Annotated in this window: 56 protein-coding genes and 2 pseudogenes (2 of these 58 only partly in view); 16 read left to right on the top strand and 42 right to left on the bottom strand. The window is 63.6% G+C overall.

Annotated elements, in window-relative coordinates; translation table 11 throughout:
* The 3 genes from ACX4ZE_RS03670 to ACX4ZE_RS03660 all read left to right on the top strand — a co-directional run.
* Positions 1-110 carry the end of a hypothetical protein gene (locus tag ACX4ZE_RS03670; protein WP_480271834.1) on the top strand. Its footprint begins 388 nt before the window's first position, so 110 of the gene's 498 nt are visible here — the last part of the coding sequence; the start codon falls outside the window, past its left edge; the stop codon is at positions 108-110.
* 211 nt (positions 111-321) lie between these two features.
* Positions 322-819 carry a peroxynitrite isomerase gene (locus tag ACX4ZE_RS03665; protein ID WP_480271833.1) on the top strand — a complete coding sequence of 166 codons (498 nt, stop codon included), beginning with the start codon at positions 322-324 and terminating at the stop codon, positions 817-819.
* A gap of 827 nt (positions 820-1,646) precedes the next feature.
* Positions 1,647-2,636, top strand: coding sequence for an ETX/MTX2 family pore-forming toxin (locus tag ACX4ZE_RS03660; protein WP_480271832.1), 990 nt, complete (start codon positions 1,647-1,649; stop codon positions 2,634-2,636).
* Positions 2,637-2,706: 70 nt separating this feature from the next.
* Here ACX4ZE_RS03660 and rpsN read toward each other — a convergent pair.
* The 10 genes and pseudogenes from rpsN to dxr all read right to left on the bottom strand — a co-directional run.
* Positions 2,707-2,778, bottom strand: a pseudogene (rpsN, locus tag ACX4ZE_RS03655) (type Z 30S ribosomal protein S14); the annotation flags it as partial.
* A 276-nt stretch (positions 2,779-3,054) separates the two neighbouring features.
* A complete protein-coding gene (locus tag ACX4ZE_RS03650; protein ID WP_480271831.1) occupies positions 3,055-3,750 on the bottom strand; it encodes an MFS transporter in 696 nt (231 codons plus the stop codon).
* Between the two features lie 49 nt (positions 3,751-3,799).
* Positions 3,800-4,126, bottom strand: a complete 327-nt coding sequence (locus ACX4ZE_RS03645) for a TetR family transcriptional regulator C-terminal domain-containing protein (RefSeq protein ID WP_480271830.1) — start codon at positions 4,124-4,126, stop codon at positions 3,800-3,802.
* A gap of 3 nt (positions 4,127-4,129) precedes the next feature.
* Entirely contained in the window at positions 4,130-4,408 is a 279-nt protein-coding gene (locus ACX4ZE_RS03640; RefSeq protein WP_480271829.1) for a TetR/AcrR family transcriptional regulator, read from the bottom strand.
* 52 nt (positions 4,409-4,460) lie between these two features.
* Positions 4,461-6,140: an ABC-F family ATP-binding cassette domain-containing protein gene (locus ACX4ZE_RS03635; RefSeq protein WP_480271828.1), complete on the bottom strand. Its 1,680-nt coding sequence runs from the start codon at positions 6,138-6,140 to the stop codon at positions 4,461-4,463.
* Between the two features lie 140 nt (positions 6,141-6,280).
* The gene (locus tag ACX4ZE_RS03630; protein ID WP_480271827.1) at positions 6,281-7,144 is read right to left on the bottom strand and encodes a GNAT family N-acetyltransferase; all 864 of its coding nucleotides are present in this window, start codon (positions 7,142-7,144) and stop codon (positions 6,281-6,283) included.
* 83 nt (positions 7,145-7,227) lie between these two features.
* Positions 7,228-8,379, bottom strand: coding sequence for a flavodoxin-dependent (E)-4-hydroxy-3-methylbut-2-enyl-diphosphate synthase (gene ispG / locus ACX4ZE_RS03625; protein ID WP_480271826.1), 1,152 nt, complete (start codon positions 8,377-8,379; stop codon positions 7,228-7,230).
* Positions 8,380-8,614: 235 nt separating this feature from the next.
* The gene (gene asnB, locus ACX4ZE_RS03620) at positions 8,615-10,450 is read right to left on the bottom strand and encodes an asparagine synthase (glutamine-hydrolyzing) (RefSeq protein WP_480271825.1); all 1,836 of its coding nucleotides are present in this window, start codon (positions 10,448-10,450) and stop codon (positions 8,615-8,617) included.
* Positions 10,451-11,032: 582 nt separating this feature from the next.
* Entirely contained in the window at positions 11,033-12,232 is a 1,200-nt protein-coding gene (locus ACX4ZE_RS03615) for a M50 family metallopeptidase (protein WP_480271824.1), read from the bottom strand.
* A gap of 167 nt (positions 12,233-12,399) precedes the next feature.
* Positions 12,400-13,539 (bottom strand): 1-deoxy-D-xylulose-5-phosphate reductoisomerase, encoded by a 1,140-nt coding sequence (gene dxr / locus ACX4ZE_RS03610; RefSeq protein ID WP_480271823.1) that lies wholly within the window; start codon positions 13,537-13,539, stop codon positions 12,400-12,402.
* Between the two features lie 145 nt (positions 13,540-13,684).
* Here dxr and ACX4ZE_RS03605 point away from each other — a divergent pair, with 145 nt between their 5' ends.
* Positions 13,685-13,954 (top strand): DUF2631 domain-containing protein, encoded by a 270-nt coding sequence (locus tag ACX4ZE_RS03605; protein ID WP_480271822.1) that lies wholly within the window; start codon positions 13,685-13,687, stop codon positions 13,952-13,954.
* A 69-nt stretch (positions 13,955-14,023) separates the two neighbouring features.
* On the opposite strand, the gene ACX4ZE_RS03600 is transcribed toward ACX4ZE_RS03605, so the two are convergent.
* On the bottom strand, positions 14,024-14,941 hold the full coding sequence (locus ACX4ZE_RS03600) for a LysR substrate-binding domain-containing protein (RefSeq protein ID WP_480271821.1): 918 nt from the start codon (positions 14,939-14,941) through the stop codon (positions 14,024-14,026).
* Between the two features lie 60 nt (positions 14,942-15,001).
* Between ACX4ZE_RS03600 and ACX4ZE_RS03595 the strand changes: the two genes are divergently transcribed.
* Entirely contained in the window at positions 15,002-15,415 is a 414-nt protein-coding gene (locus tag ACX4ZE_RS03595; protein ID WP_480271820.1) for a DUF5997 family protein, read from the top strand.
* Between the two features lie 63 nt (positions 15,416-15,478).
* Here ACX4ZE_RS03595 and rlmN read toward each other — a convergent pair whose 3' ends face one another.
* From rlmN to rpsB, 6 genes are all read right to left on the bottom strand, one after another.
* Positions 15,479-16,588, bottom strand: a complete 1,110-nt coding sequence (gene rlmN / locus ACX4ZE_RS03590; protein WP_480271819.1) for a dual-specificity RNA methyltransferase RlmN — start codon at positions 16,586-16,588, stop codon at positions 15,479-15,481.
* A gap of 86 nt (positions 16,589-16,674) precedes the next feature.
* Positions 16,675-17,598 carry a phosphatidate cytidylyltransferase gene (locus ACX4ZE_RS03585; RefSeq protein WP_480271954.1) on the bottom strand — a complete coding sequence of 308 codons (924 nt, stop codon included), beginning with the start codon at positions 17,596-17,598 and terminating at the stop codon, positions 16,675-16,677.
* A 206-nt stretch (positions 17,599-17,804) separates the two neighbouring features.
* Positions 17,805-18,362, bottom strand: coding sequence for a ribosome recycling factor (gene frr / locus ACX4ZE_RS03580; protein WP_480271818.1), 558 nt, complete (start codon positions 18,360-18,362; stop codon positions 17,805-17,807).
* Positions 18,363-18,412: 50 nt separating this feature from the next.
* Positions 18,413-19,141, bottom strand: a complete 729-nt coding sequence (gene pyrH, locus ACX4ZE_RS03575) for a UMP kinase (RefSeq protein ID WP_480271817.1) — start codon at positions 19,139-19,141, stop codon at positions 18,413-18,415.
* Positions 19,142-19,332: 191 nt separating this feature from the next.
* On the bottom strand, positions 19,333-20,157 hold the full coding sequence (gene tsf, locus ACX4ZE_RS03570) for a translation elongation factor Ts (RefSeq protein ID WP_480271816.1): 825 nt from the start codon (positions 20,155-20,157) through the stop codon (positions 19,333-19,335).
* Between the two features lie 82 nt (positions 20,158-20,239).
* Positions 20,240-21,073: a 30S ribosomal protein S2 gene (rpsB, locus tag ACX4ZE_RS03565; protein ID WP_480271815.1), complete on the bottom strand. Its 834-nt coding sequence runs from the start codon at positions 21,071-21,073 to the stop codon at positions 20,240-20,242.
* A 610-nt stretch (positions 21,074-21,683) separates the two neighbouring features.
* Here rpsB and ACX4ZE_RS03560 point away from each other — a divergent pair.
* Positions 21,684-22,211: pseudogene (locus ACX4ZE_RS03560) on the top strand (M23 family metallopeptidase); the annotation flags it as partial.
* Positions 22,212-22,249: 38 nt separating this feature from the next.
* Here ACX4ZE_RS03560 and ACX4ZE_RS03555 read toward each other — a convergent pair.
* The 15 genes from ACX4ZE_RS03555 to ACX4ZE_RS03485 form a co-directional block, all read right to left on the bottom strand.
* On the bottom strand, positions 22,250-24,151 hold the full coding sequence (locus ACX4ZE_RS03555; RefSeq protein WP_480271814.1) for an alkyl/aryl-sulfatase: 1,902 nt from the start codon (positions 24,149-24,151) through the stop codon (positions 22,250-22,252).
* Between the two features lie 44 nt (positions 24,152-24,195).
* Entirely contained in the window at positions 24,196-24,513 is a 318-nt protein-coding gene (locus ACX4ZE_RS03550; RefSeq protein ID WP_480271813.1) for a DUF202 domain-containing protein, read from the bottom strand.
* A complete protein-coding gene (locus tag ACX4ZE_RS03545; protein WP_480271812.1) occupies positions 24,510-24,875 on the bottom strand; it encodes a YidH family protein in 366 nt (121 codons plus the stop codon). The genes ACX4ZE_RS03550 and ACX4ZE_RS03545 overlap by 4 nt, the downstream gene beginning before the upstream one ends.
* Positions 24,876-25,283: 408 nt before the next feature.
* The gene (locus ACX4ZE_RS03540; RefSeq protein WP_480271811.1) at positions 25,284-26,207 is read right to left on the bottom strand and encodes a tyrosine recombinase XerC; all 924 of its coding nucleotides are present in this window, start codon (positions 26,205-26,207) and stop codon (positions 25,284-25,286) included.
* 54 nt (positions 26,208-26,261) lie between these two features.
* A complete protein-coding gene (gene dprA / locus ACX4ZE_RS03535; RefSeq protein WP_480271810.1) occupies positions 26,262-27,458 on the bottom strand; it encodes a DNA-processing protein DprA in 1,197 nt (398 codons plus the stop codon).
* On the bottom strand, positions 27,455-28,963 hold the full coding sequence (locus ACX4ZE_RS03530) for a YifB family Mg chelatase-like AAA ATPase (protein ID WP_480271809.1): 1,509 nt from the start codon (positions 28,961-28,963) through the stop codon (positions 27,455-27,457). The genes dprA and ACX4ZE_RS03530 overlap by 4 nt, the downstream gene beginning before the upstream one ends.
* Positions 28,964-29,320 (bottom strand): YraN family protein, encoded by a 357-nt coding sequence (locus tag ACX4ZE_RS03525; RefSeq protein WP_480271808.1) that lies wholly within the window; start codon positions 29,318-29,320, stop codon positions 28,964-28,966.
* Between the two features lie 101 nt (positions 29,321-29,421).
* A complete protein-coding gene (locus ACX4ZE_RS03520; protein ID WP_011210678.1) occupies positions 29,422-29,727 on the bottom strand; it encodes a DUF2469 domain-containing protein in 306 nt (101 codons plus the stop codon).
* 46 nt (positions 29,728-29,773) lie between these two features.
* Positions 29,774-30,559, bottom strand: coding sequence for a ribonuclease HII (locus ACX4ZE_RS03515; RefSeq protein ID WP_480271953.1), 786 nt, complete (start codon positions 30,557-30,559; stop codon positions 29,774-29,776).
* 48 nt (positions 30,560-30,607) lie between these two features.
* The gene (gene lepB / locus ACX4ZE_RS03510) at positions 30,608-31,387 is read right to left on the bottom strand and encodes a signal peptidase I (RefSeq protein WP_480271807.1); all 780 of its coding nucleotides are present in this window, start codon (positions 31,385-31,387) and stop codon (positions 30,608-30,610) included.
* 78 nt (positions 31,388-31,465) lie between these two features.
* Entirely contained in the window at positions 31,466-31,807 is a 342-nt protein-coding gene (gene rplS / locus ACX4ZE_RS03505; protein ID WP_040780792.1) for a 50S ribosomal protein L19, read from the bottom strand.
* A gap of 349 nt (positions 31,808-32,156) precedes the next feature.
* Positions 32,157-33,065, bottom strand: coding sequence for a hypothetical protein (locus ACX4ZE_RS03500; RefSeq protein WP_480271806.1), 909 nt, complete (start codon positions 33,063-33,065; stop codon positions 32,157-32,159).
* A gap of 27 nt (positions 33,066-33,092) precedes the next feature.
* Entirely contained in the window at positions 33,093-35,483 is a 2,391-nt protein-coding gene (locus ACX4ZE_RS03495; RefSeq protein ID WP_480271952.1) for a Tex family protein, read from the bottom strand.
* Positions 35,484-35,586: 103 nt separating this feature from the next.
* Complete coding sequence (locus ACX4ZE_RS03490; RefSeq protein ID WP_480271951.1) at positions 35,587-37,215, bottom strand: AMP-binding protein; 1,629 nt, start codon at positions 37,213-37,215, stop codon at positions 35,587-35,589.
* Between the two features lie 8 nt (positions 37,216-37,223).
* Positions 37,224-38,858, bottom strand: a complete 1,635-nt coding sequence (locus ACX4ZE_RS03485; RefSeq protein ID WP_480271805.1) for an AMP-binding protein — start codon at positions 38,856-38,858, stop codon at positions 37,224-37,226.
* 101 nt (positions 38,859-38,959) lie between these two features.
* Here ACX4ZE_RS03485 and ACX4ZE_RS03480 point away from each other — a divergent pair, with 101 nt between their 5' ends.
* Positions 38,960-39,811, top strand: coding sequence for a LuxR C-terminal-related transcriptional regulator (locus ACX4ZE_RS03480; RefSeq protein ID WP_480271804.1), 852 nt, complete (start codon positions 38,960-38,962; stop codon positions 39,809-39,811).
* A 7-nt stretch (positions 39,812-39,818) separates the two neighbouring features.
* Here ACX4ZE_RS03480 and trmD read toward each other — a convergent pair whose 3' ends face one another.
* From trmD to ACX4ZE_RS03430, 10 genes are all read right to left on the bottom strand, one after another.
* Positions 39,819-40,532, bottom strand: coding sequence for a tRNA (guanosine(37)-N1)-methyltransferase TrmD (trmD, locus tag ACX4ZE_RS03475; RefSeq protein WP_480271803.1), 714 nt, complete (start codon positions 40,530-40,532; stop codon positions 39,819-39,821).
* 79 nt (positions 40,533-40,611) lie between these two features.
* The gene (rimM, locus tag ACX4ZE_RS03470; RefSeq protein WP_480271802.1) at positions 40,612-41,136 is read right to left on the bottom strand and encodes a ribosome maturation factor RimM; all 525 of its coding nucleotides are present in this window, start codon (positions 41,134-41,136) and stop codon (positions 40,612-40,614) included.
* The gene (locus ACX4ZE_RS03465; RefSeq protein WP_480271801.1) at positions 41,137-41,379 is read right to left on the bottom strand and encodes an RNA-binding protein; all 243 of its coding nucleotides are present in this window, start codon (positions 41,377-41,379) and stop codon (positions 41,137-41,139) included.
* Positions 41,379-41,804: a 30S ribosomal protein S16 gene (gene rpsP, locus ACX4ZE_RS03460; protein ID WP_480271800.1), complete on the bottom strand. Its 426-nt coding sequence runs from the start codon at positions 41,802-41,804 to the stop codon at positions 41,379-41,381. The genes ACX4ZE_RS03465 and rpsP overlap by 1 nt, the downstream gene beginning before the upstream one ends.
* Positions 41,805-42,018: 214 nt before the next feature.
* On the bottom strand, positions 42,019-43,002 hold the full coding sequence (locus tag ACX4ZE_RS03455) for an LLM class F420-dependent oxidoreductase (protein ID WP_480271799.1): 984 nt from the start codon (positions 43,000-43,002) through the stop codon (positions 42,019-42,021).
* A gap of 61 nt (positions 43,003-43,063) precedes the next feature.
* Positions 43,064-44,218, bottom strand: a complete 1,155-nt coding sequence (locus ACX4ZE_RS03450; RefSeq protein ID WP_480271950.1) for an amidohydrolase family protein — start codon at positions 44,216-44,218, stop codon at positions 43,064-43,066.
* Between the two features lie 125 nt (positions 44,219-44,343).
* Complete coding sequence (locus ACX4ZE_RS03445) at positions 44,344-44,877, bottom strand: hypothetical protein (RefSeq protein ID WP_480271798.1); 534 nt, start codon at positions 44,875-44,877, stop codon at positions 44,344-44,346.
* A gap of 29 nt (positions 44,878-44,906) precedes the next feature.
* Entirely contained in the window at positions 44,907-45,731 is an 825-nt protein-coding gene (locus ACX4ZE_RS03440; protein WP_480271797.1) for a hypothetical protein, read from the bottom strand.
* Entirely contained in the window at positions 45,722-48,328 is a 2,607-nt protein-coding gene (locus ACX4ZE_RS03435) for a TPR repeat domain-containing protein (protein WP_480271796.1), read from the bottom strand. Before ACX4ZE_RS03435 ends, ACX4ZE_RS03440 begins: the two co-directional genes overlap by 10 nt.
* Positions 48,325-48,636 carry a hypothetical protein gene (locus ACX4ZE_RS03430; RefSeq protein ID WP_480271795.1) on the bottom strand — a complete coding sequence of 104 codons (312 nt, stop codon included), beginning with the start codon at positions 48,634-48,636 and terminating at the stop codon, positions 48,325-48,327. Before ACX4ZE_RS03430 ends, ACX4ZE_RS03435 begins: the two co-directional genes overlap by 4 nt.
* A gap of 352 nt (positions 48,637-48,988) precedes the next feature.
* Between ACX4ZE_RS03430 and ACX4ZE_RS03425 the strand changes: the two genes are divergently transcribed.
* From ACX4ZE_RS03425 to ACX4ZE_RS03385, 9 genes are all read left to right on the top strand, one after another.
* Entirely contained in the window at positions 48,989-49,276 is a 288-nt protein-coding gene (locus ACX4ZE_RS03425; protein ID WP_480271794.1) for a DUF6191 domain-containing protein, read from the top strand.
* A 446-nt stretch (positions 49,277-49,722) separates the two neighbouring features.
* Positions 49,723-50,685 carry an ACP S-malonyltransferase gene (gene fabD / locus ACX4ZE_RS03420; RefSeq protein WP_480271793.1) on the top strand — a complete coding sequence of 321 codons (963 nt, stop codon included), beginning with the start codon at positions 49,723-49,725 and terminating at the stop codon, positions 50,683-50,685.
* 428 nt (positions 50,686-51,113) lie between these two features.
* Positions 51,114-52,640: an FAD-dependent monooxygenase gene (locus tag ACX4ZE_RS03415; protein WP_480271792.1), complete on the top strand. Its 1,527-nt coding sequence runs from the start codon at positions 51,114-51,116 to the stop codon at positions 52,638-52,640.
* 10 nt (positions 52,641-52,650) lie between these two features.
* Positions 52,651-52,983 (top strand): TcmI family type II polyketide cyclase, encoded by a 333-nt coding sequence (locus ACX4ZE_RS03410; RefSeq protein ID WP_480271791.1) that lies wholly within the window; start codon positions 52,651-52,653, stop codon positions 52,981-52,983.
* Positions 52,980-54,251, top strand: coding sequence for a beta-ketoacyl-[acyl-carrier-protein] synthase family protein (locus ACX4ZE_RS03405; RefSeq protein WP_480271790.1), 1,272 nt, complete (start codon positions 52,980-52,982; stop codon positions 54,249-54,251). The genes ACX4ZE_RS03410 and ACX4ZE_RS03405 overlap by 4 nt, the downstream gene beginning before the upstream one ends.
* Positions 54,248-55,459, top strand: a complete 1,212-nt coding sequence (locus ACX4ZE_RS03400; protein WP_480271789.1) for a ketosynthase chain-length factor — start codon at positions 54,248-54,250, stop codon at positions 55,457-55,459. The genes ACX4ZE_RS03405 and ACX4ZE_RS03400 overlap by 4 nt, the downstream gene beginning before the upstream one ends.
* A 51-nt stretch (positions 55,460-55,510) precedes the next feature.
* Positions 55,511-56,599 carry an SDR family NAD(P)-dependent oxidoreductase gene (locus ACX4ZE_RS03395; RefSeq protein WP_480271788.1) on the top strand — a complete coding sequence of 363 codons (1,089 nt, stop codon included), beginning with the start codon at positions 55,511-55,513 and terminating at the stop codon, positions 56,597-56,599.
* A gap of 24 nt (positions 56,600-56,623) precedes the next feature.
* Entirely contained in the window at positions 56,624-57,568 is a 945-nt protein-coding gene (locus ACX4ZE_RS03390) for an aromatase/cyclase (protein WP_480271787.1), read from the top strand.
* Positions 57,569-57,570: 2 nt separating this feature from the next.
* A protein-coding gene (locus tag ACX4ZE_RS03385; protein WP_480271786.1) for an SDR family oxidoreductase crosses the window boundary here: on the top strand, positions 57,571-57,671 show its 5' portion. 2,209 nt of this gene lie beyond the right edge of the window; 101 of the gene's 2,310 nt are visible here — the first part of the coding sequence; the start codon lies at positions 57,571-57,573; the stop codon falls past the right edge of the window.

Genomic DNA, 57,671 nt, shown 5'->3' with positions numbered 1-57,671 from the left:
GCGCCGATCGTGAGCGGGAAGCGGAGATGTTCGCCGATATGACCATAGCGCACGCGACATTGCCGCGACGGCGCCATCGGTCGTTCCGGCTCTTCGGGCGAGGCGGATAGCTACCAGAGACCGCCATGGTCGCCATCTCCAACGCCATCATGCTCGGCCGCCAAGGCCGTCCGGACGAAGCCGTAGAAGCGCTCGCCTGAGACATCCGAGCCCTGGACGCCGCCGACAGTCTTACAACTGAATAAGATGAAGCTATCCTTATTTCGGATATGCGCAGGGAGCGCCGGAACGGTATGCCGCCTACGAGTTAGGCTGGCTGCTGTGGTCGAACCAGAGTCCCCTATTGCTCCACATCCGGATATCGCTCCGCTCGCGCCATTGCTCGGCACCTGGCGCGGTAGCGGGCACGGCGAGTACCCGACTATTCGACCATTCAGCTATATCGAGGAAATCCGATTCGGTCATCTCGGTCGACCATTCCTCACCTACCAGCAAAAAACCCGTGCCATCGACGACGGCCGACTACTGCACGGCGAAACCGGCTATCTGCGCTGCCCGCGCCCCGGTCACATCGAATTGATCGTCGCTCACCCCACCGGGCTTACCGAAATCTGTGAGGGATCCTTCGCCATCGAAGACGGCACACTACGTATGGAGGTGGACTCCACCAGCATCGGGCGCAGCGGCACCGCGAAACTCGTAACCGCCCTGAGTCGCTCGATCCGCCTGTCCGGCGACACCATCCACTACACACTGCGCATGGCGGCGGTCGGCGAACCACTACGACATCATCTCGCAGCCACCCTGCATCGGGATTGACCCAGGAGAGCTGTCCAGCATCGGCAGGCACCAGGCAATGAGCGCTATCCGTTTAAGTTACGTGGAAGCTGCGCGGCAGCTGTGCCCAGGCAATTCCATCCCGGGCCAGGTAGAACACCGCGTCCAGGATCAGCCGGCGTGGCCATTTCTCCGGTCACCCATCTTAGCCTGCGGTATTGCCGGGTGGCTGCAACAGAGGCTCCAGTGGTACCCACTCGGAGTAGGTCAGCGACGAGGACGGGTAGAACGAGCACTACAGCGGCTCACCGCGGGCCGGGCACGACGAACCTGAACAGATAAGCGTCCCTTGGCATAGGGACTCTCAGTGAACGGACGGCAGGTGTAGTAGCCCCATTCGTACCGGTGCCGCGACGCGCTCTTATGTCGGTCGGCGAACGCTCGGACCCGCGGTAGTCGATCGGACGAACGGAAGCCGTCACGCGGCGGCGGATAATTCGGCATTGCCTGCTGGGCAATGTCATCGGAAAGGTGCTCCTCACTCGCGATTAATTTCCCTCAGCGAAAAGGGTTATCACAGTTCGGAGCGACCTTCTTCATCTAACGATCGGAGAGAGGGGCCGCAGGTAGGAGTGCGAGTTCACCAGAAATTCTTGTACACACCGGGCAGCTCACCTCAGTGCACCATTTCGCGCAGAAAGACGCGACAGAAACCGAAAACGCGGGCAGCACAAGGGAATCCGCTCCACCGCTATGAAATAGGATACGCAGAGCACCAAACCGATCACCACGCATGATCAGATCTCAGTCAGGACCATTATGAAGAAAAAGAACAAAAACGAACTTCGTTGACAATATCTCACGGGGACGTGTCTACTGAGCTTCGCCAGAAGTCCATCGACACAGTCGTGGTGGATTTGGTGCGCATCATCGAGCACCTGCAGTATTCAAGAATTGAGCAAGCGGAGAAGGATCTGACCATGAAACGTAGCATCAGTGTTGCTGCTGGTATGATATCTGCGATATCCACCGTTTTCCTCGCGACGATTCCCGCACATGCGGCCACCCCCAAGATCACCAAGCTCGATGATGTACTCAGAGATCAGCTCTGGAACTTCACCTATGCGGATTACGCTAAGGCGACGTTCACCCATTCCGCCGTGGCGCTCGCGGGAAGTCCCCGGATCACTCTGGGTAAACAGTGGTTCGCGGGCACGTCGACCTTGCGGAACAGCAGTGACAAGGAACAGAACCTGACCAGCCAGAGCTTCTCCAAGACCATAGCCAACTCGACGACATCGTCGGTCACGCAAGGGCTCAGCATCTGGACCAAGGTATCGGCCTCGCTGGATATCGGGAAGGCACTGAAGGTAGGCGCCGAACTGAATACGACCTGGAGCTTCAGCCAGACCCACAGCACTACAAACTCCCAGTCGATGACCTACACGGCTCCCGGACAGACCATCAAGGTTCCCCCGCACTCCACAGCCACCGTCACTGTCAACTTGCAGCAGTCAGTGGCCAGCGGAAACGTCGACCTGACCACCGATATCGGCGGCTCCATCTTCCCATGGGCTTGCTCGAGCAAGCCACGGATCTGCGCACCCGGCGGTGTATACCCGATCTATCAGTCGATCAAACATTCGCAAGACACCGGAAAGACCCCGAAATCAGTGAAGACTCCCCCACTGCCCGAAGGATTCTCGCTGAACAACGCTGACCAGACGCTGCACTTCAAGGGGGTCGGAACCTACACTGCCACCTACGGAGCGAATTTCACAGTCCATGTTTCGATTAAACCGGATGCTCCCAACGCACCTGCACCCAAAACCTTGACACGAACTTTCAAGGCGTTCTGAGCTACACATACTCACTGCGGACCCTCTCCCTTCACGATCGGGAGAAGGCCCGCGGCTCAGAAACGCAAACTCACCAGAAGCTCCTGCGCACACCGGGCAACTCGCCTTGGTGTGCTCTCTCGCACAGACAAACGCGGCAGAACCCGAACTACGGGGCGCGCAAGAGAACCCGCTCCACTGTCGGGAAGAGGCAGCAGGCGCTTGTCCCCGATACCGAGTTTCGGCTGGACATGTTCCTGGGAGCTGAGAGGGCTGCCAACGGTACAACTCTGATGTATCCGACGTTCGTCGTCCGCAGATGCGTCGCAAGCGACGAGGATTATTGCTCCGGAACGTGTCAGTTTCTGGTGCAGGCCACTCTAGCCTGCACCGTTGCCCGAGAACGGCCACAACCGAAGAGTTCGAGGTCGATATCCGGTCATTCGCGCAACGGCACTTGCTTCGAGGCTCCGATGGCGAGGACCAACAGCGCCGAGGCTCGAGCGACGAGCGGTCCGGCGAGCAGGTAGAAGCGGGCTTGGATCGCCGGAGAGTTCCAGAACGCGATATCACCCCAGACCGTGCCCACCACAACAAGGATGGAGAACGGTACCGGACGCAGCAGCCAGAACACTTCCATTATGCCGATGAAGATGCCGATTCCGGTGACCAATGTGCGGGCAGGGCCCCAGCGATCGGTTGCCATGCCTCCGGCCCAGATACCGACGATGCCTGCGAATCCCGACAGACTGAACGCAAGGGCACGCTTACCACGCTGAGGATGAGACCGTATAAGTGAGATTCTAGTCATGAGCAGGGTGTTCGCCAGGAGCCCGAGGGATACAGGTGCGATGGCGAGCGCACGCAGCTGGTCGCAGATGCCAAATACCTCGCCGGTCTCCTCGTGCTCGCGAGGCAAGGTGGCGAGCAAGAAGACCAAAGTAGCGATGCCTGCCACCGCCACCGCGACAAATGTTGCGCGCCAACCGTAGCGACCGCCGATCCAGGTGCCGATCGGCACACCGGCAGCGATCGAACCGGTGACACCGAGCGCCACTACCGCCACATACTTTTCTGTATGGGTGCGCAGAGCTCGTTCGGCCGCGACGAGTAGCGCGAACAGCCATACGGGCACAACTTCCCGTTCTATGCGGTATCGGTTCGGTGATAGTGCGGGTATCAGGTCAGTGAGTAGTCGGCGCGGGAAGCAACACCGTGCACAGGTGCGCCCGCAATGTCTTACGGAGACGTTCGACACCGATCGATCCGTGTGGTGTCACCGCACCGAGGGTCAAACAGCCCATCATCGCGGTGAGTCGTTCGGCCTGCTCGGCCGGTTCGGGTACATCGAGAACACGAAGCGCGTCCGTGATCACCTCACGCATATCGGTGGCCATCTGTTCGGTCACCGACCGGAGAATCGGATTCACTCGTGCGGTAAAGATGAACTCCAGCAGCACAATCGACTCGATGCGGCGATCGTCATCGACCGGTAGCAGCTCCTCGACCAAGGCTTACATGGCGTCGACAGCTTGTGTGCCGGTGAGCCCGAACAGTGCTTCGACCGGATGCCTGGCGAACCTTTCCCCCATGCGATCACCGATTTCCGTCATGACCACGACGAGCAAGTCGTGGTGATCGTCGAGGTAATGGCGTACAGATCCGATATTCAACCCCGATTCGGCGGCGACCTTACGCAGCGATACGCCGACGAGACCTTCGGAAACCACGAGCCGAAACGCCGCCTCCACGACTTCCCTGCGACGCATTTCCGGGTCGACCCGAGCCGGCACCCGCAAACTGTATCGCGCATGTGATAAATCGTGAAGGCGATACATCTCGCGGTCATGAGCGCTGACGTACTACGCGTTTTTCGTCCCACACCGGTTCGGGCGACTCGTACACGGCGCCGTCGGCGCCGAAGACCAGAAATCGGTCGAAGTCCCGCGCGAACCACCGATCGTGGGTGACCGCGAGTACGGTCCCCTCGAATCTGTCGAGCGCGTGCTGAAGTGCCTCGGCGGAGACGAGATCGAGATTGTCGGTGGGTTCGTCCAGCAATAGCAGGGTCACACCGCTGAGCTCGAGCAGCAGGATCTGCAGCCGTGCCTGTTGTCCGCCGGACAGTGAGTCGAAATTCTGCTCCGCCACACCCGCCAGCTCATACCGAGCCAGCACCCGCGATGCCTCCTCGCGCGGCAAGCCCGACCGATATTCATCACCCCGATGCAAGATCGATACCAGCGTGCGCCCGACCAGATCGGGACGTCCGTGTATCTGCGCGAACCATCCGGGGCGGACTCGGGCACCCAGCCGCGCGACTCCCGAATGCGCCACCGGGTCTATCGGCACATCCCCCACCGGCTCATGTTCCGGCTCCGGAACGCTGCCGCCGGCAGCGAGCAGGCGCAGGAAATGCGACTTGCCCGAACCATTGGAGCCCAACACCGCGACCCGGTCGCCGAACCACACCTCGGTGTCGAACGGCTTCATCAGCCCGGTGAGTTCCAGACTTTCGCAGACCACGGCTCGTTTGCCGGTTCGCCCGCCGCGCAACCGCATCGATACATGCTGCTGCCGCGGCTGAGCGGGGGGCGGGCCGACTATTTCGAAGCGCTCGAGACGCGACTGGGCGGCGCGGTACCGCGAGGCCATATCCGAGTTGTAAGAGGCCTTCTGCTTGTACATCCGCATCAGAGTTTTCAGCTTGGCGTGCTCGTCATCCCATCGGCGGCGCAACTCGTCGAAGCGCTCGAACCGCTCCGTGCGAGCCTGCTGATAGGTCTCGAAACCGCCCGGATGCACCCAGGCGGTGTTTCCGGCCGCGCCGAGCTCGATCGTGACGATGGTCGGCGCGGTACGAGCCAGCAGTTCGCGGTCGTGGCTCACATACAGAACGCTCTTCTCTGTTTCGAGCAGCCGGTCCTCGAGCCACCGTTTGCCAGGAACGTCGAGAAAGTTGTCCGGCTCGTCGAGCAAAAGCAGCTCGTCGGGGCCACGCAGCAGGGCTTCCAGGGCAAGACGCTTCTGTTCGCCGCCCGAGAGCGTCTGAACACGACGCCATCGACACCGTTCCAGAGGCATGCCGAGCGCTTCGGTTGTGCAGACATTCCACAGCACTTCGGCGTCGTACCCGCCGGCGTCTCCCCACTCGGACAGCGCCGTCGCATAACGTAATTGCGTCACAGTGTCGTCGTGGTCGATCATGGCCGCTTCCGCCGCGTCCACGGCCGCTGCCGCCTGGCGCAGCTGCGGAGTCGCCACCGACAACAGCAGATCGCGCACGTCGGCACCCTCGCGCGCGATGAACTGGCGCATGACCCCCAGGCTGCCGCTTCGAGTCACGGCGCCGCTGTGCGGAGCCAGCTCGCCCGAGACTATCCGCAGCAAGGTGGTCTTGCCGGAACCATTGGCGCCGATCAGCGCGGTCTTCGTCCCCTCGGCCACCCGGAACGAGATTTCGTCCAGCAGCACCCGACCATCGGGAAGGTTGTACGAGATCGCGTTGATATCGATATACCCCACGAGGCAAATCTATCGAAGATGTGATAAATAGCTACTCAATTACGAGACGTCACGGACATGCCGTCATCCGCGTATCCAACGCTTTCTTCGTCAGCTCGTTCAGCGGATTCCCGCGACGGCTCGAGATTCGCCGTGGACGATCAGTCGACCAGGATGGTGGCGAAGGTCGCGATCTGGCGGAATCCAATTCGGCTGTAGGCACGGCGAGCGATCTGATTGTAGTCGTTCACGTACAAGCTCGCGGTACGACCCGAGGCGACCACCGCGTTCGTGATCGCCGCGGTACCCGCTGTGCCACGCCCTTTCCCCCGATGCTCCGGATGCACCCAGACTCCCTGGATCTGACCGGTGCGCTGGGACAACGCACCGACCTCTGCCTTGAAAACAACCTCCCCGTCTTCGAATCGGGCCCAGGCGCGGCCGGATTCGATCAGGCTCTGGATACGGCGGCGGTACCCACGGCCGTCATCACAGGTGCGGGGATCGACACCGATCTCCGCGATGAACATGGCGATCGCCGCCGTGAGGTAACGATCGAGTTCATCGAGACGCACCCGGCGGACCTCCGGATCCGGCGTGACCAGTGGCGGCCGAGCGAGGGCAAGCAGCGGTTGGTCCGGACGCAACTCTCGTTCAGGTCCCCACTGTTCGACCAGCATCTCCCACAATGGCAGGGCCAGTTCCTTACGACCGACTACTGAGGAACAGGCGCGAGGCCAACGGAGCGCCCGATCCGCGAACGCGCGCAGTGCGCACCGGTCGCCCAGTAATGGCACCAGATTCGCACCAGAGAAGCACAGCGACACCCCGGGATCGTCCCTGGTCCAAAGTTCCCCCTGCCCGCACCGAGTATCCAGACCGAACTCCTGCAACCGAGCGGCGACCATGCACGAAGCCACCGGATCGGCATCCAGCACTCGCAGAACCCACGCCAGGTCCTGATTGGTGAGCTGCCGTATGGGGGCATATCCGGCCCGACGTGTCGGCACCAACAGACTCCGCACGATGATAGCCTGCCACGAACCGGCGCCACACGGAATCCACATTCTGAAAACGCAGGCGGACAGTCGGGATCACCGAGGTCTGTTCAGCCGACGGTAACCACCGGCTCGCCTGCGACCTCACCCATCTCCTCAGCGAGACGCATGGCCTCTTCGATGAGGGTTTCCACGATCTTCGCCTCCGGAACCGTCTTGATGACCTCGCCTTTGACGAAGATCTGCCCCTTGCCGTTACCGGAAGCCACACCCAAATCGGCCTCGCGCGCCTCACCCGGACCATTCACCACGCACCCCATGACGGCCACCCGCAACGGCACTGCCATGCCCTCCAGGCCCGCGGTCACCTCATGAGCCAGCGTGTACACGTCTACCTGGGCCCGTCCACACGACGGGCACGACACGATTTCCAGCTTACGCGGGCGCAAGTTCAACGATTGCAGGATCTGCGCACCGACCTTGACCTCCTCGACAGGTGGCGCCGACAGCGACACCCGGATAGTGTCGCCGATCCCCTCCGACAGCAGCGCACCGAACGCCACCGCCGATTTGATCGTGCCCTGAAAAGCCGGGCCCGCCTCGGTGACACCGAGATGCAGCGGATAGTCGCACTGCGCTGCCAACTGACGGTAGGCCTCTACCATGATCACCGGATCGTTGTGCTTGACCGAGATCTTGATATCGCCGAACCCGTGTTCCTCGAACAGACTCGCCTCCCACAACGCCGACTCCACCAGCGCCTCCGGGGTGGCCTTGCCATGCTTCGCCAGCATGCGCTTGTCCAGCGAACCGGCATTCACGCCGATACGAATCGGTATCCCCGCGGCACCCGCGGCCTTGGCGACCTCCCCGACCCGACCGTCGAACTCCTTGATGTTGCCGGGATTGACGCGCACCGCGGCGCAACCGGCATCAATCGCCGCGAAGATGTAGCGCGGTTGGAAATGGATATCGGCGATCACCGGAATCTGGGATTTCCGCGCGATCGCGGCCAGCGCGTCGGCATCCTCCTGACGCGGACAAGCCACCCGCACGATGTCGCACCCGGACGCAGTGAGCTCCGCGATCTGCTGCAGCGTGGCGTTCACGTCGTGCGTCTTGGTGGTGGTCATGGACTGCACCGAGATCGGATGCTCACTGCCCACCCCGACATTGCCCACCAGGAACTGGCGGGTCTTGCGCCGCGGAGCGAGCACTGCCACGGGAGTGGTCGGCATCCCCAATCCGATTGCGCTGGTCACCTTCGGCTGCCTACTTTCGTCGTGTTCGGCCTATATGGTGTCGAGTCTAGCCCCGGCGCATTACATCCACCCCATGGCAGCGACAACAATCCGTCTCGCGCGGCTGTTCGCCACTGTGATATAGCCCGAACAGGCGCTGGTGACCTCGCCCCGAACTACGCATTCCTCCGCAACGGCCATTGTAGGCACCCCACACTGCTACCGATTCCGACGAATAGGCCATGGCAGAAGCGACTCAATTTTTCGACTCGTCGTGCACAGTGAGCCCGTATTGTTTTTCGAGAGCGTCGATAGCGATGATTTGTAATGCGAATGCCTGCAGATAACAAATGCCCACCATACGCAGGACATAGCGGAAAATAATTCCACTACCCAGCAGAATTATCAATGGCGTCCGGTAGATCTTCGAAACAATTCCACCTCGCTTGCGACTCTCGGCGCATATCCGCAATAACTCACGACGCAGGCTCTCGATCTGAGCAGGGTCTTCCGAATAAGGAAACATACTCTTCTTGCGATACACGATGTCATCATTGAACCGACCAGAAAAACTATCACGAAGAAGCTTCTTCTCCTCCTCGACGTACTTCAATTCAGAAGGAAGACCGAATACATACTCGGCGAGTCGATGGTCACAATACGGAACACGAAGCTCGAGGGAATGCGATGCGCTGAGGTGATCGGCGCGGTCGAGTTGATATGGCAGTACGAAACGGAGTTGTAGATAGTGCATAATCTTTCCGTTGTCTTCCCTGATCCGCTGCGGCAGAGCGGAAATCTCTTTGTCGAAGTACTTGCGTACTTCGACATCGGCACGTCGCATCTTGATGAATTTTGGATTCAGCACCGCGAATGCCAGTCGCGCATTGCGCGAGGCGAAGTACGGAGATAACTTCTTTGTATCGGTCTGCCAGTAGTAACCAAGGAATACTTCATCCGCCCCCTCGCCTGACAGGACCACCGTATCGGATTCTGTGATCTTCTCGTAGAGCTTCAACATCGAAATCTCACTGGGAATTGTTACCACATTGTCCCGAACCAGCGCGCAGCGTCGCCCGTATTCGATGGCACCACCTGCCAGATCGAACTCTTTCAGAGTATGTCCGGCTTCCGCGGCTACTGTTCGCGCATAGACGAGATCCGATCCGGTCATGTAGCTCTTATCGGAATGCTCCTGCGCCTTATGTTCACCGATAGCATACGCGCGGGTGCCTCCACCGATCTCACTGGAAAGGTACGCCACCAGAGAAGAGTCCAGACCACCACTCAACATCACCGAATAATCGACATCCGACCGCATCCGCAACGCGACAGAGTTTCGCAGAAGTCTACTGACCGTCTCTAGCGCTTCTTCACGACTATCGGTATTGTCCCCCTCGGGAAGGTCCCAGTATCGAGTACGACGCAGATGTCCCGACCGGAGACACAGGGAAGCGAATTCACCACCGCGAAGCGCCTCGATTCCATCGAACAAAGTCATCGGGGGAAGAGGGCTCCCATAGAGCAGTGATTGCAGTAAGCCCATTCGGTTCAAGACAGGCGCCGAGCCCGGATCTATTCGTTTTTCGGCCGTGAGAATCCCTTTCGGCTCGGAAGAAATAATCGCGTAGCGTGACGCCATCTTGAAGTATAGCGGTTTGACACCCAAACGATCACGGCACATGAGAATATTTTTGTCCACGCGGTCGAGCAATACGAATGCGAAGTCACCGTTCAAACGCTCGATCGCGTCTTTGCCCCAGCACTCCAATGCAGTGTTCAGAACCTCGGTATCACTGTGCTCCCGGAACTCATACCCAAGATCCCTCAATTCCTCGCGCAACTCGAGATAATTGTATATTTCGCCGTTGAACGCGAGGACATACCGCTCGCCGACAACAGGCTGCCGACCACCCTCGAGGTCGATGACTTTCAATCGCGTATGCCCTATACCGACATTACCCTCGACCCATATCTCCGCGTCATCAGGACCACGGTGTGCAAGCCGGTTATTCATATCACCGAGTAGATCAGATATCTCGGCCGATCCGAGATCCACACACCACGATACGACAACATTTATACCGCACATTCGAGATGCCTTTTCTTATACTCGCTCAACGGCTGATGCGCTGTCATCGACCACGTACCCGAGCGCTCAGTGACCCGACAGCTCAGTAACTACCACTATAGGATTCGGACCGATCAGCTGAAGCGGAAGAAACGAACTCGTCGCAGGAACAGTGAGCTCCGGTTCGATAAAATCGTTCTGCCGCAAAATTTCGCAGACGACGTACGCTACACACCCATCATGCCACCGAGTTCACAGGCTAGGAGAACAGCGCCCCAGCGACGATCGCCTACCGCTAATATAGGGTAGCAGGGTCCAGTGAGAATAGAAAGATACTCACCCGGAAGACTGTTCGGCTCTGTCGACATATTTATGTATACATGCATACAAGAATATGTCGATACTCAGGCTTCTCAGCACACGACTCATGACTCGATCATCTGGAGCGCGCGAACAAGAAGAGCGCAAGGTCCGGAGAAAGGGAGCCCGGTTGATCAACTCACGAGCCACCTTCCGTATCAGAATAATTGCATAGATAAAGACCTACGGGCAGTTATGCATACCTGGAATATGCTAGCCGATTGCGGAAAAAACTCCATCTGATTACGGAAACAGCTCTATCGGATTGATGATGTCCGCGGTCAGTGTCAGTAGCATATAGGCGCCGCCGAGCGCCACGAAAGCATAGGTGATCGGCAGTAGCTTCAGATAATCGACCGGAGCCCCCGGAGGCAGCCTGCGAAGGCCGCGCACCACATCACGGATCTTCTCATAGAGCACCACCGCGATATGGCCTCCGTCGAGCGGCAATAAGGGGAGAACATTGAAGGCTCCGAGGAAGAAGTTCAGGCTTGCCAGCAGCAACACGAATACTTGCCACAGGCCGGCGGCAGCGGTCTCACCACCGATACGGCTGGCACCGTAGACACTGACGGGAGTCTCCGGGTCACGGACACCGCCGGTAACTGCCTGCCACAAGTCCACGACCTTCGCAGGCATCCGAGCCAAGGACCGGAAGGTTTCGACCGCGAGATCGCCAGTGAACGCGACAGAAGCGGGAATTGCCGAAAGCACGTTGTACTGCACTGGACCATAGGATTCCGCGGCGACTCCGATGGCACTGATCTCACGTCCTTGCCCGCCGTCCGTGTAGCGCATCACTCGGTCCGGCGTCACCGGAATCACCAGTGTCTGTCCATCGCGCTCGATGGTGTACCTGATCGTGCCCACGCTCTTCTGCGTCTCGGCGACAAGCTGAGACCATTCCCCCACCGGAACGCCGTTGACTTTGGTGACCACATCGCCGCGTCGTAGGCCATCGCGCTGCGCGGGACCTGGACCCGTGCAATCCTGCGAGATCCCGCCGGGAAGCTCACCGCGGATACAGCTCATGGCACCCAACGTGGTCGGCGCGGGCTGTTTCAGGTTCGGCAGCCCCCAACCGACCGCGAGAACTATGATCAAGATCAGCCCGAGGAGGAAGTTCATCATGATGCCGCCGGACATGACGAGCAGTCGTTTCCAGGTGGCCTGACGATACATCGCGCGATCGAGCTCTTCCGGACTCAATTCGTCCAGTGCCGTCATGCCCGCGATATCGCAGAAGCCGCCGAGAGGGAGCGCTTTGAGACCGTACTCAGTCTCGCCGCGACGGAAAGAGAAAACTTTCGGTCCGAAGCCGATAAAGTAGCGGCGGACTTTCATGCCGGTCGCCTGGGCGGCCCACATATGCCCACATTCGTGCAACGCGATCGATATCGTGATGCCGAGCGCGAACAACATGAATCCCACAGCGAACACCATTTGCTCTACAGCCCTCCTGCGTTTGCGCAGCTCGTTTCATCCGGCACGCACGCGTCCGCTCCTGGCCGCGAGCACTTCGACCACCATAACCGGGTATAGACACACCGTGCGTGTTCAGTGTGCCAGGACCCGCTCACGGTGCGAGTCCGGTCATTCGCGTGATCGCTTCAGGACCGAATATGGGTGGCGGCGAACTCCCGCGCCCAGGCATCGGCGGCAAGGACCTCCTCGAGCGAATCCGGCTCGGCACGCCATTGCCCAGCCGCCTCGACCACAGCAGCGATCGTGCGAACAATGTCTGGAAAACGAATGGCTCCATCCAGAAAGGCACGCACCGCCACTTCATTGGCAGCGTTGTACACCGCGGTGACACTGCCACCGGCCTGCCCAGCCGCCCTTGCCAGTTCGATGGCCGGGAAGACCTCGGTGTCGACCGGTTCGAACGTCCAGGTGGACGCGGTGGTGAAATCGCACGCCGCGGCAGCACCTGGCACTCGGTCCGGCCAGCCGAGCGCCAGCGCGATGGGTAGCTTCATATCCGGCGGGCTCGCCTGGGCCAGGGTGGAGCCATCGATGAAGGTAACCATCGAATGCACGATCGATTGCGGATGCACGGCGACGTCGATGCGATCATAAGGAATGCCGAACAGCAGGTGCGTCTCGATCAGCTCGAGTCCCTTGTTCACCAGCGAAGCCGAGTTCAGCGTATTCATCAGGCCCATCGACCACGTGGGGTGCGCTCTCGCCGCAGCGGGATCGACCGACGCCAGCTTCTCGGCAGTCCAGCCTCGAAACGGCCCACCGGAAGCGGTCAGCACCAAACGATCGACTTCCTCGGCGCGACCGCCGCGCAAGCATTGCGCCAGCGCGGAATGCTCCGAGTCGACCGGGACGATCTGGTCGGGAGCGGCGGCGCGCGTCACCAAAGTTCCGCCCGCGACCAAGGATTCCTTATTGGCGAGAGCCAAGCGGGCGCCCGATTGGAGGGTGGCCAAGGTCGGCTCCAGGCCGAGCGATCCGACCAGAGCGTTGAGCACGACATCCGCCTCGGTGCGACGCACCAGTTCGGTCACCGCACCCGGACCGCCCAGGGCGAGGTCCAGCTGACTTGCCGCGGCCGGATCGGCGACGGCGACATTACGCGTGCCGGTGGCGGCCATCTGCGCGGCGAGCAACGCGGTATTGCCGCCACGCGCGGCGAGCCCGACCACCTCGAAGCGATCGGGGTTGGCAGCGATCACCTCGAGCGCTTGGGTACCAATGGATCCGGTGCTGCCCAGCAGCAGAACTCTCACGATGTCGGACACAACTTCATTGTGTCCTACCGCGAGAAGCCCACACGATGGGCGCGGGCCGACTTATAACGACGCACCGTCGTATGTCACGATATGTATCAACAGCTCATCGAGTGAGTACCGAGAACTCGGTACTGGAACAGCTAAAGGAGCGATCGTGGCCGCCACGGAACTCGAACACGCCGACACCGAGCGCGGCATCGTCACTCGGGTCGATCCCGCCGAAGTTCCCTCCGCGGCCTGGGGATGGAGCGGCGAGTCGCGCCGCACCTTCCGTACGGCGGGCTGGATCATCGCGTTCCTGCTGCTCGCCATGCTGATCGGCAACCACCAGGGTAAGGTCGAGGACCTCTACCTGGTCGGCTTCGCCGCGCTGCTCGCAGCCATCCTGATCCGCGACTCGGTGTTACAGCGCAAACCACGCTAGCTCCGCTCTCGCTCGAGACATCCAGAATCAGCCCGGTACGCGCCACCACCTGGGCCTGACTGCGCTCGCTCAGCGCCTTCGCTGCCGAGCGGATCTTCTCATGGCGGAGGTCGGACGGCCACCCGTCCGCTCGACCCGGCTTCCCTTTCGCAGTTCCCCCCTATCCCGGACAGGGGTACGCGAGCTGCGCACGGAGCGACCTCGCACCACACCGATAAAGTCTTCGACCAGGTCTGTAGCGCGGTCGTCGGGCCAGGCCAAAGCGATCTCCGTGTCGGGGGCGTCGGCCATCGGCCGATAGCCGAGATCACGACGATGGTGCAGGCGGGCGAGTGAGTGTGGCACGATGGCTGCCCCACCTGCCGCAGCGACCGATTCCAGCGCGGCGGCGACCGCGTCGACATCCGAGGTGTCCCAGAGATGTTCACCGGCCAGGTCCGCCATACTCGCCTCATCGAACACCGAGAGCGGGTGATCGATGCGCACTACGACGACCGGAACCTCACGATAAAGCGGAATAGCGCTCATACCGTCGCGATTGATCGGCAGCCGCACGAAGCACATGTCGACATGTCCCGAATGCAAGGCCGCCTCCTGATCCGCCTGCGCCAGTGGGATGAGCTCCAGCGTGCCGCGTGGGAACCGATCGCCCCAGATCCGGCTCCACTTGGCGACTGTGACGCCAGGAACGAAACCCACCCGTAGCACGGCGGGAGCCGAGGGCTGCTCGGCTGCGGTCGACTCGGCGGCGGTGACGATCGCCCGCGCGCACGTGAGTAACTCCCGTCCTTCTTCGGTCAGCTGGGTCGACTGCGCGTTCGGAACAAAAAGCTTTGTTCCGAGTTCTTTTTCCAAGTCGATGACAGTGGCGCTCAACTTCTGCCGCGAGATGCGTAGGGACTTCGCCGCACGCGCGAAATGCAACTCCTGCGCGACAGCGACAAAACGGCGCAAGCGCACCACATCAATCGACTCCAACCGATTCACAAGGCAAGCGTATGCCACCGCACGGTAAAGACCATCCGCGCCGCCCGATAGGGTGTACCGGTGAGCTCGGAGCGGAAACCGCAGATGATGAAACCACTGACCGCAGCGAACAAGCTCGGCATCTATCTTCCAGCAGCGCCCGAGGAATTCCGCGACGCCCCGATCTCCCGGACCCAGCTCGACGAACTGCGCCACAGTCCGCCCGAATGGCTCGTCGAACTGCGTCGCACCGGCCCGTTTCCCCGTGCGGTAGTAGCCCGTAAACTCGGCGTTTCCAATACCGGACTAGCACGCGCCCAGATCTCCGATGCCCTCACCGCCGACGAAATCGACGCCCTGCTCGCTGATCCACCGGAATGGCTTATCCGCGAACGCGAGAGCTACATCGCAGTCCGTGCGGAAAACGCACGGATCGAAGCGAGGAAAGTCGAACAGCGCGCCGCCACCAACCGCCCGGCGAGAAATCGCGGCTGACGATCTGGGTAGCACCGGAGCCGGGTCGACATCACACAATGGTGCGGCGAATCCCACCGGAATTCAGTTCTCCGCTGCCAACTGCCCACAGGCTGCCGCGATTTCCTGACCACGGGTATCGCGGACCGTGCAAGGCACGCCCTTGGCGTTTACGCGGCGGACGAACTCGTGTTCGGCCGACTTTGGACTGGCATCCCACCGAGAGCCCGGGGTCGGGTTGAGCGGAATGACATTGACGTGCACACGAGAGCCGAGCGCTTGGTGCAACTTCTCCCCGAGCATATCCGCGCGCCACGGGTGGTCATTGACCTCGCGGATGAGCGCGTATTCGACCGAAATGCGCCGCCCGGTCCGATCGGCGTAGTACCGGGAAGCGTCGAGCACCTCCGCGATCGGCCAGCGACTATTGACCGGGACCAGACTATCGCGCAATTCGTCGTCGGGGGTGTGCAGGGAGACCGCGAGCGTGACCGCCAGTCCCTCATCGGCCAATGCGCGTATGGCCGGGGCCAACCCGACGGTAGAGACCACGACATTGCGCTGGGAGATCCCGAGGCCGTCCGGCGCGGGCGAGGTGATCCGCCGGACTGCGGCGACCACCCGCTTGTAGTTGGCCAGCGGCTCCCCCATGCCCATGAACACGATATTGGACAATCTGCCCGGCCCACCAGCCACATCCCCGTCTCGCAGGGCGGCCGCGGCGGCCCGCACTTGGTCGACGATCTCCGCAGTGGACAGGTTGCGGTTCAACCCGCCCTGGCCGGTAGCGCAGAACGGGCAAGCCATGCCACAACCGGCCTGACTGGAAATACACAACGTCGCCCGATCGGGATAGCGCATGAGGACGCTTTCGAGCAGCGTGCCATCACCCGCACGCCACAGTGTCTTCCTCGTCCCACCGTTATCGCACGTTACGTGCTTGACCACGCTCAGCAACGGTGGAAACAGCGCTTCGCCGATCCGCTCCCGTACAGCGGCGGGGAGGTCGGTCATCTGCGCAGGATCGGCCTGCAAGCGCGCATAGTACTGCCGAGCTATCTGGTCGGCACGAAACTTCGGCAGGCCGAGCTCCTCGACAGCCATCCGCCTACCCTCGGCGTCGAGATCGGCGAGATGGCGCGGTGGCATGCCACGGCGTGGGGCATCGAAAACCAAGGGCAGGGAGACGGTCATAATCGCGTCATTCTCCCATCTGTGTGTACTGCTGCCTTACCCGCCTACGGCTGGGTAGATCCCCTGATCCGGCAGAGGAGCCGAGCTCAGATAAGCGTGGCCAGCACCAACCAGGAGACGAACGCTGAAGGCAGCATGGAGTCGAGGCGGTCCATAATGCCACCATGTCCCGGAAGTAGGGTACCCATGTCCTTGATGCCGAGTTCGCGTTTGATCTGCGATTCGATGAGATCGCCGCATGTGGCCACCAGCACGAGAGCGATACCGAGAACGACGCCGATCATCGAATCGGCCTGCAGCAGCAATGTCACCGTGAGCAGCCCACCGATCACGGCGAACACCAGCGAACCGCATAGGCCCTCCCACGACTTCTTCGGGCTGATCGAGGGCACCATCGGGTGCTTGCCGAACAGCACACCCGCCACATAACCGCCGACATCCGAGCAAACCACCAAGATCATGAAGGTCAGTACGCGCAAGTTGCCGTCCGGCTCGAGCAAAAGCAGCATAGCGAACGAGGCGAGCAGCGGGATCCAGGCCAGTGTGAAGACCGTGACGGCAGTATCGCGCAAGAAGTTGCGTGGCGCGGTCTGCAAGCCGCGATCGAACAGCCGCCACACCATGCAGGTCAACGCGCTGGCGGCGAACGCGCCCATAACACCGCTCGCGCCATAGGGCCAGCCGAGCCAGAACACTGCCTGCCCACCGAAGATCAACGGAACCCGCGGAACAAGTACATCCGCTTCGCGAAGCCGCTTGGCGACCTCCCAGGTCGCCACGGCGACCGCGGCCCCGACCACGCCGATGAACACTTTCGGCGCGAACAGCAGGATGAAGATCAGCGATACACCGAGGCCGAAGCCGACAATCAACGCAGCAGGCAGATCACGGCCCGCCCGCGAACGACTTCTGACCGGGGCGGGATGGTCGGCCACGGCATCAGCCCCTTCTATCGCCGCGGCGGTCGGTGCGTAACCGAATACGCCGATATCGTCCGCATACTCGCGCATCGCATCGGCTCCACCGTTCATCGGTGGCTCCTCGGCCGCACCAGTCGCGGCGGCATTCTCAGCCACGATCGTCCCGTCGCTCACCTTGTTTTCCGTTCATCCCCGCCCGAACAGGCCTTCGGTTGTACACACTCGGCGGCATTCACGATGCCCTCTGTGCTTACGCAAACTACCGCCTTCGGGCTAATCGCACACTGTGAGCGGTATCAGACCTCGAGCAGTTCGGCTTCCTTGTGCTTGACCAGCTCATCGATCTGGCCGACATACTTCGCTGTGGTCTTGTCGAGTTCTTTCTCGGCCCGCCCGACCTCGTCCTCCCCCGCCTCGCCGTCTTTCTGGATGCGACTCAATTCGTCCATTGCTTTGCGGCGGACATTGCGGATGGCGACCTTGGCGTCCTCCCCCTTACTCTTGGCCTGCTTGGCGAGTTCACGGCGGCGCTCCTCGGTCAACTGGGGCACCGTGATCCGGATGATGTCACCGTTATTGGTCGGATTGACTCCGAGATCCGAGTTACGGATCGCGGTCTCGATCACTCCGAGCTGGCCCGCATCATAGGGCTTGATCACGACCATACGCGGCTCCGGCACCGTGATGCTGGACATCTGGGTTATCGGGGTCGGCGCCCCGTAGTAGTCGACCACGATCCGGGAGAACATGCCCGGATTCGCCCTACCGGTACGAATGGTTCCAAGATCGTCCTTCGCCACCGAGACGGCTTTCTCCATCTTCTCCTCGGCATCGAAGAGCGCTTCTTCAATCACGACCGTTCCCTCCACAGCGTCGTCATGTCATGACCTGCGGTCCGCAGGTCTCAGGATCGAACCAGTGTGCCGATCTTCTCACCAGCGACCGCTCGGGCGATATTTCCTTTGGTCAACAAATTGAACACCAGAATCGGCATCTGGTTGTCCATGCACAAGCTGAAGGCAGTCGCGTCGGCGACCTTGAGATCGCGCTCGATGACTTCCTTGTGGGTTATCTCGGAATACATGGTCGCGGTCTCGTCGACACGTGGATCGGCGGTGAACACACCGTCGACGGCCTTGGCCATCAGCACTACGTCCGCACCGATCTCCAAGGCACGCTGCGCGGCGGTGGTATCGGTGGAGAAGTACGGCATCCCCATACCCGCACCGAAGATGACCACTCGTCCTTTCTCCAGGTGCCGTTTGGCGCGCAGCGGGAGGTAGGGCTCGGCGACCTGTCCCATGGTGATCGCAGTCTGCACCCTGGTATCCACACCCTGCTTCTGCAGAAAATCTTGCAGTGCGAGGCTGTTCATGACCGTACCGAGCATTCCCATGTAATCAGAGCGCGCACGCTCCAGACCACGTTCCTCCAGTTCGGCACCGCGGAAGAAATTTCCGCCGCCGATCACCACAGCCACTTGAACACCGGTGGCGACCACCTCGGCGATCTGCTCGGCGACTGTTTGCACGACATCGGGATCCAACCCGACTTCGCCGCCGCCGAACATCTCCCCACCCAATTTGAGTAATACCCGGCGATAGCCTGGGCGATCGGTCCCCGGGTCCGTCATGGGTCTCCAGTCTCCTTCGGCGATGGATAGTGGTTGTTCCAATGATTCAGCGCTCACGGCAGGGCTTGCGCACCGAGCAGGGTAGCGGCACCTATCCTGCCTCATTCGGTTCGAGCCGCAGCAGAAGGCCCCCCGCCGACCGGACTCTCTTCATCCGGTCGATGAGGGGCCTGCGCACTGGGGTAACGGACTTAGTTCGCGCCGACCTCGAAGCGGGCGAAGCGGGTCACGGTGACACCCGCCTCATCCAACAGCGCCTTGACGGTCTTCTTCGAATCAGTGACCGACGGCTGCTCCAGCAACACAACATCCTTGAAGAAGCCGTTGACGCGCCCTTCGGTGATCTTCGGCAGCGCGGCCTCCGGCTTGCCCTCCTCGCGAGCGGTCTGCTCAGCGATACGTCGCTCGTTGTCCACGATATCGGCCGGAACCTCATCACGGGTCACGTACTTGGCCTTGAGCGCGGCGACTTGCATGGCAGCGGCCCGCGCGGCCTCGGCCGCGGTGTCACCCGCACCGGTGTACTCGACCAGCACGCCGACGGCAGGCGGCAGATCGGAAGCACGCTTATGCAGGTAGGTGGCGACCGGGCCGTCCAGCGAGACCACACGACGCAGCTCCAGCTTCTCGCCGATCTTCGCAGCGAGAGCCTGCACGGCTTCTTCGACGGACTTACCGTCCAGGTCCAGGGCCTTCAGCGTCTCCAAGTCCGCGGGCTTGGCAGCTGCCGCCGCCGCGACGACTTGCGCGGCCAGCTGCTGGAACTCCGCGTTCTTCGCGACGAAGTCGGTCTCGGAGTTGATCTCGACCATCACGCCGTCCTTGGCGACGACCAGGCCTTCCGCTGTGGTCCGCTCGGCGCGCTTGCCGACATCCTTCGCACCCTTGATACGAAGCAGTTCGACAGCCTTGTCGAAGTCGCCGTCGGTCTCGGCCAGCGCGTTCTTGCAGTCCATCATGCCGGAGCCGGTCAGCTCCCTGAGCCGCTTCACATCGGCAGCGGTGTAGTTCGCCATTGTCGGCGAGCCTCCTTCGGAGAAGTGTGAGTTCTTGGCAGCGGCGATCACAACGGCATTCACTCGTGATCGCCTACGAGTCTCAGGCTTCGGCCGAGGTCTCGGCGGGGGCGGTCTCGGCGGTAGCGGCCTCGGCGCTAGGGGCAGCCTGCGCGAGCAGTTCCTGCTCCCACTCGGCCAGGGGCTCGCCCACACCCGCTTCCGGCTTCTCGTCGCCACCGGCCAGACCGGCACGCGCCTGCACACCCTCGGCCACTGCGGAGGCGACGACCTTGGTCAGCAGCGCGGCGGAACGAATCGCATCGTCATTACCCGGAATCGGGTAGTCGACCAGATCCGGGTCACAGTTGGTATCCAGGATCGCGATGACCGGGATGTTCAGCTTGCGCGCCTCGCCGACTGCGATGTGCTCCTTGTTGGTGTCGACGACCCAGATGGCCGAGGGCACCTTCTGCATGTCGCGGATACCGCCGAGAGTACGCTCCAGCTTGTTCATCTCACGCGTCAGCATGAGGATCTCTTTCTTGGTGCGCCCCTCGAAACCTCCGGTCTGCTCCATGGCCTCGAGTTCCTTGAGGCGCTGCAGCCGCTTGTGCACGGTGGAGAAGTTGGTGAGCATGCCGCCCAGCCAACGCTGATTGACATACGGCATCCCGACGCGAGTCGCCTCGGCCGCGATCGATTCTTGGGCCTGCTTCTTGGTGCCGACGAAAAGGACGCTGCCGCCGTGGGCCACGGTTTCCTTGACGAACTCGTAAGCCTTGTCGATGTAAGTCAGCGTCTGCTGCAGGTCGATGATGTAGATACCGTTACGGTCGGTGATGATGAACCGCTTCATCTTCGGGTTCCAGCGCCGGGTCTGGTGGCCGAAGTGCGCGCCGCTGTCGAGCAGCTGCTTCATGGTTACGACAGCCATGGCTCTCGTACTCTCTTTCATTTGCCGGTTGACGCAGCGAATCGGCGATCCACTGCCCTGGCGCCACCGAATCGCCGGACCCCATCACATGCGAGGACCAGCCGACGATTCACTGTTTCGCACAGGCTGCCACGAACCCAGAGCCGTCGAGTTCCATTCGAAACCCAGAGCCATCGAGTTCCATTCGAGCAGCGCCGTTACGAACAAGCACAGGTGGCGCGCGAAGTCGGTCGGTGCGAGCACAGACCGCTCGTCCAGTCTAAGGCTTGCCCGCACCCTGCTCTAAATCGGTCCGATCCACTATCCGCTATCGAACCGGACCGGAGTTTCCACAGGCGAGCAACATATCCACATCGGGCACATCGAACGCTGAACACGACACGCAGCGCACGACAGTGGAGGTGTGCCTCGATTCCGCTTCTCCACCCTCCCGCTCTTGGCCACTACGCCGCGCACCGCCCCTGTGCCGGTAATCCGGCCTCGACGCCCCCTGAACCGGCCGTCCCCCACTCTCCCGCACTCCGGCAGTGCTCTACCCGTGCGCACCGATCGATCTCCGGTATACATAGCAGGTGACGCACACCACGGCGGAAGTCACGACCCGGCTCTGATGAATTCATCCCGCCGTATTCGAACCTGCCGACGTCTTTCAGTGGTGCTCGGGATCGGCCTTACCGCAGCTGTCGCGATAGAGCCGATAGCGGCGGCAGAACCGAAGGGACGATTCGGCTGGCCCTTGCGACCGCGGCCCGCGATGGTACGACAATTCGACAAACCACAACACAACTGGCTGCCCGGACATCGTGGAGTGGATCTGGCCGGCGCCGAGGGGCAGGCGGTGCTCGCCGCGGGAGCGGGGATAGTGGTCTTCGCTGGAATGGTGGCGGGCAAGTCTGCCATGTCTGTCCGCCATCGCAATGGGCTGCGCACGACCTACGAGCCGGTGCGCGGCGAAGTTCCCGTAGGAAGCCGGGTCGGGCGTGGCGACAGAATCGGCATACTGATGTCCGGTCATCCGGGATGCGCCACGCCGTGCCTACACTGGGGGGTGCGCTCGGACGACGGTAGCCGCCACGACCCAGGGTATCTGGACCCCCTCTGGCTTTTGCGCCTCACCCCTCTGCGACTCAAACCGGTACGCCCCACAGACCGCCCACGGCGATATCGACCGAAGCACTACGGAGTGACAATGGCGAAATCGGGGTCCGGCGCGTCGAAGAGGGTGACCAGTTCGGCGAGTTTGGTGATGTCTCCTTCGATGACGATGTCGCCCGAGGCGACCGCGACGCCGAAATCGTCGCCTGTCAGCAGCACGCGGATCAGGGTGGTCTTGGCCAGTGTGAACGCGGCGTCCGGCTCAGGAAGGAGCATATCGGGTCCGACATCGAAGTGAGTCAGTCTGCCGTTGCGCAGCTCGAGCCGATGCCTGCGGTCCTCATCAGTGAGAATCCAATCCACCAGCAGCCGATGGTCCCACGCTTTAGGGCCATCGACCCGCAGCGCCATAGCGTCGAAGAGCTGCTCGACGGTCAGCGCCGTGAGCATCGACAGCGCACTGCCCTTGATCGGCGTACCGAACACGCCGTAACGCAGTTCATAGGCTCCGCTGAGGTAGAAATTGCGCCAGGTCGCGTTCTCCGCCCCATAGCCGAGTTGTTCGAACGTACTGGCCTGCAAAGCTTTCGCCGCTTCGTTACCGGGATCAGCGAAGATCACATAGTTGAGTACCTGCGCCACCCAGCGGTAGTCGCCTGCGTCGAAGGAGTTCCGCGCCTTGCGCAGCACCTCGTCCGCACCGCCCATGAATTCCACGTGCCGCCTGGCCGATTCGACCGGCGGATGCTCCCACAGATGTGCGGGATTCCCGTCGAACCACCCCATGTAGCGCTGATAGATGGCTTTGACATTGTGGCTGACCGAGCCATAGTAACCGCGTGCATGCCAGGCATCCGCGATAGCGGGCGGAAGCGTGATCATCTCGGCGATCTCCGCTCCGACATACCCCTGGTTCAACAACCGGACAGTCTGGTCGTGCAGATACCCATACAGATCGCGTTGTGTCGAAAGGAATTCCACCAGACGTGTGGTGCCCCAAGTCGGCCAGTGGTGCGAGGCGAAGACCACGTCGGATTCGCGAGCGAACAGATTGATCGCCTCGGTCAGGTACTTCGCCCAGACCTGCGCGTCACGCACCAACGCACCACGCAGCGTGAGCAAATTGTGCAGGGTGTGGGTCGCGTTCTCCGCCATGCACAGCGCGCGGTGCTCCGGAAAATAGAAGTTCATTTCCGCGGGCGCTTCGGTACCGGGCGTGAGCTGGAAGACCATCCGTATCCCGTCGACCGTCTCCTCCTGGCCGGTCCTCGTGATGTCGACGGTGGGTGGGATCAACGAGACCGTGCCGACCGAGGTGGTTTGACCGAGCCCGGCGCCCACCGAGCCGAGCGGACCGCGCGGCAGCACCGCACCGAACATGTACCCCGCACGACGAGACATCGCTGTGCCCGCGTAAATGTTCTCCGCCACCGTGTGTTCCAGGAAACCAGCGGGCGCAAGCACCGGACATCGCCCTGCGGCGACCTCGTCGGCGGTGGTCACTCCCACCCCGCCCCCGAAGTGGTCGACGTGCGAATGGGTATAGATCAATCCGGTCACCGGGCGGTCGCCACGATGCGCGCGGTAGAGCGCCAACCCCGCTGCCGCGGTTTCCGCGGAGATCAACGGATCTATTACCAGAACACCCGTGTCTCCTTCGACCAATGTCATATTGGACAGATCCAAACCACGGATCTGGTAGATGCCCGCTGTGACCTCGAACAACCCCTGCCGCAATGCCAGCCCGGACTGCCGCCAGAGGCTGGGGTGAACCGACTCCGGACAGGCTTCACGCAGGAAGGCGTAGGAGTCGTTATCCCACACGACCGTTCCGTCTTCAGCGGTAATCACACTCGACTCCGAAGCGGCGATGAAACCGCGCTCGACATCGGTGGTATCCGCGGCGTCCGCGAACGGCAGCAGATCTGCCGCACGCTGCTGTGCCGCGGCAATGAAACGGCTCGGCGTGCTCACTGTGCTCATTGTCGTCCTCCTGGGTATCGACAACCTTGCGGTAGCCGCCCACATCAGGGCGGTGGATCGAACAAACCTGCGGTGAAAGTCGCGAACGCCGCGAGCGCGACAACGCCCACCGCCACCGCCGCCATAGCGACACTGCAACCTCCGTGCGTGAGATGGCCTCGGCGCAAACCACGGCTGCGCAGGGAGCAGGCCCCGGCCAGCGCCACCAGCGCGACCGCGGCGCCGACGAGCGCGACCGCGGCCGGGCGCCACCTGGTGCCGGCGACCGCGTTCAAAAACACTACGGCCACTGCTATCGCCGCCACAGCGGTACGCCGCCATGCCAGCGCCGTGCGTTCGGCGGCCAGATGTGGGGCGCTCATCGCAGCAGCACCGCCACACCAGCCAGCACTGACACAATCGCGATACCCGTCGACAGGATCGGCACCAACACCGTATCCGGCAATATGCCGCCCCGCCGCATGGCCACCTCGACCCGTCGCCAGTGCGTATACGCGCCGACCGCGACCATCGTCGCCAACACCAAACAACTCAGCGCGAGCACCCGCCGGAACCCCGCTATCCGGGACGGGTCCACCAGCGTATGCACTGCCACCCCCGCAGCGAGCAAGCCCAGCGATGTCCGCATCCAGGACAAGAAGGTGCGCTCGTTCGCAAGCGTGAATCGATAGTCGGGTTCCCCTTCTCCCTGTTCGGATTCGGCATCGGGGCTCGACGAGGTCACGCCGCCCGGCCTCGAGTCGCGGGATGGCGAGTATCGGCACCCCCACGCCACCGCACGATAGTCACGAGACACGACGCTGCTTCGACCCATGGCAATTCGCGGGCTTCCGCCGTCGCGCTTGTCGGCAAGGACGCGCCAGGCGATACCAGGCGCCCAGCCCGGCAGCCACCTCCTGCTTTCGACCCCAGAGCACGAAATCGGTCCAGTGCACAGCATCGATCCGAAATGCTGTGCCGGTCGACGTCAACCACCGGCATCACTCCATCGCTCGTAGCGTTGGCAAACGATCCGCTAAGCAAGCCTAACCGGAGCCGCGGGGACCGTCCACGCTCCCCGCGTGCCCGTGATCCGGTGGTTATGCAGTGCCACACTAGTTAGCTGAGCAAGTTCGTGGCGGCGTCCGCTGCGTCAAGCGCGTGGATGGGCCTGCTCGTGTGCTTTCTTCAGGCGGTCGATGGAAACATGAGTGTAGAGCTGGGTGGTCGCCATACTGGCGTGACCGAGGAGTTCTTGGACGACCCTCAAGTCCGCACCACCTTCCAGGAGATGAGTCGCAGCGGTATGACGCAGACCATGCGGCCCTAGGCCGGGCGTGTCAGGAAGGGCCGAGACCACCTCGTGCACAACGGTTCTTGCCTGGCGTTGATCGAGCCGTCTGCCGCGACGGCCCAGCAACAGCGCGCGTCCGGACGCAGCGGTGGCGAAGACAGGACGCCCGTAACGCAGCCAGTTTGCTACGGCTTCGTCGGCAGGCGTGCCGAACGGCACTGATCGCTCCTTGTTGCCTTTGCCGAGTACCCGGACCACACGCCGTTCACGGTCGACGTCGTCGATATCCAGCCCGCACAGCTCGCCGACCCTGATGCCGGTGGCATAGAGCAACTCCACGATTGCTCGATCACGTAATGCCATCGGTTCACGCTGGGCGGCACCGGATTCCGCCGCATGCATGACACCGATCGCCTGCCGCTGCCCGAGCACAGTGGGCAGCACGCGATGCGCCTTCGGCGCGACCAACCGCAGCCCGGGATCACCGGACAACCGGCCGGTCCGGGTGAGCCAGGCGCTGAAGGTTCGCGCCGAAGCGGCTCGGCGAGCGAGCGTCGTTCGCGCTGCGCCGGCCGCAACCTGCTGCGCCAACCAGGAGCGCAGCAGCAGTAAGTCCAACTCCTGAATCGCCGAATCCGCCGAGCGCGCGTACAGGTGCCGCAGCAGAGACCGCGCATCCCCCAGATAGGCCCGCACCGTATGCGCCGAGCGATTCCGCCCGAATCGCAAATGCCTACCGTATTCCACGAGCAAGGCTTCCATATCTTCGGGCAGTTCCTCCATCTCCCCACCGTCCAGACCACTATCGTGGTTGGCAAGCCACCACGCCGGACACGGTCAAACGCGACGCGCTGTTCGATGCCAACCATTTTCATCAGCGGTCACCAGCCCCGCCAATTTGAGCGCAGGCAACGCCGCACGGACGGCGGCGAGGGGAAGCCCGCAGTGCGCGGACAGCTCCGCGGGCACCCTCGCCCCTACCTTCGGTAAGGCGGCGAAGACCTCTGCCTCGGCTCCGGTCAGGCCATGCGCCGGATCGTCCGCCCTCTCGTCATCGCAGAGAGGCAACCGCGGCGGCCCTACTTCGCCGACAACCTCCTCGGCGCGCGTGACCAGAAGGGCTTCGCCCTCGCTGATCATGCGATGGCATCCCACCGAAGCCACGGATGTCACCGGACCTGGTATCGCCAGAGCCGGGCGACCGAGACGACGAGCCCATTTGACGGTGTTGCGTGCACCGCTGCGCAGCCCCGCCTCGACAACGAGTACTCCGTCGGCAAGCGCGGCGATCAGACGGTTCCTGGCAAGGAAATGATGCTTGTGCGCGGTGACACCGGGGGGGTATTCACTGATCACCACACCGGATTCGGCGATCTCGGCCAGCAACCGTTCGTGCTGCGCCGGATAGGGCCGGTCGATGCCGCATGCCAATACCGCGATAGTCGAGCCCTGCGCGGCGAGCGCGGAACGGTGCGCCATGCCGTCGATCCCGAAGGCCGCTCCGGAGACGATGGTCCATCCCTGCGTGGCGAGGTCGCCCACGATCTCGGCGGCGACCCGATTGCCGTACCCGGTGCTGCACCGGGCACCGACCACAGCTACAGCACGTTCGCTGATCTCCAGTAGGGAGCGCGGACCTCGGGCCCACAGCACGAGCGGCACTGCCGCGTCGCGGTCGCGGCCGGGCTCCAGCTGAGTGAAACCGAGCATGCGCCATGCGGGCCACTCGGAATCATCCGGTGTGATCACTCGCCCGCCGATCCGCGTGACCGCCGCCAGATCTCGCGCGGCGAGGTCGATATCACGGCGCTGCGCTGTCGGGCCGCGCAATGATTCTGGCAGTGCGCATTCCCGCACGGCGCGCGCCGCCTCGACCACCCCCACCGCATCGATCAACGCCGAGAGCGGTGCGCATGGGCCGAGTACCACCCGCGACAAGTACACCCACGCCAGCCTCCTTGCATCGGCATCGCCGGATACCGGACGATGGTGGCTGTCGGTCGCACCGTCCCGCTCCGGGAGCGACGCACTCATTCCGTGTCCCGTTGCCGGAAGTTCAACGCGGCCAGCACGTCTTGCGCGGAAGGCACTTCTCCACCACGCAGATCGCAGATGGTCCAGGCCACTCGGAGAGCTCGATCGGCCCCGCGTGCGGACATCCGGCCGAGTCGCAGGGCACCCTCGACGGGAGCCAGCGCCTCCCGAGGCAAGCGGAATCTCTGCCGCAGAATGTGGCCGGGTACTTCGGCATTCGCGAGCCAACCGTACTCGCGCCACCGCGTGATCGCCGCGGACCTGGCATGGGCGACCCGACCACGGACCGCCGCGCTGCTCTCCCCGGTCTCGGTACTGAACGTGGCGCCGAGCTGGCCGTGCATCCGCACCCAGAGATCGATGCGGTCCATCAGCGGACCGGACAATTTTCCGAGATAACGGCGGCGGGCCAACGGTGCGCAGATGCAGTCGACCTCCCTGGCAGGGGCACACGGGCATGGATTCGCCGCCAGGACGAGCTGGAAGCGAGCCGGATAACGCGCCACTCCGTCGCGCCGGGCGATACGCACTTCACCCTCTTCCAATGGGGTGCGCATCGCCTCGAGCACCTTGGCGCCGAGCTCAGCGCATTCGTCGAGGAGCAGCACACCACGATGAGCCCGGCTGACCGCACCGGGCCTGGCGGTGCCGGAACCGCCACCGATCATCGCACTCACCGAGGTGGAGTGGTGCGGAGCGACGAACGGCGGCACAGTGATCAGCGGATGCTCACCGGAGAGCGTGCCCGCCATCGAGTGGATCGCGGTCACCTCCAGCGCCTCGGTCTCGGTGAGTGGTGGAAGCAAACCGGGAAGACGTTGCGCCAGCATCGTTTTACCGATACCGGGCGGGCCGGTCAGTAGCAGGTGGTGCCCGCCGGCCGCGGCCACCTCCAGTGCCCAGCGAGCTTCGGCCTGCCCGACCACCTCACTGAGATCACCTTGCTGGGGCACTGTGCTCGGCATGCTTCCGTCCGGCTCGGCGAGCGAGCCCTCGCTACGCAGCCAGGACACCACCTCACGTAGATTGCCCGCCCCGAACACCTCGATGCCCTCGACCAGTGCGGCCTCGGCCAGAGTCGCCGCAGGCACCACGACGCTCGACCAGCCCGCGGTGCGCGCCGCGAGCACGGCAGGCAAGATACCCCGTACTCGACGCAGCCGCCCGTCCAGGGCGAGTTCGCCGAGCAGCACTGTCTTCGCCAACCGCTCGGCCGGGATACCACCGGACGCGTCGAGCACCGCGACCGCGAGGGCCAGGTCGTAGACTGTCCCCAGCTTCGGCAATGTGGCGGGGGACAGTGCGAGGATCACCCTGCCGTCCGGCCATTTCTCCCCGGAGTTCGTCACTGCCGAGCGCACTCGGTCGCGGGATTCCTGTAACGCTGTATCGGGCAGGCCGACCAAGTGGATGGCGGGTAAACCCTGGCCGATATCGGCCTCGATCTCGACGAGCAGACCGTCCACCCCGGTGACGGCGACCGAATGGGCCCGTCCGAGCGCCATTCAGAACACCGACTCGAGGTGATCGATGATCGGTGCTCGGCCCGGCTCCACCAGCACAGACACGACATCGAACCTGACCCGCCGCCACGAACCGTTCTGTTCGGCCAACCACAGCAGGGCCAGCCGCCGGATACGCCGCTGTTTAACGGCCGTGACCGATTCGGCCGGTGCCCCATAGCCGAGGCCGGTACGGGTCTTGACCTCTACGAAAGCGATCACGTCCCGATCGAGGACGATCAGATCCAGCTCACCGTATCTGCAGCGCCAGTTCCTGGCGATGATCTCCATCCCCGCGGCCCGCAGAAAGTGCGCCGCCAGCTCTTCCCCGCGCGCGCCGAGCGCCTGTTTGTCTGTCACTCACTCAGACTGCGTCGGGGCCGGACAAGATCAGCCGCGCCGACCTGGGCACAAAGAAAGCCTGTTGATCAGCGTGTCCCTGTGGATAATTATCCGATCGCTCACTCCGGCAATCGCAGGTCCGGCTTCTCCAACTCCTCGATATTGACGTCCTTGAAAGTGATCACTCGGACATGTTTGACAAAGCGGGCCGGACGGTACATGTCCCACACCCACGCATCGCTCATCCGCACCTCGAAGTACACTTCGCCGTCCGCATTCTGCGGCCGCAACTCCACAGAGTTGGCCAGGTAGAAGCGACGCTCGGTCTCCACCACGTACGAAAACTGACCGACAATATCCTTATACTCGCGATACAGCGAGAGTTCCATCTCGGTCTCGTACTTCTCGAGGTCCTCGGCGCTCATCGGGTGGCACGTCCTCCTTCTCGCCGCGTCGCGTCATGTGCTGACATCATCGCGCATGCGCGGCACCAGTAGCCACTCGGCCAGCCGTACGTCCGTCCTGGAATTTCTCGGACGCCATGGTGTCCGGGGCGTCCTCGGCCATCTCCGCTGCCACGCAGGCTGATGAGGCGACCAACCGTGCCGTGTCGACCTCGCGCACAGTGCGCCATGAGCGGCGATGTTCACTGCTGGGTCCGAGGCGACGCAACGCAGCCATATGCTCAGGCGTGTTGTAGCCCTTGTGCGCCGCGAACCCATAGCCGGGAAACCGTTCGCTCAACTCGACCATGATGCGGTCTCTGGTTACCTTCGCCAGGACGCTGGCCGCCGCGATACAGGCCGCTGCCCCGTCACCACCGATGATCGGCAATGAAGGCACCGGGATGCCGGGCACCCGGAATCCGTCGGTGAGCACATAACCCGGCTTCCGGCTGAGACCGGCGACCGCCCGACGCATGCCCTCGATATTGGCGACGTGAATGCCGAGCGAGTCGATCTCTCCGGCCGAAATCACGACGATCTCGTAGGCCAGCGCCAGGCGGGCGATCACTGGGTACAGCTCTTCGCGGACGGGCTCGGCGAGCTTCTTGGAGTCATCGAGACCAGCCAGCTTGTCATACGCTTTCGGAGCGAGCAGGCACGCGGCCACCACCAGCGGGCCTGCACAGGGACCGCGCCCCGCCTCGTCCACCCCAGCGACCGGCCCGAGGCCGCCGCGGATCAATGCCGATTCGAGTGTGCGCAGTCCGCCGGCCTTGCGCATCACCATGCGCGGCGGCCAACCGTTGGCCAATGACACGCGTCCTTGCCTCATCATCCGATTATGGTGCGGTCCGACAGGTCAGTTCGTCTGGGGATCCTGTGAAGGCACCGGTCCGATCCGGTTGGGTGGCCAGATCTTGAACACGGTCTTACCTCGGATGTTCTCCACCGGGACGGTGCCATTCAGGTCATCGTCCATATGGGCGCGGGAATCGGCGGAAAAGTTGCGGTTGTCACCCATCACCCATATGTTCCCCTCGGGTACCCGCACAGGCGGGAACTCACGTCCCCCCAACACAGGTGTCCCACCACGGCTGTAGGGCTGCCCCGGCACGTACGGGTACTTATAGCGAGCGTACGGCTCGTCCAATGGCTTGCCGTCTACGATGACCCGGCCCTTCGGATCACAACACTCCACAGTCTGGCCTCCGACCGCGATCACCCGCTTCACCAAATCGTTCTCGTCCGGCGGTACGAAGCCGAAGAAGGAGAAGAAGTTCTGCACCCCTCGAATGGCCGGATTGTCCGAACGGATCGACTGATACCCGATGTTCCACGAGGGCGGGCCTGCGAACACCACCACATCACCCGGCTTCGGATCGCCCCAGTAGTAACTCAGTTTCTCCACATAGATGCGGTCACCGACGCAACCGGCGCAGCCGTGCAAAGTGGTTTCCATCGACTCCGACGGAATCACATACGGCCTGCCGACAAAATGCACCATGAACGCCGCGATCACCGCGGCGATCACAATGAGGATTGGTAGCTCCTGCCAGAACGGCCGCTGCTTCTTCGGCCCTCTTCGCTTCTTCTCGTTACCTGATCCGGACACCGGCGTCGACCCGCTTTCTTCTGCCACGCCGAACAGACTAGCCCGGTATCGGAGACCGAAGTCCGATACCGGGCCAGGGAAGGTCTGTAGTATCGAAAAGCGAGCTCAGCGCTTCTCTTTGATCTTGGCAGCCTTGCCGCGCAGCTCACGCAGGTAGTACAGCTTGGCCCGGCGGACGTCACCACGGGTCACGACATCGATATGGTCGATGTTCGGGCTATGCACCGGGAAGGTGCGCTCCACGCCGACGCCGAACGACACCTTGCGAACAGTGAAGGTCTCCCGGATGCCGCCGCCCTGGCGGCGGATCACGACGCCCTTGAATACCTGGATGCGCTCCTTCGAGCCCTCGATGACTTTCACATGCACGTTCAACGTGTCGCCGGGCCGGAACTCGGGGACATCGCTGCGCAGCGATTTCTCGTCGACGAAGTCAAGGGTGTTCATTTCCATCCTTCTGGTTTCGCGCGAGCAGAGGACCCTGGCGGCACTGCGCGCACTCGGCCGGTTCATGCTCCGAATAGGGGGATGCGCCGGGTCGACAACCACCCAGGGCAACCTGTGCATTGTGCCAGATCAGCAGTACGCGAAGAAATCGACCCGCCTCCCGTGCTGCGGGCGGGATCATCTGCTCCGAAACTCTCCGCGAACAGCAACTCTCCGCGAACAGCTCGACAAACGGCTGCTGCCCGGCGCTCGGCCGCGGAATCGACGAATCCGAAGCGCTGCGCCGGGAGTGAACTACTGCACAGGCCGTCGAATCGCTCCGACCTGTTGTTCGGTACATCCACGGACCTCAATGCCGCGATTTGTCGGACACCGTGTCCTGCGTGGGTGGGTCGGCCTCGGACGATGGGCTGTGGTCGGCCCACCAGTGGTACCGATGCGGCGCGGGCGGCGCGGGCACCACTGTGCGAGCGAGTTCCGCCTCCGCCGCCTCACGAACATGCTTGACGTCCGGTTTCCCCGCGACCAGATCCTGTACGAAGATCTTGGCGCGAATCACCGGGCGGCGGTAGCGCCGCTCTCGGACGATGGCCCGGTACATCAGGCGTCTGCGGTCGGCATAACGCCAGCGCGCCCACGGTGCGCCGGGACGGCTGAGCCGCAACGCACCCACCACGAGCAACGGCAGGAAGAACATGCCGAACAACCCGGTCCAGATCTTCCCCTTGGCGATGACGATCGCGGCCAGTCCCAGGTTCACCACCGCGAACACGATGACGAAGAGATGGATCTCTGCCCGCGGCTCGTCCCGGAAGCCGTTGATGTCCAGCATCCACAGCGGGTGAAATCCCAGCACCAACAGAGCGGTCACCGCGAGTGCGACGAACACCGCGTCCACCGAAGTGCGCCCCTGCTCCTCCCAATACACATCACGCAGGTAGAAGATCAGCGCGAATTCATCCAAGACCAGCGCGGCACCGACACCGAACGCGGTGGCGAGGATTGCGGCCGTCACCTGGCTCGCGCTCTGGAACATGCTGACCATGCCGATGCCGGACGCCAGCACCAAGACCACTCCGAACACCATGTGATGGATATGCGTGTCACCGGCGCGCAGATTGCCCGGCCACCAGCGCACCCGAGCACGGATCAGTCGGACACTGAGCCGAATGAACAAGAAGCCGAGGATGAACCCGAGCAGAAAACACAGCAAAGGCAGCCGCTCTCGCGCGATCACCTCACTATCGAGCCATCGCATGCCCGCTGACCACTCCCGTTCCCCGAACTAGCGGCCGAACCCCGCTCTTCGCAGCGCGTCCGCCATAGCGCCGCTCGGAGCAGGGGCGTTGCGTCGCTGACCGCCGCCGCGCCCCTGCGGCTGTTCGCGACTCTGCTGCCTACCCCGACCATTCTGCCGCTGTCGCTGCCCGCCGTCCCCGGATCGAGCACCTCGACCGCGCTGCTGAACGTCACCGCTCTTCGTGGCCGCGCCCGGCTCGTCGTCCAGACGCAGCGACAGGCCGATGCGCTGCCGCGCGATGTCGACCTCCAGCACCTTCACTTTCACCACATCACCGGATTTGACCACCGCGCGCGGGTCTTTCACGAAGGTGTGCGACATAGCCGAGACGTGTACCAACCCATCCTGGTGCACACCCACGTCGACGAACGCGCCGAATGCGGCCACATTGGTGACCACACCCTCCAACACCATGCCGGGCTTCAGATCGGCGACCTTCTCCACTCCCGCGGCGAACTCCGCGGTTCTGAATTCCGGGCGTGGATCTCGGCCCGGTTTCTCCAGCTCCGCGATAATGTCGGTAACCGTAGGGACACCGAAGCGCTCATCGATGAAATCGCCTGCCCGCAACGAATGCAACACCGTGACATTACCGATGACCTCCGCGATGGGGCGACCGGTCGATTCGAGAATGCGCCGCACCACCGGGTATGCCTCCGGGTGCACCGCGGAAGTATCCAGCGGGTCGTCACCGGCGCGGATGCGCAGGAAGCCCGCGCACTGCTCGAAGGCCTTCGGCCCCAAGCGGGGCACATCCAGCAATGCGGTCCGGCTGCGGAACGGCCCGTTCTGGTCCCGATACGCCACAATACTTTCCGCCACCGAACCACCGATACCGGACACTCGCGACAACAGCGGTACCGAGGCCGTGTTCACATCCACACCCACCGCATTCACCGCGTCTTCGACGACCGCGCCCAACGAACGAGCAAGCAGGGTTTCGGACACATCATGCTGGTACTGGCCGACACCGATGGATTTCGGGTCGATTTTCACCAGCTCGGCGAGCGGATCCTGCAGACGACGTGCGATCGAGACCGCGCCGCGCAAGGACACATCCAGATCGGGCAGCTCCTGGGATGCGTACGCCGAGGCGGAGTACACCGAGGCGCCCGCCTCCGACACCACGATCTTGGTCGGCATGGTCACTGTGCCGTCCGACGAAGCGGCGATGCGTGAGAGCAGCTCGGCGACAAGGGCATCGGTCTCGCGCGAAGCGGTGCCGTTGCCGATCGCGATGAGCTCGACGCCGAACCTGGCGACCAGCGCGCCGAGCACCGCGAGCGCCTTCTCGGACCGCCCCTGCGGCTTATGCGGATAGATGACTTCGGTGGCGACCACCTTTCCGGTGGCATCGACCACCGCGACCTTGACTCCGGTGCGATAGCCGGGATCGAGGCCCATGGTGGGGCGGGTGCCCGCCGGCGCGGCGAGCAACAGATCGCGCAGATTCGCGGCGAACACATCGACCGCGTCTTTCTCGGCCGCTTGCCGCAACCGCATTCTGGTATCGATGCCCAGACTGACTTGCAGTTTCGTGCGCCAGGCCCAACGCACTGTGTCCAGCAGCCAGGAGTCGGCGAGGCGGCCATGGTCGGCGATGCCGAAGCGGACTGCGATGCGCCCCTCGTAGACGGTGCGTTCCCCTGGCTGCGGCTCCTCGGTGTCCGGCTCGAGGTGCAGGGTGAGCACTTCCTCCTTCTCACCGCGCAACAACGCGAGGACGCGATGTGAAGGAAGCTGGTCGAACGGCTCGCTGAACTCGAAATAGTCGGCGAACTTCGCGCCCGCTTCCTGTTTGCCCGTACGCACTGTCGAAGTGACCTGCCCACGTTGCCACATCAGCTCGCGCAGTTCACCGACCAGATCGGCGTCCTCGGCGAAGCGCTCGACCAAGATGGCCCGCGCGCCGTCGAGCTGCTCGGCGGTGTACTGCGCCGGATCGGTGGCCGGATCGCCGATCAGAGCGTCGGCTACCGGCTCATGTCCTGCCTCGCGCGCGATCTGCGCCTTGGTACGCCGTTTCGGCTTGTACGGCAGGTAGATGTCCTCCAGTCTGGCTTTGGTCTCGGCCAGCATGATCTGTTGGTGCAGGGCGTCGTCGAGCTTGCCCTGCGCCCGGATCGATTCGACGATCACAGCCCTGCGCTCCTCGAGTTCGCGCAGGTAGTGCAGGCGCTCCCCGAGCACGCGTAGCTGAGCGTCGTCCAGACCACCGGTGACCTCTTTGCGGTACCGCGCGATGAACGGGACGGTCGCGCCGCCGTCGAGGAGCTCGACGGCGGCGCGTACCTGGGTCTCGCGCACCGCAAGCTCTTCGGCGAGGCTACGGTTCACGCCTGCGGCACCGGAACGCGGCGGCGCCGCAGGGGGCACGGTATCGGACTCTGCACTGCTGGTCTCGGGCGCTGTCGTCACGTCCGCAAAGACTACCGCCACCGCCCGACACGCGTTCCACGCCCAGGTGCGCTACTCGGTCTCAGCTGTCGCCCAACCCGAGCAGCCGCCGGGATTTCTCCCGTATCTCGGCCTTGCGGACCTTGCCGGTGACCGTCATCGGAAAGTCCTCGACCACATGCACATAGCGCGGGATCTTGAAGTGGGCCAGCTTGCCTCGGCAGAATTCACGCACCGCGGGGGCGTCCAATGGTGGTGCGCCCTCACGCATCCGGACCCATGCCATCAGTTCCTCGCCGTACTTGGGGTCCGGAACACCGACCACCTGGGCATCCAGGACGCCGGGGTGGGTATAGAGAAATTCCTCGATCTCCCTCGGATAGATATTCTCGCCGCCGCGGATGACCATGTCCTTGATCCGGCCGGTGATGGCCAGATACCCGTCGTCGTCCATCACACCGATGTCGCCGGTGTGCATCCAGCCCTCGGAGTCGATGGCTTCGGCGGTCTTGTCCGGCTCATCCCAGTATCCGATCATCACCGCGTAACCGCGGGCGCACAGCTCACCCGGTTCTCCGCGCGGTACCGTGCGACCCGTTGCCGGATCTATGATCTTGATCTCCAGATGGGGCCCTACGCGGCCGATCGTAGCGGTGCGGCGTTCGATACTGTCGTCGCGTCGGGTCTGGGTCGAGACCGGTGACGTTTCTGTCATCCCATAGCAGATACACACCTCGTGCATGCCCATCCGGTCGATCACCTGTTTCATCACCTCCACCGGACACGGTGAGCCCGCCATGATGCCGGTGCGCAAGGTGGACAGATCCGCAGTGGCCGAATCCAATTCGGTGAGCATATCGATGAACATCGTCGGCACGCCGTACAGCGACGTGCACCGCTCGGCCGCGACTGCGGCCAGTGTCGCCTTCGGCTCGAACGAAGGCGCCGGGAGCACGATGGCCGCACCGTGGCTCGTACTCGCGAGATTACCCATCACCATGCCGAAGCAGTGATAGAACGGCACCGGAACGCAGATCCGATCCTGTTCGCTATAACCACACAGCTCGCCGACGAAATAGCCGTTGTTCAGGATGTTGTGATGACTGAGCGTGGCGCCCTTGGGAAAACCTGTTGTGCCGGAGGTGTACTGGATATTGATCGGTTCGTGAACCGACAGCCGCGCACCGAGCTCGGCGAGCCGGGCGGCGTCGATCTCGGTGCGCAGCAATGCCTCCCACTCCGGAGTGCCGAGCACGAACACCTGCTTCAGCTCCGGACAATTCGGCCGAACCTGTTCGATCATCTCGACATAGTTCGAAGTCTTGAACTGTTCAGCCGCGACGAGCATCCGCACACCCGCCTGGCGCAGCGCATACTCCAGTTCACCGGTGCGGTACGCCGGGTTGATGGTGACCAGGATCGCGCCGATCTTCGCCGTGGCGTATTGCACGAACAACCATTCCGCGCAGTTCGGCGCCCAGATACCGACCCGATCCCCCTTACCGATGCCCCGGTCGGCAAGGCCACAGGCCAGGGCATCGACAATGGCACCGAGTTGCCGGTAGGTCCAGCGGCGATCGGACGGGCAGTCCACCAACGCTTCCCGCTCGGGGAACATCGCGATCGTACGGTCGAGGCCGGCGCCGATGGTGTCATCGAGCAGCGGCGCGGCGCGGTCGCCGAAAGCATAGCTGGGCGACGAGTTCGCCATGGCGGACATCACCGAATCCCGCCCTGACGCAGCACGAACCGCTGCACTTTGCCGCTTGGGGTCTTCGGCAGGTCGGGCACGAAGTGGACCTTGCGCGGGTACGCGTGCGCGGCGAACTTCCTCTTTACCAGGTTCTGAAGCTCGGACTCCAGCTCGGGGCCGCCTTCCGCACCGTCGCGGAGCACCACGAATGCCTCCAGTACCTCACCACGCAGTTGATCCGGCATCCCGACCACAGCCGCCTCAGCCACCTGCTCGTGCATTACCAGCACGCTCTCCACTTCGAACGGACCGATGCGGTAACCGGCCATGATGATGACATCGTCATCGCGCGAGGAGAAGTGGAAGAAACCATCCGCATCCTGCGCGCCCGCGTCGCCGGTCAGATACCAGCGGCCGTCGGCGGTATAGCGCTGCGCGGTACGTTCCGGGGCATCGAGATAACCGAGGAACCACAGCAGCGGGCTGTGCTCGGTATCGATAGCGACCCGGCCCACCTGTCCGGTGGGTGCGAGGGTGTCTGCATCCTCGGCGAGCACCGCGCACGACCAGCCCGGCAGCGCGCGGCCCATCGACCCCGCCGGCGTCTCGGTATCGAGATCTTTGTGCCAGGAATTGCTGATGACCATGCCGTGCTCGGTCTGACCGTATTGGTCACGTACCGCGACACCGAGGTGCTCCGCCGACCAGACGATGACCTCGGGCGTCAGTGGCTCGCCCACCGAGGATGCGCAGCGCAGCTTACAAGGCACCGATTGTACGGAGCTGTCGGCGCGCAACGCGCGATAGACCGTCGGGGCAGCGGCGAAATTGGTGACGCCGAAAGCCTGGAGCACCTGCCAGGTCAACGGGGCGGAGAAGCCCGCGTGAAGCAGGATGCTGCGGGTACCGGTGGCCAGCGGGCTGATGATGGCGTAATAGAGCCCGTACGCCCAGCCCGGATCCGCGGCATTCCAGAACACATCGTCCGGCCGGACGTCCAGCCCGAACTCCTGATACGCGTGGAAAGAAGCGAGTGCGCGTAATGGAATCGAGACCCCCTTGGGGGTGCCGGTGGTGCCGCTGGTGAACAACAGGACAAGTGGTCCGGCGCCTCCGACCACGACCGGATGCGCATTCGGGTGATCGGCCGAATGGGTGTCGAGCAGCTGCTCCATCCGCAGTGCGTCCGCGGGGGCAGTAGCTCCGGCGACAATGAGCCGCCAGGACGGGTTCGCGGGCATATCCGGACCGGGCGCCAGTTTCGGCGCCTGGTCGGAGTCGGCGATAACGACCGAGACGTCGGCCGCTTGCAGCCGAAACACGATAGCCGGAGTCGCGAATGCGGTGAACAGCGGAACATGTACCGCACCGCGCCGCCAGATGCCGAGTAGCGCGACCACCAGATCTGCCGATTTCGCCATCAGCGTGGCGACCCTGTCGCCCGGTCCTACGCCGAGTTCGGCGAGCGCGGCGGCACATCGTTGCGAGCGTTCCCGCAGTTCGCCGTAGGTGAGGTCGGTCGAGGTCAGGTCCGGCTCCACAATGGTGAAGGCCACTTCGTCAGCCGGATGCCGATCGCAGAGCAACTCCGCCGCCGATGCGTCGCTCCTGTCGTAACAGTCCAGCAGATCGCGCACCCGCTGCTCCAGCTCGATGCCCATCTATCAGTTCTCCTCTTTCGGTGATTCAACGCAACCCGGGTGCGCAATAGGATGTGGGTCACGTGCCGATGCCCACTACCCCCGAAAAGGGGTGAGTCCCCGTGACCCACACCGCCCTGCTACGCCCACGCGACAGCGATGCGATACGCGCTGAGATCCGCTGGGTCGCCAATACGACGGGCGTACCGGTGGCGCTCGGCGGCGAGGTTCACAGCGAAGCGCTGTTGCTGTCGGAATTCGTCGGCACCTTGACCAACCGGCTACGCGGTCTGGTCATCGCGCGCGCCTCCGGACTCGGCGGACTCGTCCTGGATTCCGGTCGTCCCGCCTCGGTCACGGACTATCGCACCGCCACTTCGATCACTCATGACTACGACGCGCCGGTCTCCGAGGAAGGCATTCGCTCTATGCTCGCCGTTCCGGTAGTCGTGGACCAATGTTCCCGAGCGGTGCTCTATGCCGCAGCCCGCAGCGCCAGTCCAGTGGGCGACCGGACCATGGAACTCGTTATCCAGGCCGGTCGTCGCCTGGCTACCGAGATCGCCATCCGTGACGCGGTCGACCACCGGGTAAGGATGTTGGAGCTGACCACGCCGGCGGCGACCGCCGCCCCGACAGTTACCGAAGAACTACGCGGCATTCACGCCGAGCTCCGCGGCATGGCAGCCTCCGCCGAGGACGACCGATTGCGCGGGCGGCTGCACGCGTTATGCGCACGACTCACCCATGCCCTGGCAGGTGATCCGCCTTCGGAAAGCCCGCGACTGTCCCGCCGCGAACTCGACGTGCTGTCCCATATCGCCCTCGGCTGTACCAATCAAGAAACGGCGCAACGCCTCTGCCTCGGACCGGAGACCGTGAAGAGCTACCTGCGCAACGCGATGGCCAAACTCGACGCCCATACTCGGCACGAAGCGGTGGTCGCGGCTCGCCGCCACGGATTGTTGCCCTGACCTCCGTTCACTGCCCGCCGTCCGGACCGGACTCCGCGCCTTGGTCCGCGAGCAGATCCGGGCGGCGGGCGCGGGTGCGCGCCAGCGCTTGCTCATGACGCCAGGCAGCCACCTTCGCGTGGTCTCCAGACAGCAGGATCTGAGGGACCTCGAGACCGCGCCAAGAGGCCGGGCGGGTGTAGCTGGGGCCCTCGAGCAAACCATCGGAGAACGAATCCTCTTGGTGGGACTGCTGATTGCCGAGCACGCCGGGCAGCAATCGAACCACGGCCTCGGTCATCACCAGCGCCGCCGCCTCACCGCCGATCAGCACATAGTCACCGATACTGACCTCGGCCACCCGCACTCTGCGCGCGGCGTCGTCGAAGACGCGCTGGTCGATACCTTCATAGCGGCCACACGCGAAGATCACGTGTTCTTCCGCGGCCCAGCGCTGCGCGGTGGCCTGTGTGAACGGCACACCCGCTGGAGTGGGGACCACGAGCAACGCGTCGTCGGAGCAGACCTCATCGAGCGCCGCACCCCATACGGTCGGCTTCATGACCATGCCGGGTCCGCCGCCATACGGGGCATCGTCGACCGACTTGTGTACGTCATGTGTCCAGCTGCGCAAGTCGTGCACGGCAAGACAGATCAGACCCCGCTCGATCGCCTTACCCAGCAGTGCCGTGCGCAGTGGCTCCAAATACTCCGGGAAAATCGTGACGATGTCGAGTTTCATGCCCGTCCCTTCTTTCGCCGCGATGTCCCGGCCCCTGTGGCGGGCCGCCGAATGCCTGGCAATCGAATGGCGAACTGTCTCATTCCGGGTCGAGCAGGCCCTCGGGCGGATCGATGACGATGACACGGTCGGCAAGCGACACGGTAGGCACGATGGCGGTGACGAATGGGATCAGGATCTCCCGTCCGTCCTCAGCGGCGCGCACCGCGAGCAGCTCACCGGCCGGGGAATGCAACACCTCGCGCACGGATCCCACCACTGTGCCGTCGGTGCACCGAACCTCGAGCCCTTCCAGCTCATGGTCGTAGAATTCGTCCGGATCGGCCGAGGGCGGCAGGTCCGCGCTGTCGATCACGAACAGCATGCCGCGCAGCACGTCGGCCGCGGTGCGATCGGCGACGCCTGCGAGCGACACCAGAAGTCGGCCCGAGTGCTCTCGGACCGACTCTACGGTGAAATCGCGGACATCGGCGGATCGCGGCAGTCGACCACGCAACGTACGGTCGGGCGCGAAGCGTGCCTCGGGCTCATCGGTACGCACTTCGACGACGAGTTCGCCCCGCACGCCATGCGACTTGGCGACCCGTCCGATGACGAGTTCCATCTACTGGTCGGTGTCGACCACGTCGACCCGAATGCCTCGGCCGCCGATACCGGCGACAAGGGTGCGCAGCGCGGTCGCGGTGCGACCACCGCGACCGATCACCTTGCCGAGATCATCGGGATGAACATGCACCTCGACCGTGCGGCCGCGGCGGCTGGTGATCAGATCGACGCGGACGTCATCAGGATTGGCGACGATGCCGCGAACCAAATGCTCCACGACGTCGGCGACGACGGCGCTCATTACTCGGCGGCCTCGGCGCCCTCTTCGGCGTCCTTCTTGGCAGCCTTCTTCTTGGGCGTGACCGCCTCGGCGACCGGCTCGTTGTCCGCGGCGGCCAACGCCGCGTTGAACAGGTCCAGCTTGGACGGCTTGGCCGGCTTGACCTTCAAGGTGCCCTCGGCGCCGTCGATGCCCTTGAATTTCTGCCAGTCACCGGTGATCTTCAACAGCTGGAGCACCGGCTCGGTCGGCTGTGCACCGACACCCAGCCAGTACTGCACGCGCTCGGAATCGATTTCGATGAGCGACGGCTCTTCCTTCGGGTGGTACTTGCCGATGGACTCGATAGCCCGGCCGTCCCGGCGCGTGCGGGAGTCCGCGACGACAACGCGGTACTGCGGGTTGCGGATCTTGCCCATGCGGGTGAGTTTGATGCGAACAGCCACTGCTGATCTGCCTTTCGTCGGTTGGTCACGACGCAATTCAGCGACCCGCACGGTCTGCGAGCCCGGTTTTGCGTTTGGCGTGTGTGACCGCCGCGCGGTACGTAACCGGAGACGGGCTGACACGGTGTCCGGAAGGACGATTGTCCATTGTGCCAGATGGCGCACAGGCGCCGGAAATCGCATCCCGGCGCCTGCGGATCTGGTCATCGGCCTCTCAGCGCACCAGTGGCGCCAAGGTCTTTCCAGCGAGCTCGATCATGCCCGGCTCGTGCCCGTTGACGATCATGTTGATGACCAGCCCGTCGATCCCCTGGTCGAGCACCCGGGTCCGCAACTGCTCGGCGACCTCGTCCGGTGTACCGACGAACTGCTGATCCGCCGGGCTCTGCTTGCGCTCGGACTCCGACATCGACGCCAGATCGATACCCATGCCGCCGAGTATGTCCTGCTGCTGTTTACGGACCAGATCTCCGTCCTCGTCCATCATCACAAAGCACAGATAGCTGGTTTCCAGGGTCTTCGGGTCCCGACCGACCTCGGCGCAGCGGGCACGCAGCGCATCCACCTTGCGCGGCAACTCCGAAGCGTTACAGATGATGTTGAGGTGATCGGCGAAACGAGCGGCCAGAGCGAATGTCTTCTTTTCCCCGGCGCCACCGAGCAGAATCGGCATATCATCGCGGATCCTCGGTTCGTTGACGGCGTCTTCCACCTGATACCACTTGCCGTGGAAACTCGGGCGCCGCCCGCGCAACATCGGCTGGATGATCTGCAGCGCCTCGTCGAGGCGTTCGAAGCGTTCGGTGAAAGTGCCGAATTCGTAGCCGAAAGAGCGATGCTCCGGCTCGAACCAGCCCGCGCCGATGCCGAGTACCGCGCGCCCGCCGCTGACCACATCCAGCGTGGTAACAGACTTGGCGAGCATGGGAGGATTACGGTAGGTGTTGCCGGTTACCAACGCCGACAACTGAACTCGCTCCGTCGCCGCGGCGAGGCCGCCGAGGGCGGTGTACGCCTCCAGCATCGGCTCGTCGGGCGCACCGATACCAGGCAGTTGATAGAAGTGATCCATCACGAAGACCGTGTCGAAACCGGCGGCTTCGGCCTCCTCGGCCTGCGTGACGACCGTGGGAAACAACTCCCGCACCGGCTTGCCGTAGTTGAAGTTGGGTATCTGATAACCGAGGCGAATGGTCACGAAAATCGACCCTACTCCCCTTTTGTCCCTTTCTGGAGCATACGGGGACCAAGATCACGAATCAGCGATGACCGGTGACCGGGCCACGCTCGCCGTACACCCGCCCGCGCAACACCACCGCGTGCGGCGTGGCGAGCATTTCTGGGTGTGCCCGCGGATCTTGCTGGTAGACAACGAAATCCGCGGAAGCGCCGTGCGCTATGGCCGGTCGCCCCAACCAGTCGCGAGCGGCCCAAGAGGCCGCGCCGAGCGCGGCATGCCGCGACAACCCCGCGGCGGCGAGCGCCGCGATCTCGTCGGCAATGCGCCCGTGCCGGATGGCACCACCCGCGTCGGTGCCCGCGAAGATCCGCACGCCCGCCTCGTGCGCGGCGGCGACGGTACCGCGTACCCGACGATGCAGATCACGCATATGCGCGGCATAGACCGGGAATTTGCTCGCACTGTCGGCGATCTCCGGGAAGATATCGATATTGATCAGAGTGGGCACCAGAGCGGTGTCGTGCTCCACCATCATCTCAATGGTGTCCTCGGTGAGGCCGGTGCCGTGCTCGAGGCAATCGATGCCGGCGTTGATCAAGCCGGGAAGCGCGTCTTCCCCGAAGACGTGCGCGGTGACTCTGGCGCCGTTGGCGTGCGCGGCGGCGATGGCCTCCTTCAGGATCGCATCGCTCCACAGCGGACGCAGATCGCCGACCGAACGGTCGATCCAATCGCCGACGATCTTCACCCAACCATCCCCGAGGCGGGCCTGTTCGGCCACGATCTCCGGCAGATCGCGTTCGTCGTCGAGCTCGATGCCCAGCTCACGGATATAGCGCTTCGGCCGGGCGATATGCCGGCCCGCGCGAATGATCCGCGGCAGCTCGTCGTGGTCGTCGATAAAGCGGGTATCGATCGGCGAACCAGCATCGCGCAACAGCAGCGCCCCCGCCGTCCGTTCGGTCTCGGCCTGCGCGATGGCGCCCGCGCGATCCTCGTGCCCGCCGCCGTGCCGGATACCGACATGACAGTGCGCGTCCACCAGACCCGGCACGATCCACCCGGTGTCGCACAGCGTTTCGGCGCCGGGCACGGGCTCGAACGACACCAGACCGTCCCGCACCCAGAGATCGCGCACCTCCCCCTCGGGGAGAACCACACCTCGCAGATGCACAGCAACCTCCTGGACATTGTCGGCTGCCTCCAACCTACTGCCCCGCCCTCGGACCGTCATCCGGGCGAAAGCCGACCCGGGCCGTCGCATCGGACGCCGGCCAGAGAACCGACGGCGCGATCTCCCCTTGCCCCGGCCTGTCGAGTTCAGCGACCGTGGTGACGACCGGGAACAACGGACTGGCGCTACCACCGTGATCGGCGTTCCTGGGCTTCTTCCCATTCGGCGTCTTGACGGCGAGCCAGCTCGGCTTCGGCCCTTCGGCGGGCGGCTCGCGATTCGGCGATGCGGGCGGCGATCCAGTCGGTACCGCCCGCACCTGATGCGAGCGGCGGCGGAGCCGGTGTCCGCACCGGCCGGTGCGCGGCTGGTCGCGGCGGCACGGACCCGGGGGCGGCCGGTCGGATTGGGGCAACGGGTTCGATAGTGGCGGCATCGACTACGCGCGCGACTGCGGGGTCGTCGCGAAGTTCGGCCAGAGCCGCGCTGGACCGGGTGGCGACATCGTCGGCGACCTGCGCGTAGACACGCAGGATCAGTTCGGCGAGGGCGCCAGGGCCTGCGGCATAGGCGGTCGGGCCGATGGCGAGACCCGTGAGCCGACCGTTGGCGTCGGTATCGATCGTGAGGCCGTCAACGCTCGCCTGACCGCGGATCTCGGCGACGACTTGCTGCAATCGGCGGACTTTCGCACCGAGTTCCTCGTGGGGACGAGTCACAGACACTCCCTTCTTCCGTCCATGGTGTTTCAGAGCGGGGCGTCGGGCCAGCCCGGGTAGACCGGCTTCGTAGACGGAGGAGTGTCATGGGCGTAGGCGTCGCCCCGGAGAGGTTGGCCGGTGAGGGCATCCGGGTCGATGCCGCGCGCCCAGTCGCCACAGGCATCGACAGCGGCGCTTTGCGGGAAGGTCTCGATGCCGTAGTAGCCGACTTGCCAGCCAATGAAAATGTTTTCGTAAGGGGCTTGCCAATGCAAACGGTCAGCACCCGGCTCTGTCGGGGATGTATCCAAGTCGGACTCGTTCGCATTGTCGGGGGCGCGAGTGAATTTGAAGGTCAAGAAGCCGCTACCGATGTTCGCCGGCGACCACTTACCGTTGACGAGACGGTTCATTTCTGTGTCGAGTGTGCAGAACCTGCCGATGAAACCAGTGCTGGTGGGGGTGATTTCTCGGATACGTGCGTAGTAAGTGCCAGCATGAGTAGCGCGGTCTTCGGGGCGCTGATATATGTGCAGCTGATCTTTTTCCCAGGCCTTGGCGAATCCCGGATAAGTGGCAGCAAGACCAGCGGCATGACCGATGATGTTGGCTTCTTTTGCGGCGCGAATCAGTGTGCCTTCAGTAGAGAACAGGTCAATGCCTGGCTCGGCAGACCAGACCATGGTCGCATCACGGACCTGCTGCGGTGGTCTGTAGCTGGCAGGAGCTGACGATGTCTGCGTACTCGCACTGGTTGGGCTGGGTTCACCAGCGGGTGCGCAGGCGACTGCCAGAAAGATGAGCGCAACCAACGCGATGGTGGCAGCCGTGCGCGATGTCACGATGGACGTGCTGATTCCCATCATGGCCACGTGTTCTTTCCCGAGTTGCTGCTTTGTTCACTTCCGAGCCATTGCAGCCATTCCTGTCGTGGCCGCCTATCGCCGCCCTGCATCACCGACTCCAAGTATTGGTATTCCGATCCACCCGGAGAAGCCAGATTGGTGTAATCCTGCAGAGTATCCATGTTGATGCCGGCCCGCTCCAGAAGGCTCGTCCGGCCATTCGGGGGAATTTCGGCTTGGTTTTTATCCTCAGTGGATGCATCGTCGTAGTCATCCCGGTACTGCGAATACGACTTGAACTGGTCGCCGTCTCTGTAGAGTTCGGGGACATCGGCCATGTCGATCCTGCCCTGCTCGACCAGGGTGCGCAGCATCGTGTACTCACGGTGTTGGCTACCACCCCAGCTGGTCGGGCTATAACCGGCTTCTTTGTCGTCGCCGCCGAAGTCGAAATCGAATCGCGTGGTGTCCAGCTTCAGCGGGGCCTGCTCGGGCGTGCTCGGTGAGTCGACCGACAGCACGAACGGTTTGAGGAACTCCGAGCCTGCCGCGACGCCGACACCGACCGGGCCCATGCCACCGGCGACGATTTGGGAGGCGGTCCAGGCGGTGTTCCATTTGGAGTTGCGGGCCTCGGCGGCCGCTTCGGCATCCGCTCCGTGCTGAGCTTCCCACGCGGCGTGGAGGTCGAGACCTTGATTGACCAGCCATTGCAGGCGGCTGCTGTAGCGACCGCTCTCCGGGTTGGCGTCGCCATTGGCTTCGCCGAGGGCGAAAACCTTGTCCAACCGTTGCGATTCGGCCAATGCGGTGCCATTGATGATCTTGCTCGCCTCTTCGTCGGTGTCGAGAACGCTGAAGAGCCGCAGGGGTTCGATCGGGCCGCCCTTGCCGTCGTATCCACCGAAGCCCGCGCCGCCGAAGCCGAGGGTGTCGGTGAGGTCCCCCGGAGTGCCGGTGCCTGCCATCCCGACCATATTTCCGACGTAGGGGGCGAGTGCCTCGGCGGCCTGTTGGGCGGAACCTCCGCCGATGCGGCCGTCGCCGGAGAGCAGGGTCGTGTAGTTGTTGGTGCCGTCGGCGGACTTCTCGGTCGAGAGGATATCGGCGAGCCCGAGAGCTGCTTCCCCGGCACGCGCGGCGTCCTGACGCTGAACCGGGTACTCCGGGCTGTCCGGAGAAACGGTGAGGTGGGCGTCGCGGGGGATCCAGTCGGTGAGCGAGCCCATGGCGGTACCGTCGTCGCGTTGCAGGATGGGTATGAGCGCGGTGTCGGGATGGTAGCCGGAGCCAAGGATTTCGGGGCCGCCCTCGCCGGTGAGAATGGCGTGCGCGCCATCGGTATTGCGGGCGCCGAGGGCGATGGCCTTCTCCAGTGGCTCGGTTCTGGTCGGGTCGTCCGGAGACGGCGCGTCCATAGCGTGCGGGTAGCGGTCGTTGCCGTCCAGCCAGGCTGTGTGCATGCCCTGGCGAATCAGCTCGGTGGACATCTTGGTGCCGGGCTCGTTACCTGGTTCGGCCAGCGCGAGGGCATCGATCACGTTCTTCTGTCGCTCGGTGAAAATGTGCTGATCGCCGGGATTGCCGTCGCCGGGCATCCGCACGTTCGCGTCGGGAGTGTTGTGTAGTCCGAACGAAGCTCGGGTGGAGATGAGTTCGCGCATGTCCTGCGGCAGGTTCTCGTAACTGCCCGCGCCGGTAAGGGTGCCATCGGCGCTGCGGCCGGTGCCGACGTTCTCATTGGAGAGCAGCAGTGCGCCGTTGGCCAGGGAGGCAGCGGCTTGCTGGCCTTCCGGCCCCATGGCCTGTAACCGCTGGCTGGCGTGGGCGAAACCGTCCGCGCCCGCAGCATCGAGGAACCGCCGCAGATACTCCTGAGTGGAGGCCGGGATCGTGACGGTCTCTCCATTGAAATAGGCCATGAGCTGGTCTGGTGGCACTCCGGTGGCTTTGAGGTCGGAGACGAGCTGGTCGAGTATCGCGTCGGGAATATCCTCGCGGGCGGCGACCGACACCCGGATCCGCGTCCCCAGTTCCTGTCCGTCCGCGCCGGTGAGCCCACCGCCGCCGACCATTGCCCCACCGGGGCCGCCGTGCTGGTCGAGATCGGTCAAACCCAGTCCGGCGCCGAACTTCAACGCGGCCAGCGCAGTGGCACAGTGCGCCAGATTCTCTTTGAGACTTATCTGGAAGTCGGCTGCCTGGCGGTCGAGCCTGCCCTGCAGTACTACACGGAACGCATCGTCGTTCGAGCCGGGAACGGTCGGCGCGATGACGGTTCCGTCGGGCGCGACAGTCATACCGTGGGCGTGCACGGCGGTGTCACGGGTGTTCACAATGGCCGAGCGATAGCCATCGATCACCCCACCATGGAACACCAGTGCGTCCCCGATGGCGGCGGCGGCGCGTTTGGCTCGGGTCGCGGTCAACAGTTCCGAGACCGATCGCATCGAGGCTGCGGCAGCGGCCTCGCCTTTCCAGTTCAGCGCGGTTTTGTCCACAGCGAGGTCGACTTCGGCGATACGGTCGGCCACATCTGATCCAGCCTTGTTGATCGCGATACCCGCATCGATGACGGTGTGCGGTTTCCAGGATTCGACTTGCGGGATCGTCGGCGTCGTCATCCCCGGAGACTCTCGGTCAGCGTAGCCAATTGCCCACGGAAGACATCTTCGACAGCTTCGTAGCTGTTCGCGGCGATCGCGGCGCCGTCGGCCATCGCCCGCACCGATGCGGCGTGCTCGGTCAACATGGCGTTCAGTTTGTCGGTGATCCGGCCCAGCAGCTCATCGATCCCGGCAGCGGGCATCACGACCGCCGCCACACTGGCGCGGACGGGCGCGGAGATCTCGGTGATGGCCGCGGCCTCAGCACTCAACTGATTTCCGAGTGCCCTGAGCTCGTCCAGGTCAGTCTCCAGTATGTCCCCCAACGGAATATCCTCCTCAGCCGTGCGCTCGTCGGCGCAGCGATGGGCGATATCTTATCGACCGGCTCACTCTCCGCTCAACGCGCCCAGCACGCGGGCGAACAGACTTCGATGTCGAATAGTGCGGAGTATCCGACCTCCCCGCATCCAGGTAGGCGCCGATGCTCGCCGCACCGAATCGCTCGCGGTACCCCTTCCGAACCTCATGTCCCCCTCCTGTCCTCGTCCACGCGAAAGCGGCCTGGAGGGCCGCAGCGGACACTGGTCCGAGAACCAGGGATGTATACCCACCCCTGGTATATATCGGGGTATTGTGGCCGCGAGGGGGCAACCCCGATCTACCGGGGAGATGATCATGGGTTTCGTGGTGTTCGTAATCGCTACGGCCGCAGCGATTACGCTGATCGACCAGCTCGCGCTGCGAGCTGAACGCCGAGGCTGGATCTACTGGCGCAAGTCCGAGCGCAAGGGCGCCGGGGCCGATGTGTTCGAGTACGTGGACACCCTGTTGACCCCGTCGTCCCGACATATCGCAGAAGAACGGATGAACAAGAAGCTCACCCGAGTCGAAACCGCCGATGGGGACACTCTCGATCTGGAATCGGGAACCGTCCACCTCCGCCCGCGCAACCAGCGTCGGTGAGCACGACTATTCGCTTACGGCATCCAGGCCACACGTCGTGCGCGTCGGCACGGATCGAGACCATGCGATCCCACGTGGATGACCGGACGCCGCACACCCGTTCCATCGCATCACTGCGTGTCCCCTTCGGCACCGAGCGCGTCGAGCACGGCCACACGTTCGCGCAATAGTCGCGGCCGGTACACGACCCGGCAACCGAACGACACGAGCCGGACAAGCCGAGAGGCTTACGTCCAGATCCGTGGGGAACGGCGGGTGAGAACCCGCCACCTACCCGGCAATGACATCGACCGACACACTTTGACGTTCCTTTACATCCCCTTGATGAAGTCGTTATTGACCGAACCGGAGCCGCATACAAAAATTCATCTCGTACCCACCGAACATAAGAACGAGACAAAAATTCGACGCAATGAGTTCGATTGCATCGATAATGAAAGACAGCTATGACTTCGACGGCTTTCGTTTTTCCCGGACAGGGTTCGCAACGCGCGGGCATGGGCGCCGAGTTGGCGAGTTCGTATCAGTTCACAACAGAATATTTTCGAACGTCCGACAATATCGTCGGATTTCCGCTGTCACGGCTGTGTTGTGAGGCCGACGCCGAAACGCTGCGCGACACCGCGGTCACCCAGCCGGCGATCTTCCTGATGAGCGTGATCACGATGCGGGCATTGCGCGAACACGGCGTCGAGCCTTCGATCGCAGCAGGCCACAGCCTCGGAGAGTTCGCGGCGCTGGTGTGCGCGGGGGTCCTGGACTGGACCGATGCGCTGGCGCTGGTCCACCTGCGCGGCAGGCTCATGGCTGGTGTCGCCGAACGTGAGGCGGGCGCGATGGCCGCAGTGGTCGGACTCGATGTGCGCACCGTCGAAACCCTGTGTGCCGAGGTCGCAGGCACGACCGACCGAGTGGTCGAGGTCGCCAACGACAACGCTCCCGACCAGGTGGTCATATCCGGCCACGCCGAAGCGGTGACGCGGGCCATGCAGCGCGCACTCGAACAGGGCGCGGTGCGCGCGGTGCCACTGCCCGTGGGGGCACCATTCCACTGCAGTCTGATGCGCGATATCGAAGACGAGTTCTGCGAAGCCGTCGCCGAAGTCGACGTACGGCCGCCCCAGCTCCCCGTGGTCTCCAGTGTCACGGCGGGTCGGGTGCCCGACGCCGAGTACGCACGGGAGGTGCTGCGCAGGCAGTTGACCGGTCGCGTGCGCTGGACCGACACCGTCACCGAGATCGCGGACTCGGGAGCCGAGCACGTGGTCGAGGTCGGGCCGGGACGGGTGCTGAGCAAACTCTGCCGCAAGATCACGCCCGAACTGCCCACCCTGCCCACCACCACGGACGACGAACTGCGCGCCGCCGCGCGGACTCTCGGCCGGGTACCGATCGCACCGCTGTCCTGAACGGCGCGGGCATCCGAGAGGAGCACAGCGAGTGCCTTCCGAATCGCTCATCGCCGATCGTGGTCCGCATCGCGTGTGTGCCGGGACAGCGGTATCGCCTGCTCCGACCACGACGCGCCGCACACCCGCCCCGCCGACAAGGCTTACGCGATCGACAAGGCCTGCCGAATAGCACTTATCCCGATATCGACAAGAACTTCGCTGTCGCGGTAACACCGACGAGCAATTCTGTTTCCGTGAGCGAGAAATTGTGTGGTATTCGCGTGCTATAGCACAAGAATACCGTCCGAGAACAAATGAAACCGGCCGTTCGAAAAACAGCACGCATTGGTGTTGCTCGATTTCCGACGCACTCCGGGGAACCGTGGTGCGCAATTCGATCCGGCCGGATCGATCGCATACGCGAAGCAGCCGACCGAGGAGGTTTTATGGATGCTGATGTGATAATCGCCGGAGCGGGGCCTGCCGGATTGATGCTGGCGGCCGAACTTCGATTGGCAGGCGCGAACGTCATCCTGCTCGAGCGGCTCACGCAGCGCACGGGCGAGTCGCGCGGGCTCGGGTTCACCGCCCGCACCATGGAAGTATTCGATCAGCGGGGGCTGTTGCCCTTCTTCGGCACCGTCGAGACCAGCGCCCAAGGGCATTTCGGTGGCCTCCCGGTGGATTTCAGCGTGATCGACGGCGGCGACCGCGCGGTGAAAACGATCCCGCAATCGAAGACCGAATCCGTCCTGGAGCAGTGGGCGGTGCGCCTCGGCGTCGATCTGCGCCGCGATCACGACCTACTCGCGGTCACCGACGCCGGCACCCATGTGGAGGTCAATGTCGCTGCCCCGCAAGGGGTCGTCCAGTTGTCGGCACCGTATCTAATCGGTTGCGACGGTGGCCGGAGCACGGTGCGAAAAGCGGCTGGATTCGACTTTCCCGGCACTGCGTCCACGATGGAGATGTTCCTCGCCGACGTCAAAGGTCTCGACCTGCCGCCGCGCATGATCGGCGAGACCCTGCCCAACGGAATGGTGATGGTCGGCCATCTGCCGGGCGGCATCACCCGTTTGATCGTCTGCGAACGCGGCGCACCCCCACAGCGGCGCGAGTCCGCACCGCCCTACGAGGAAGTCGCGGGCGCGTGGCAGCGGATCACCGGATCCGACATATCCCACGGTGAACCTGTGTGGATCAGCTCGTTCGGCAATGCCACCCGGCAGGTCACCGAGTATCGGCGCGGACGGGTTTTCCTCGCCGGGGATTCCGCCCATATCCACTTGCCCGCAGGCGGACAAGGCATGAACACCAGCATCCAGGATTCGGTCAACCTGGGCTGGAAGCTCGGCGCGGTCGTGACCGGACGGGCACCGGAAGCACTGCTGTCGACCTACCACGACGAACGTCACCCGGTGGGCCGACGGCTGCTGATGAACACCCAGGCGCAGGGTCTGCTGTTCCTCACCGGTTCCGAGATGCAGCCGATGCGCGATCTGGTCGCCGAGCTGATCGGCTACGAACAGGTCGCGCGCCATCTGGCCGGGATGGTCAGCGGGCTGGAGATCAACTACGAAGTCGGAGGCGGATCACATCCGCTGCTCGGCTACCGTCTGCCCGACCTGGGCTTGACGGGACGATCGGCGCCCTCGTCGACGACACGCGCGCTGCATCCGGCCCGTGGCGTGCTGTTCGACTTCGAGGACAACCCACGTTTGCGCGCCGTCGCGGCGGGCTGGGACGACCGCATCGACATCGTCACCGCGCGCATCACGCGACGGCCCGATTCGTGGCCGCAGGACACGGCCGCGGTGCTCGCCCGTCCAGATGGCTACATCGCCTGGGCCGCGCCCGGCGCGTACGCCGATCTTCCGATGTCACTCGAACGCTGGTTCGGACCATCGCGGAAGAACCGCGCGCGCGTCGAGCGCATTCCCACGCCCGCGACCGAACTTCTCGCACAACATTAGGAGCTCACCTATGCACAGCACCCTCATCGTGGCGCGAATGGATCCCGCCTCCGATGTCGACGTCGCCGGAATTTTCGCCGCCTTCGATCGCAGCGATGTGCCCCATCTGATGGGTACGCGACGGCGCCAGCTGTTCCATTACCGCGGTTTGTATTTCCACCTCCAGGATTTCGACGCCGACCACGGCGGAGAGTCGATCGAACGGGCCAAGGACGATCCGCGCTTCATAGCGATCAGCGACGAATTGAAGCCGTTCATCCAAGCCTACGACCCCGCGACATGGCGGTCACCGGCCGATGCGATGGCGACCCGCTTCTACCACTGGGAAGTTGAGGGCCGATGAGCCGACGCCGCATCGTCATCACCGGAGTCGGTGTCATCGCCCCAGGCGGGGTAGGCGCCGACGGCTTCTGGCAGCTCATCAGCTCCGGTCGTACCGCGACACGGTCGATCTCGTTCTTCGACGCCTCGCAGTTCCGCTCACGCATCGCCGCCGAGATCGATTTCGATCCGCTCGCCCACGGGCTGAGCCCACGCGAGATCCGCCGGATGGATCGTGCCTCCCAGCTAGTAGTCGCCGCTACTCGCGAAGCTGTGGCCGACAGCGGCATCGAACTCGCTGCGGCCGACCCGTTCCGCGTCGGCGTCTCGGTGGGCACCGCAGTGGGCGCGACTATGGGCTTGGAACAGGAATACCAGGTAGTCAGCGATTCGGGCCGGGTCGAACTCGTCGAGCACGAGTACGCGGTGCCGCATCTGTACAACTATCTCGTCCCCAGTTCCTTCGCGGCCGAGGTCGCATGGGCGACCGACGCACAGGGCCCGACCGCGGTTGTCTCGACCGGCTGCACCTCCGGCTTGGATTCGGTCGGCTACGCAGTGGATTTGATCCGCGAAGGCTCGGCCGATGTGATGATCGCGGGCGCCTGCGACGCACCGATATCCCCCATCACCATGGCCTGTTTCGACGCGATCAAGGCGACAACCCCGCGCAATGACGACCCCGAACACGCCTCACGCCCCTTCGACGGCACCCGCAACGGCTTCGTACTGGGCGAAGGCGCTGCGATATTGGTGCTGGAGGAACTGGAGGCGGCGCGGCGTCGGGGCGCCGAAATATACGCCGAGGTAGGTGGTTTCGCCTCACGCTGTAATGCCTTCCATATGACGGGCCTGCGTCAGGACGGCGCGGAGATGGCTGAGGCGATCAGCATCGCGCTGACTGAGGCTCAGACCGATCCGATCGAAATCGACTACATCAACGCGCACGGCTCGGGGACGAGACAGAACGACCGGCACGAGACCGCGGCCTTTAAGAAGAGCCTGGGCGAACACGCCTACCGGATCCCGGTGAGTTCGATCAAGTCCATGGTCGGGCATTCACTCGGGGCCATCGGCTCGATCGAGATCGCGGCGTCGGTGCTGGCGATGAAGCACAACGTCGTACCGCCGACCGCCAATCTGCATACCTCTGACCCCGAATGCGATCTCGACTACGTCCCGTTGACCGCGCGGGAATGGCCTACCGAGACCGTGCTCACCGTCGGCAGCGGTTTTGGCGGATTCCAGACTGCGATGGTGCTGCGCAATCCCGAGAGGAGAGTGGCATGACTGCGTCGGCAGTGGTGACAGGCATCGGTGTCGCGGCCCCGAACGGTCTCGGCACCAACAGTTTCTGGGAGTCCACGTGCTCAGGCCACAGTGGGATCAGCACTGTCTCTCATTTCGACCCCACCCGATATCCTTCCCGCCTCGCCGGCGAAGTTTCCGGATTCGAGGCCGCCGAGCACCTGCCGAGTCGGCTGCTGCCCCAGACCGACCGGATGACCCGCCTGGCGCTGGTCGCCACCGACTGGGCACTCGTCGACGCCGAAGTGAAGATCGAGGAGCTCGACGACTACGACATGGGCGTGGTGACCGCGAGTTCCTCTGGAGGTTTCGAGTTCGGGCAGAACGAATTACGCAAGCTCTGGAGCCAGGGAAGCCATCATGTCAGCGCCTACCAGTCCTTCGCGTGGTTCTATGCGGTGAACACTGGACAGATCTCGATTCGCAATGGCATGCGCGGGCCTAGCGGTGTCGTGGTGAGCGACCAGGCAGGCGGCCTGGACGCACTCGCCCAGGCACGCAGGCAGATTCGCAAAGGCACCGGACTGGTCGTGACCGGCGGCGTCGATGCCACGATCTGCCCGTGGGGTTGGGTCGCCCTGCTCGCCAGCGGCGCGTTGAGCACCGAGAACGACCCGAGGAGGGCATATGTGCCCTTCGACAAACGGGCGCGCGGACACGTGCCCGGCGAAGGCGGCGCCATTCTCATCACCGAGGACGCCGCACGGGCCCGAGAACGCGGTGCGCATATCTACGGCGAGATCGCCGGCCACGGATCGACTTTCGACGCCAAGAACCACGGCGGACGAGAGACCGGATTGATCCGAGCCATCGAGATCGCCTTGGCCGACGCGGATTCCACCGTCGATGACATCGATGTCGTCTTCGCCGACGCTGCGGCCGATCCGGATCTCGACCACGCCGAAGCGATGGCGCTGCGCGCGGTGTTCGGCACCCGGTCTGTTCCGGTGACCGCGCCCAAGACCATGACCGGACGGCTGTACTCCGGTGCGGGCGCACTCGACGTGGCGACCGCACTGCTGTCGATTCAGGCAGAACTCATCCCCCCGACTGTCAATACTGAGCTCGATCCCGGCCTCGGCATCGATTTGGTCGTCGGCGCCCCACGCCCGACCCGCGTGCGGACCGCGCTGGTCGTCGCGCGCGGACACCATGGCTTCAACTCGGCCGTCGTCGTCCGAGCCGTCTAGGCGATAGCAGCCAAACATGTTTGCTACCAACATGTTCGAAAGGAATAGCACATGAGTAACCCGAATACCTTCACTATCGAGGACCTGAAGCGAATCCTGCTCGCGGCCGCGGGCGCGGACGAGAACGTGGACCTGAACGGCGATATCCTCGATACCGACTTCGAACTCCTCGGCTACGAATCCCTCGCTCTGCTCGAGACCGGCAGCCGGATCGAGCGGGAATTCGGCATCTCCCTCGATGAGTCCGCTCTCATGGATGTCAAGACCCCACGCACGCTGATCGATGCGGTCAATGCCAAGCTGGGCGCCGACGCCACGGCCCCAGCCGGCGGCGCGCACGCAACGGTCGAGACCAACGGATACGCCGAGGCCCCGCTGGCGCTCGTCTCCGGAGCCACCAGCGGGATCGGCCTGGCGATCGCGCGCACGTTGGCGAGAAATGGACACCGGGTGTTCATCGGCGCACGGTCGGCCGAAAACGTCGCCACCACGGTGAAACAGCTCGTCGACGAGGGCCTCGACGTGGACGGCACTGCGACCGACGTCCGATCGGGTGCGGACATCCGCGACTTCGTCGCGGCCGCGCGCGACCGGTACGGCACGGTCGACGTGCTGGTCAACAACGCGGGCCGCAGCGGAGGTGGCGTCACCGGTGACATCAGTGACGAATTGTGGGACGACGTCATGAACACCAACCTCAACAGCGTCTTCCGGCTGACCCGCGAGGTACTCGGCGCGGGTGGAATGCGCGCCAAGAGCCGGGGCCGGATCATCAATATCGCCTCGACCGCAGGCAAGCAAGGTGTGGTGCTCGGTGCGCCTTACTCGGCCTCCAAGCACGGTGTTGTCGGATTCACCAAGGCGCTCGGCAACGAGCTCGCCGCCACCGGAATCACCGTCAACGCGGTCTGTCCTGGCTACGTCGAAACGCCGATGGCACAACGCGTCCGGCAGGGCTACGCGGCTGCCTACGAGACCTCGGAAGACGCCATCCTCGAGAAGTTCACCGCCAAGATCCCGCTCGGTCGCTACTCGACGCCTGAGGAGGTAGCTGGCCTGGTGAACTACCTGGTCACCGACTCCGCCGCCTCGATCACCGCGCAGGCCATCAACGTCTGCGGCGGCTTGGGCAACTTCTGATCCCAATACCCGAAAGGACTCCCAATGCCCATACAGCCTTCACAGGAAGTCGAGCACGGCATCGACATCGCGGCCTCCGCCGACGTCGTCTACGGACTCATCGCCGATGTCGCGAACTGGCCCCGGCTCTTCCCGCCGACGATTTTCGTCGACCTGATCGAAGACACCGGTCGCGAACAAACGCTCCACATCTGGGCCACGGCCAATGGCGACGCCAAGTCCTGGACCTCGCGCCGCAGCTTGGACCCGGCCACTCGCCGCATCACCTTCCGCCAGCAGGTATCCACTCCGCCGGTGGCATCCATGGGCGGCACCTGGATAGTCGAGCCGATCTCGACCGACAGCTCGCACGTGCGGCTTCTACACGATTACCGCGCCGTCGACGACGATCCGGACGGACTCGACTGGATCGCCGAGGCGGTCGACCGGAACTCCAACGCCGAACTCGCCGCACTCAAGCACAACGCGGAGCTGTCCACCGGCGCAAACGGCCTGCTCCTCGAATTCCAAGACACCATACACATCGACGGTTCAGCGCGGGATGCTTTCGATTTCATCAACGACGCCCAGCTGTGGGACCAGCGACTGCCGCATGTGTCCACTGTTCGGCTGCACGAGCCGACACCGGGCCTGCAAACCCTGGAGATGGATACCTTTGCCAAGGATGGCTCGACGCACACCACCAAATCTTTCCGAGTGTGTCAGCCACACCAGCGCATCGCATACAAACAGACCACACTGCCCGCGCTGATGAGCGTGCACACCGGCCGGTGGACCTTCGACCAGAACGGATCGCAGACGATCGCGACCTCCCAGCACACCGTGGTACTGCGCGAGGAGAACATCAAGACGGTGCTCGGCGCCGACGCCGATATCGCGCAGGCACGTGACTACGTGCGCACCGCACTGAGCACCAACAGTCGAGCGACCCTGAACCACGCCAAAGAGCACGCAGAACGCGTCCACTGACGATGTCCAGATTGCTGCGCACCCAGGTCGCCGTCGTCGGAGCAGGCCCAGTCGGGCTTGTCCTGGCGGGGGAACTTTGTCTCGCGGGGATCGATGTGCTCGT

The sequence above is a fragment of the Nocardia sp. TBRC8007 genome, from assembly GCF_056629435.1.
The sequence above is the reverse complement of the archived record's forward strand: the minus strand, read 5'-3'. Positions and strand labels throughout refer to the sequence as shown.

What these genes read in the sequence shown, in the direction of transcription:
- rlmN (WP_480271819.1), bottom strand. Translation starts at nt 16,588, where the DNA reads ATGACCGTCTCCCTGCCCTTGGTTTTCGATGCCCCACGCCGTGGCATG.
- asnB (WP_480271825.1), bottom strand. Translation starts at nt 10,450, where the DNA reads ATGTGCGGTATAAATGTTGTCGTATCGTGGTGTGTGGATCTCGGATCG.
- fabD (WP_480271793.1), top strand. Translation starts at nt 49,723, where the DNA reads ATGACTTCGACGGCTTTCGTTTTTCCCGGACAGGGTTCGCAACGCGCG.
- tsf (WP_480271816.1), bottom strand. Translation starts at nt 20,157, where the DNA reads ATGGCGAACTACACCGCTGCCGATGTGAAGCGGCTCAGGGAGCTGACC.
- ACX4ZE_RS03425 (WP_480271794.1), top strand. Translation starts at nt 48,989, where the DNA reads ATGGGTTTCGTGGTGTTCGTAATCGCTACGGCCGCAGCGATTACGCTG.
- pyrH (WP_480271817.1), bottom strand. Translation starts at nt 19,141, where the DNA reads ATGACGGACCCGGGGACCGATCGCCCAGGCTATCGCCGGGTATTACTC.
- ACX4ZE_RS03465 (WP_480271801.1), bottom strand. Translation starts at nt 41,379, where the DNA reads ATGAGCGCCGTCGTCGCCGACGTCGTGGAGCATTTGGTTCGCGGCATC.
- ACX4ZE_RS03405 (WP_480271790.1), top strand. Translation starts at nt 52,980, where the DNA reads ATGAGCCGACGCCGCATCGTCATCACCGGAGTCGGTGTCATCGCCCCA.
- rpsB (WP_480271815.1), bottom strand. Translation starts at nt 21,073, where the DNA reads ATGGCTGTCGTAACCATGAAGCAGCTGCTCGACAGCGGCGCGCACTTC.
- ACX4ZE_RS03395 (WP_480271788.1), top strand. Translation starts at nt 55,511, where the DNA reads ATGAGTAACCCGAATACCTTCACTATCGAGGACCTGAAGCGAATCCTG.
- rplS (WP_040780792.1), bottom strand. Translation starts at nt 31,807, where the DNA reads ATGAACACCCTTGACTTCGTCGACGAGAAATCGCTGCGCAGCGATGTC.
- ACX4ZE_RS03450 (WP_480271950.1), bottom strand. Translation starts at nt 44,218, where the DNA reads ATGACGGTCCGAGGGCGGGGCAGTAGGTTGGAGGCAGCCGACAATGTC.
- ACX4ZE_RS03410 (WP_480271791.1), top strand. Translation starts at nt 52,651, where the DNA reads ATGCACAGCACCCTCATCGTGGCGCGAATGGATCCCGCCTCCGATGTC.
- ACX4ZE_RS03490 (WP_480271951.1), bottom strand. Translation starts at nt 37,215, where the DNA reads ATGGCGAACTCGTCGCCCAGCTATGCTTTCGGCGACCGCGCCGCGCCG.
- ACX4ZE_RS03390 (WP_480271787.1), top strand. Translation starts at nt 56,624, where the DNA reads ATGCCCATACAGCCTTCACAGGAAGTCGAGCACGGCATCGACATCGCG.
- ACX4ZE_RS03555 (WP_480271814.1), bottom strand. Translation starts at nt 24,151, where the DNA reads ATGAGCACAGTGAGCACGCCGAGCCGTTTCATTGCCGCGGCACAGCAG.
- ACX4ZE_RS03400 (WP_480271789.1), top strand. Translation starts at nt 54,248, where the DNA reads ATGACTGCGTCGGCAGTGGTGACAGGCATCGGTGTCGCGGCCCCGAAC.
- ACX4ZE_RS03435 (WP_480271796.1), bottom strand. Translation starts at nt 48,328, where the DNA reads ATGACGACGCCGACGATCCCGCAAGTCGAATCCTGGAAACCGCACACC.
- ACX4ZE_RS03615 (WP_480271824.1), bottom strand. Translation starts at nt 12,232, where the DNA reads ATGGTGTTCGCTGTGGGATTCATGTTGTTCGCGCTCGGCATCACGATA.
- ACX4ZE_RS03540 (WP_480271811.1), bottom strand. Translation starts at nt 26,207, where the DNA reads ATGGAGGAACTGCCCGAAGATATGGAAGCCTTGCTCGTGGAATACGGT.
- dprA (WP_480271810.1), bottom strand. Translation starts at nt 27,458, where the DNA reads ATGAGTGCGTCGCTCCCGGAGCGGGACGGTGCGACCGACAGCCACCAT.
- ACX4ZE_RS03520 (WP_011210678.1), bottom strand. Translation starts at nt 29,727, where the DNA reads ATGAGCGCCGAGGACCTCGAGAAGTACGAGACCGAGATGGAACTCTCG.
- ACX4ZE_RS03500 (WP_480271806.1), bottom strand. Translation starts at nt 33,065, where the DNA reads ATGCGATGGCTCGATAGTGAGGTGATCGCGCGAGAGCGGCTGCCTTTG.
- ACX4ZE_RS03415 (WP_480271792.1), top strand. Translation starts at nt 51,114, where the DNA reads ATGGATGCTGATGTGATAATCGCCGGAGCGGGGCCTGCCGGATTGATG.
- ACX4ZE_RS03550 (WP_480271813.1), bottom strand. Translation starts at nt 24,513, where the DNA reads ATGAGCGCCCCACATCTGGCCGCCGAACGCACGGCGCTGGCATGGCGG.
- rimM (WP_480271802.1), bottom strand. Translation starts at nt 41,136, where the DNA reads ATGGAACTCGTCATCGGACGGGTCGCCAAGTCGCATGGCGTGCGGGGC.
- ACX4ZE_RS03530 (WP_480271809.1), bottom strand. Translation starts at nt 28,963, where the DNA reads ATGGCGCTCGGACGGGCCCATTCGGTCGCCGTCACCGGGGTGGACGGT.
- ACX4ZE_RS03585 (WP_480271954.1), bottom strand. Translation starts at nt 17,598, where the DNA reads ATGCGCGAGTATGCGGACGATATCGGCGTATTCGGTTACGCACCGACC.
- trmD (WP_480271803.1), bottom strand. Translation starts at nt 40,532, where the DNA reads ATGAAACTCGACATCGTCACGATTTTCCCGGAGTATTTGGAGCCACTG.
- ACX4ZE_RS03485 (WP_480271805.1), bottom strand. Translation starts at nt 38,858, where the DNA reads ATGGGCATCGAGCTGGAGCAGCGGGTGCGCGATCTGCTGGACTGTTAC.